Source organism: uncultured Pontibacter sp. (assembly GCF_947495565.1).
Lineage (GTDB): Bacteria > Bacteroidota > Bacteroidia > Cytophagales > Hymenobacteraceae > Pontibacter.
The window spans coordinates 1-57671 of the sequence record NZ_CANLZM010000011.1; the positions used below are offsets into that span (position 1 = coordinate 1).

Genomic DNA, 57671 nt, shown 5'->3' on the forward strand with positions numbered 1-57671 from the left:
TAGTAGTGGTGATAGAAGTGATTTGAAATATGTTGAATACTCTACTCCTAAACGGTTCTAAAACCGGGGAGCCGACACTACTACCAACCCTCCGTTAGAACCTCCGGTTGCAGCAAGCTTGTCAGGAGAAGTATAGCCGCTCTTTATCAGAAACTCTGCTGCTGAAATATAATCATCAAAAGAAGTCTGTTTGTTAGCGCCGCGGCCCTGAGCGGCCCATTGCCCACCTTTCTCTCCGCCGCCACGCACAGATGCATAGGCAAACACGCCGCCGTTTCTGATAAAATGAATAATGCCCGGCTCAAAACCTGGCGTTGAGATAGTACCAAAGCCACCGTAAGCTTTCAGTAGAGTTGGGTTTTTACCGTTTAGCTTCAGCCCTTTTTCATAAACCAGCGTTATCGGAATCAATGTGCCGTCTTTGCCCGGATATTCCACCGCTTTATACTCAAACTTGTCGAGGTCGTAAGTTACCGTGGTTCGGTCGGTGAGGGTGCGCTCAAAAGTCTTTACGTTAAACTTGTAAACTACCGAAGGGAAAGTATAGGAAGCGTAGCGGTAGAGTACTTCGTCATCATCAGGAGAGCCTGTAAAGTTACCTATGGTTGTGGCTACGGGCAGCTCAAGCTTGTAAAGCATTTTGCCGCTGTAGTCGAATACCGTCAGTAGCGGATGCCCATCGGTTAAATAGGTCGCGATAAACCTGTCCTTCATCAGAAAAGTGTTCAGCAGCAGTTCTTTGGAGAACTCAGGCACAATAACACGCCAGTTGAAGGGTGCGCCTGGGTCTAGCTCAACTATGCGGCCGTTGTTAGCCTTATAGCTGGTTTCAGCGATAAACTTACCATTGTTAACCCCAAGTATATCCAAGCCAAAACTGATATTGGTTAAAAGCGGCTTTAGTGCAGGCTGCGCTTGCTGGTAATCTATGTAATAGTAGTTCTTCAATCCGGTCTGCTCGTTAACCTCTGTCAGAACAAAGAAGCGCTCATCGGCTGAGGTAAAAAAGCGGAATGTAACAGCAGCATTGCCGCGCTCAAATATCAGCTTATCATCGCTTTGCGCTGTTCCGATTCGGTGGTAAAAAACTTTCTGGTCGTTTCCGTCTGGGTAAGCCGCGTAGAAAAAGCCGTTGTCCTTCCAGGCAATGTTGGAAAACTTTACCTTGTGCAGATGATCTGATTGATGAACGCCTTTTTTAAGATCCACTACTTTCATCTCGGCCCAATCGCTGCCATTGCGGCTAAACTGATAGGCCAGCAGGTTGGAGCTTTTAGAAACATCGAACCCCTCCAGCATAATTCTGTCTTTGCCAGAAATATGCGCAGGGTCTACAAGTGCCTTCAGGTCATCGAGCCTTGGGTCCTTGCTCATTTCTTTTTTATAGTATAGAGCCGGTGTGCCGTTCTTGTTATAATAATAGTAACGGAAGTAGTAGTTGCCGACTTTAGTGAAGTTCTGTGTTGTATTTACATAAGAGTACTTATCTATGGCCAGAAAAGCATTAGTCTGGTTTGATGCCTTTGTAAGGTACTTCCCGGAAACTTTGTTCTGAGCTTCCACCCAGGCGTTTACCTCTGGGCTGTTTGGCTCCTCTAACCATCTGTACGTATCTGGTACAACATACTGGCTGTGAAACGTATCGGCTGTGGCGGTTTGGCGGGTGACTGGGTAATCGAGCTGCTGCGCAGATAACTGGCTCGCTGATAAACAGATCAGCAAGGAGAGTAAAGTTTGTTTCATGAACGGGTAAAAGATAAAGCGTAAATGGTATTGAACATCTACCGGCTTAAAGCATATGCTTAGCGGTAGCCAATTTGCGGTGAAATTACTATTTTCTACTATAACCTACCACCGATGCTTTATCTTACTCTAAAGTATAACTGTACGAGGCCAAACCGTAAGGCAGAATAATTCATACTTGCACGCACTTTAATTCAGGTAATAGCGAAGCAGCCAGCCTGCAGCGTCAAAGGTTTGCGCCTGCTGGTCGTTGTCAAGTTGTACATGCGTTTCGTCTGGCATTTTAACGGTGTTACGGTACAGGCTGTCGTAAATGCACACGCGCTTGGCAAGCGCTGCGCTATTGGATTCATACCAGTCTTCGCCGGCGCCTCCCCATACTTTTATCTTTAGCTTTGGTTTAGTAGAGCCCTTAAATACAAACTCATCTTCTCCGCTTAAGCCGTAAATTTCGAGCAGGTTTGTTTCGGATGGGTGGAAAGTGCGCTCGTAAAGCAGCTGCTGTATCTCTCCGCCTTTATGTATTTTATACATCCGCACCCGTACATCGCCGTTCGGCTGTATCGCCACTTCAAAGCGCTCGTGCTTATCAGTGCCCACTACCTGCACGTTTTTAGCCAGGGTTTCATAATAGTTGCGGGCTATCTGCGGCAGCTTATCCCGTCGTGATTTAAGTTTGGTGATAAGAGGATCGGCCGTGAGCGTGGCAATTGTATCTGGCAAGGCTGTAAAGGCTTGGTTGATCACCTCATCCGTCAGGGCTTGCTGTACGCTGTCTGCTATCTCCTGCCAGTCCTGCCACTCCAGCTTGGTAAGTATAAGCTCATCCAGGTTGCGGCCGCTTCGGTTCAGTTTTTCGAGCTTGCTGGCGCTGATGTCTTTTTTAAACGTCTGGAAATGAGGTTTTACGCCTAGCCGCTGCAAAAGCCAAAGTATGGGGCCATCGTCTATCTTGTAAAAGATGTTATCGCGGTCGCGGGGAATAGCCTCGTAAATATAAGCTTTGTCGGCGTGCTCGAACTCGGCCCAGCGCCAATTGTCTTCATGGCGGCTCCAGTCACCGATCAGCATATCGAAGAGGCGCGAACGCAGGAACAGCCGTGCATCAAAGTATGAATCATTATCGGTGAGGCGCTCTGTGATGGCGGAGCGGGTGCTTTTCACTTTTGGGGCATTGCCCATAGGGTTATAGTCTGTTTGGCTGTCAGTAGGCCGGCGTTCCATCAGAGCCAGAGTGCCACCAATTTTATCTGTAAACTTGCCCAGCCGCGGGTCGTGCGGTACATAAACCAGTTTTGGCTCCAGGTAATGTATATCAATGGCGCGTGCCATGGTAGGCAAAACCAGCGGGGCGTAAGGAATGGTGGCGGAGGTAGCATCGCGTATAAAACCAGCAATAAAGCTTTGTTGCCATTTTACAGGCAATGCGCTGGCAGGCTCTTTATCCAGGGAGCGGATAACGTACTCTGTGCCTGTGCTATCTTCCATGCGCAGGCTAATAGTCTGTCTGCTGCCGCCCATCTGCAGCGGGGTAAGGCCTCCGTGGGCGGTGCCAATATCCAACACCGGGGCTTCAACGGGGGCGGTCCAGGCGGGGCGATAATGTTTCCCGAAGAACAAAGTATGCAGGCGGCTACGGCCGTAATGCTCTCCGGCAGCCAAGGTTATGGTACTATCAGTATAATCCGGTGTAGCGGCAGGGGTGTTGGCAGGAGGAGGAACCTGTTGTACACTATGCGCAAAGCGCTCGCTGCAGGAGGCCGCTGTGCAGAGCACCAGTAGCCACAACGTATGGTATATAGTTTTGGTGAAATTCATTTAGGTGATATAGGAACACTGGAAGTATGGAAAAGTATGAAAGTGTACTGCCGGGGGGTGGCATCAAAAGCCTTCCCGGTCAAAGGCGTGTACGCGCACATCATGTGTGCGTTTGTCTTTGGTGTCAGGGCCAGCCTCTAGCTCGGTGCCGCGCTTTGTGTCGTAAACCCAGGTTTTCTTTCCCCAGCCTCCCACTTCAGATTCGTCTTTTATCTCATCCTCTCCGCGGCCTCCCACTATTTTTATTTTGATGCCTTTCTTCACTTTGCCGCTCACTCTAAAAACATCGTCCTCTGCCAAGCCATGCAGCGTAATCAGTTTTGTTTCGGAGCGTTTAAAGGTGCGGTGATAGGTTACTTTATTGTCAGACTCGCGACGTACGGTAACTTCTGTTTCTTCATCGTTGAGCCGGTTTACTTCAAAAATATCCTCTTTGTCTGTGCCTGCTACCAATACTTCTTCAGCCAGGATCTCATAAAATTCAGCGGCAGCCTGGCGCAGCTGGTTGCGGCGGCTGATGAGTTTCTGCCTGGTGCGCTCTCCCTCCAGTTCATACACAGATGGAGGATACTGCCGCACCGCCTCTTCTATCACTTCGTCGGTTATACTTTGCTGCAGCGCCACCGCCAGCGAGTCGAACTGCGCGCGGGTTACTTGCGCCAGCGCCCGCTTGTCTATAAACTGCGAGTTAACGGTGAGGGCGTATACATCGTTAAAGTCCTCGTCAAAAGACTCAAATTTGCGGATAGCCCAGTTGCGGCTGAAAATCCAGGGGATAAGGCCGTCCTGAAACCGGTAAAAGGCATTATCGCGGTCTTTGGGTATAGGGCGATAGTATTGGTTATCGTTGCGCTTATACTCAGCCCATTCCCACTGCCCCTCGTGGCGGTCCCAGTCGTTTATAAGTAAGTCGAAGAGGCGGGCACGGGCGAAGGCCACCTGATCTATAAAATGATCATCATCCCCGTAGCGTTGGTTCAGCATTTTCCCGCTCCCTATTATATCAGCGGCATTTCCGGGCATGTCTTCTACGGTACGCTCGTCGTTATACTTTTCTTCCAGCATGTATACTTTATTGCTGGCTGTTTCCTTGTACTCACCAAAATCAGCATCATTGGGGCGCACGTACACTAGCTGAGGCGAGGGGTGCGGAATACCGGCGGCTTGGGCCATAGGCGGCAGCACCAGGGCTGCATACGGGTTTATAGCTGATATCTGGTCGCGCAGAATATTAACGACAAAGGTTTTGCGCCATACTTTGGGCAGCACCTCGGAGGGTTCTTTATCAAGGGAGCGAAGGGCATAGGTAAAGTTATCCGGCCCAACCATGGTAAAACTTGTTGTCTGAAAGCCGCCTCCTTTCTTTTCTATAGCCAGCCCGCCCCAGGTGGTATCCATCTCAAAAACCGGAACCGTAACGGGGGCATTCCAGAGAGGGCGGTGGTGCTGGCCCCAGAATACGCGGTGCAGGAAACCGCGTTTGTAATGGGAGCCCGCTTTTATGGTAACGCTGTCTGTAGCGGTTAAATCATTTTTCAGGCTTTGGTATACTTCAGCGTCTACCACCGGTGTGTCGGAGTAGAAGTTCTTTTTGGCACAGCCACCTGAAGTAATAAGGAGAAGGGCAAGTATAACCTGCCAAAGGTATAGCTTCATATAGATGCGGATCCTATTAATTAACTTGTTAAACGTAAAACAGCTGTAATGTTTTCATGTGAACTATACAGAAAGATTAGGCAAGGCACAGCAGGCACAGGTAAACGTAATATAGAAGTTTAGCTATACTTATGCGGCTCCAGTTCATTCATACAAATATGATATGTTATGTGTTGCAACTCCGATTCAGGAGATTGTTTACTAAATCAGCGGTTTACAGCCACTGTTGTTGAAACAAATATGATGATCAATTAAAAAAATCAGCATACCTTTGCAGCCTTCAAAAAATATAGTTTTGCAAAGATATATTGTATTATCCCTGCTGCTGTTTGCCACGCTGATAAGCCAGGCGCAAACCCGAATTTCAGGACAGGTAACAGATGTTGCAACAGGCGAGACGCTTCCTTTTGTAGGCATCTATATTAAAAACACCTCTCTTGGCACCTCCACTGACGTAGATGGCAACTTTAACATACGGCTTGCCAGCACCCCGGATTCGCTTACGGCTGCCTTTGTAGGCTATCTGCCACTTACATTGCCTGTAAAAAAAGGAGTAGCCGTACAAACACTGAATTTTAAGCTGAACACCAATGCGCAGCAGCTGCAGGAGGTGGTGATACGCCCCGGCGAAAACCCGGCCTGGCCTATTATGAGGCGCGTAATGGAGAACAAAAACGCCAATGATAAACGCAAACTGACCGCTTATCAGTACGAAGCCTATACTAAAATGCAGTTTGACGTAGACAACGTGGGGCAGCAGAAAGGCAAAGGCGTGGTGGGCAAAGCCATCACCTCTCTGGTAGACTCACAAATGTACCAGGCCGGCGAGGATGGCAAGAAGGTGCTGCCGTTCTTTATTTCAGAGGCCTTATCCGATGTGTATTTTAACCATGACCCCAAGCGGAGCAAAGAAATCATAAAAGCCTCTAAAGTAACCGGTATTGGCTTGCAAGACGGAGCTCTGGTATCGCAGGTGATTGGCAGCAGCTTTCAGGATTATAATTTTTACCAGAACTGGGTAAGTGTGCTGCAGAAGAACTTTGTCAGCCCGATTGCCGATGGCTGGAAAGGCTACTATGCTTACGAACTGGAGGACAGCACCTACATTGGCAACGACTGGTGCTATGAACTCTCTTTTAAGCAGAAGCGCCCGCAGGACCTGGCTTTTAGCGGCCGTATGTGGATTACCGCAGAAGGCTACGCTTTGCGTAAAATTGAAGCCCGCGTCAACAAATCAGCAAACATAAACTTTGTGGAAAGGATCGGCCTGACGCAGGAACTGCAGCAGGTAGGGGAGAAGACTTGGGTGCCTTCCGAAACAGAGGTCAGGATTAAAATTGTGGGACTTACCCCAAAGCGCCCCGGTATTTTGGCGAAAGTTTATACTTCTTACAAAGATGTAACTGTAAACCAGCCGCAGGATAATGTGTTTTTTGATAAACCCGTGGAGCTACTTGCCGGAGCAGGCAAGCAGGCGGAAAGTTACTGGGAAGAGCGCCGCCACGATACTTTGAGCACTGCCGACCAGCAGGTTTATGCTACAATCAACGCTTTAAGGGAAACTCCCAAGATAAAGCGGTTTACCAACATCGCAACCATACTAGGCACAGGCTATAAAAGTTTTGGAAAAGTTAGCCTGGGGCCGTGGCCGTACACTTACGCTTACAACGATGTGGAGGGGCACCGGTTTCAGGTGGGAGGCAAGACAAACATCAACTTCAGCAACAAACTGGAACTACGGGCATATGCTGCCTACGGCACCGAGGACGATAAGTATAAGTATAGCCTGGGCGGGCGCTACATCCTGAGCCGAAAGCGCTGGAGCGAGATTGGAATTAACCATTCGCAGGACTTGGAGCAAGTGGGGCTGATGTCTGATAAACTGGAGGCTAGTCCTTTCTTCCTGGGCTTTTCGCGCTTCGGAGAATTGCGCAAACCTATACTTGTGCGCGAAACAAACCTGTACCTGCAGCGCGATGTGCTGCGGGGCATGACAGAGCGTATCAGTATGCGCACGCGCCACTTTGATCCGCAGTACGATTTTGCATATTACAAAAACGGGCCTGAAAACCCTGATGAGGTTGCCAGCAGCTTTACCGCTACAGAAGTCAGTTTCCTGACGCGCTACGCCAACAACGAAATTTTTGTAGAGAATGACAACGAGCGAATTAGCCTGGGCAGTGGCAGCCGTCCTGTGCTGAGCCTGAAATATACCCTCGGCCTGAACAACGCCTTGGGCTCTACAGTGGATTACCAGCGCGTGGACCTGGGGGTGGAGCAGGCGTTTGTAATGGGTAAGTTGGGTAATGCGCTTTATAAGCTGGAAGCAGGCAGAATTTTCTCGCCGGTGCCTTACCAGCTGCTGGAGGTGCACACCGGAAACGAGACTCCTTTTTATTACGATGCCACCTATAACCTGATGGACTACTTTGAATTTGCCAGCGATACATATGCTTCGCTGCACTTTGAGCAGTATTTTGAAGGATTATTGTTTAACCGCCTGCCACTGATAAAAAAGCTGAAATGGCGCGTACAGGGCTCGGCTAACATTCTTTACGGCAGCCTTAGCCAAAAAAACCTTAACCTGATGCCGGAGGTAACGCCTGCCGGCACAACACAGGAGTCGTTTAAGGCGCTGGGACATACGCCGTATGTAGAAGTCGGTTATGGTATCGAGAACATTTTCAGGTTCCTGCGTGTGGATGCTTTCCACAGGCTGACATACCGGGACGAAGGCGCCAGAAAATTCGGGCTTAAGTTTTCGGTGCAGTTTAAGCTGTAGCAAGTATAAAGTATAAAACGCCGGAGCCGCAAGTATAAACTTGCGGCTCCGGCGTTTTAAGTATGGAAACTAGGTTTAATACTTCATTTTACCTGCTTCAAGTTTTCAGCCTGGAGCTTTGTTTAAACTGGCATGAGTTGCTTTGCCTAGATCGTCAGTTGACAACTGGACTCATAAAAGCCACAAGACGCAATTTTGCGGCAGAAGAAACGACTCTATCGAAAGTAACTATTATTAAGAATTGCAATTCCTACCGCACCACCTTCACCAGCTTCCTTGGTTTTTGCTTTACAGACTCCTGCTGCGGCTGTTGGCGGTAGTGCCAGATGGCAAATCCGGATATGGAAAGTATACCCGGCATCAGCCCGAAAAAGGCATAAAGTAACTTTACAAACAAGCCGGCAAAATCTCCGAAGTGGATGGGGTGCAGTGATATCAGGAAGCGGTCGAGTAACGGTTGATCCTGTACAAAGTATGGCGCACTCAACTCTCCTGTTCTATAGTCTGCCTGTATTTTGCTGTAGAATTTGCCATAGTAGGAGGGGTCTGAGCGTAGGCGGCCGAGCAGTTGTATCTTACCTTCTTCATTTACAGGGAAGCGCAGGTAAGTAACTTCAAACATTGGGTGAGCAGTGTTTACGGCCGCTAAGGCTGTATCCACAGAAGCTCTTATCTCGGGCACCGCAACTTCGTTAGAGCCGCTTTTTAATGCCGCATTCACTACCGCAATAGCCAACGAAATACCTGTAACGCACATCAGCAGGTTAAAAGCCAGTGCCCATACTCCTATAATCCGGTGCAGGCTGGAAAACATACTTCTGCGGCTAGTGAAGCTGATCTTTTGCCGGAAGGTAAGCACCTTCACAACTGACTTGCGGTAAAGTATAAACCCGGTAACGGTGAGCAGCAGCAGCGCGAGGCCTACCAGCAACACGATAATTTTGCCAGGTGTGCCTGAAAGGAGGTTGTAATGAATGTTAAGAACAACGTAGGAAAAGCGGTTGTGCGCCTGACCGACGGTTGATAGTTTTTCGCCGGTTTCCGGGTGCACGAACAGCCATTTGCGCAGCTGCCCCTGCCGCAGCTCGTACAGCAGCGCCTCATTGCCTTTAGCCGGCAAGGCTGGCACTCGTATATCCCAGCTCGGGTTCTCAGCTCTCACCCAACCTATTGACTTATCAATATGTAAAGCCCCGGCAGGTTTCTCCAGCTGAGAGTGGCTAGCAAACATAGCCTCGTCAATGTCATCATCAAAGACAAGTATAACGCCGGAAAGGCTGATAACCAGGATGAATATCCCGGCTATCAGCCCACACCAATGGTGAATTGAGAAGGTTTTTTTAACGCGCTTCTTCAAAATATTACCACTTATAGGCTGCCCCAAACTGGAATCTGGCACCGTTGGCTCTTGTAAAAGTATCGTCGCGGCCATACCAGTAAGCCTGTGGCAGGTAATAGGCTTTATTCAGCAGGTTCTCGATCCCCAGATTCAGGCTCAGCTTTTCGGTGGCTTGGTAAGAAGCAGCCAGGTTAAACACATCAAATGCCTCTACTGGGCCCTGGCCGGAGCTATAGCTGCCATTGGCGTTACGCTCAAAACGGTCTCGCTCTCCTGAATAAATCCACTGCAGGTTAATGTTCAGTTTTTCTGTTGGCTTCAGGTTGAGGTAGGAGGTAAGTTTGAAGGGTGGGATGCGCAAGCTGTTCAGATATTTATCTTCACTGTCGTTGTAGTCATCGTTATTATTGAAATCGGCTTTTCCCTCGCTGTAAGAGGCGTTGGCACCAAGCGTTATTTTATCTGAAATAAACAGATCTACTAAGGCCTCGAAACCTTCTACACGCTCCGGTGCACGCTCAATCTCATACACGCCATCTGCGTTGGCAACCAGGTTAGCGCCAAGTTTAGAAGTGCTGATAAAATAAGCGCCGCTAAAAGAAGCGATGCCAACCTGGCTATGGAAACCAACCTCATAGTTGTTCACAATTACAGGTTCCAGGTCCATCTGTGAAATAAAATCCTCTTTGGCACTACGCACGTAACGGCCCACGTCGATCATAGAAAACCCTTGTGAGTAGCTAACAAACGGCTTAAAGTAAGCTAGTGCAGAGTAGCGCAGGCCAGCATTGAAAGTATGCGCGTTGAATTTCAGTTTTCCGCCCTGCACATAATTGCCGCCGGCGCCGCTTGCCAGTACCAGTTGCTGAAAATCATCTACCTGTATCGACACGTTGTCAAAACGATAGCCGGCTTTAAAATTAAGGTCTTGCAGGATGTTGAGTTGCAACTGTGCGTAAGGAGCCAGGTTTTTCAGGTCCATTTCCGGTACCCAGGTGCTGCCGTCTACCAGCGGCTGCGATGTTACGTCGTTCAGGTAGTCGGCGCCATAAATCAAATTGCCCTCCACGTTGCTGCTGATGCTGAATGGCGTGTTCAGGTTAAGGCGCACACCGTTTTTTGCTGACTTGATGGTAGACTGACCGCCATCTTTAAAGTATGGCGTATAGCCGTAAACCGTGTAAAAGTTCTGCAAGTAAGCGCTTGCCTCCATGCTGGTGTTCAGGAAAAGATTCTTGCCGATGTATTTCACCTGCGCATTGTGGTTATACTTAGTACCCTCCGGTTCGCCCTGCACTTCACCTTTCACCCCGATAGCTGGCTGCTCGCCATACTTGCCTGGTTGCAATACATAATCTGAGTTCTGGCGGCTGCCAAAGTAATTATACATAGCCTCCACACGATGATCAGAACTGAAATTATACCCAGCCTTGGCAAAGCCGTTGTACATTTTTGTTTCGCCGAGGCCATATACCGGTGAAATTACCTCACCCTCTCCGTCGCGCATCACACCTGTTTTTTCGTAGGTTCCGCTGGCCACATAATCAAAATTTTTCAGCTTGCCGGAAAACACCTGAGAAGCACGCCCTCCAAAGGTATTATCTGAATGGAAAAGTGCACCGGTGCCGGTAAGCGAAGTATAGGCGCTAAACGGTTTGGCGGTATTTGGCTGGCGGGTAATATAATTGATGAGGCCGCCGTCTGCACCGTTGCCATAAACAGCTGTGGCGCCTTTTACCACCTCCACGCGCTCAATAGCGGCAGGGTCTATGGTACGTATATCTCGGCTGCCGTTGCGTAGCGGCGTGGACTGCGGTATGCCATCCACCATTATCAGTGCGTTACGGCCACGCAGGGTCTGCCCCACGTTGCTGGTTGTGTTGCTATTTAGAGCGAGGCCCGGTACAGTGTTCGCCAGAATATTAGAAAGGTCGGTGCTGATCTGCGACTGAATCTGTAGCGTACGCGAGTCAATTACATACACCGAGGCAGGAGTCTCATCCAAAGTCTCCACAGAGCGGCTGGCTGAAACTACTACTTCATCCAGCGAGCTTGTGCTTGGCAGCAGTGTGAAGCTCAGGTTTAGGTTATCGCTGGCATTCAGGGTTACTGGCTGGCGAACTGCTTTATAGCCTAATCCTCCCACACGCAAAGTATAGCTTCCGGGCTTGATGTTAGTGAGTTTAAACTCTCCGGCAGCGTTTGTGTTAGTGCCTAGCACAGTTCCTTCCAGCGCTACTGTTAAAAGCTCCAGCGCTTGGCCTTCCGAGGAAATGACTTTACCAGAAATGCTAGCGTTCTGACTTTGCGCCTGCCCAACAGATAGAGCAAAAAGCCATAAAACCAGGAGTAGATACTTTTGCATATAAGCTTGTGTTTATTTAGACTGATTATATTTAAGGCAAAAGTATCAGCTTCTTCTGTAGTAGGCAAGAGTTATTTAAATTAATTCTAAATAATACATATAGGAACTGCTTTCAATCTTGAAAAACAGATATAGAACGAGAAAAAGCCTGTAGCATTGGTAATGCTGCGCTTAACAGCGGGAATTAGAAAGGCAAATGCCCGTGTGCTGGGAAGATTATTTAAGTTGCTTCCAACATAGTATAACCTGAGCCTGTCCTTATGAGGTCAATGTAAAAAAAGTAGCCCCATGCAACCAGAAGTCGCATGGGGCTACTCTTAAAGTATTTTTGCTAGTGCTTAAGCATTTGCGTCGGCTCTAGACATACGGTTGCGCTCATTCTCTTCAAGATAGATTTTGCGCATACGGATGCTCTTAGGTGTTACCTCCAGCAATTCATCCTTCTGGATGTATTCCATGGCTTCTTCCAGAGAGAACTTCTTGGCAGGTGCGATTTTCACGTTGTTATCAGAACCGGAAGCACGCATGTTTGTCAGCTTCTTGCCTTTCTGAATGTTAACTGTGATATCGTTCTGGCGGCTGTGCTCACCAATTACCTGGCCCATGTATACATCCACGCCCGGATCAACGAAGAATACACCACGGTCCTGCAGCTTATCAATAGAGTAAGCTGTACCTGGGCCCTGCTCCATCGAGATGATAGAACCGTTGTTACGGCTAGGAATGTTGCCTTTATGCGGCTCGTAAGCCAGGAAGCGGTGGTTCATGATTGCCTCACCAGCAGTAGCCGTAAGCACGTTGTTACGCAGGCCAATCAGGCCACGCGCCGGAATGTTGAACTCCAGGTGCTGCAGGTCGCCTTTTGGCTCCATAATCGTCAGTTCACCTTTACGCTGCGTTACCAACTCAATTACCTTACCGGCAGTTTCTTCTGGCACGTCAACTACCATGTGCTCAATTGGCTCGTGGCGCTGTCCGTCAATTTCTTTATAGATTACCTGTGGCTGGCCAACCTGAAGCTCATAGCCTTCGCGGCGCATAGTTTCGATCAGTACAGACAAGTGCAGGATACCACGACCAAATACCAGGAAGGTATCCTCACGGTCGGTTTCCTGTACGCGCAGGGCAAGGTTTTTCTCAGTTTCCTTGTATAAACGGTCGCGCAGGTGGCGTGATGTCACGAACTTACCTTCTTTACCGAAGAAAGGAGAGTTGTTGATCGTGAACAGCATGTTCATCGTCGGCTCGTCGATAGAGATACGTGCCAACGGCTCCGGGTTCTCAGCATCAGCAATAGTATCGCCAATGTCAAAACCTTCGATACCAGTTACTGCGCAAATCTCGCCAGCCGATACTTCAGGAACGCTCTTACGGCCAAGACCTTCGAAAACCTGAAGCTCAGCGATTTTACCTTTCTTGATAGTGCCATCTGCTTTGCACAAGCTAATCGGCATACCTTCCTTCAGCGTACCACGGTGAACGCGGCCAATAGCAATACGTCCAACAAAAGAAGAGTAGTCCAGTGAAGTGATCTGCATTTGCGGCGTGCCTTCGCGGAACGGAGCGGCAGGAATCACATCAATGATAGCATCTAGCAAAGGTGTGATGTTATCAGTAGGCTGTGTCCAGTCTGTGCTCATCCAACCCTGCTTAGAAGAACCGTAAAGCGTTGTGAAGTCCAGCTGGTCTTCTGTCGCATCCAGGTTAAACATCAGGTCGAATACCTGCTCGTGCACCTCATCCGGGCGGCAGTTCTCTTTGTCAACTTTGTTTACCACCACAATTGGCTTCAGGCCAAGTTGGATAGCTTTGCTCAACACGAAACGTGTCTGAGGCATGGCTCCTTCAAAAGCATCTACCAGAAGAAGTACTCCATCTGCCATTTTCAGTACGCGCTCTACCTCACCACCGAAGTCGGCGTGACCAGGCGTGTCGATAATGTTGATCTTAACGTCTTTATAACGAACCGACACGTTCTTAGAAACGATCGTGATGCCACGCTCGCGCTCCAGGTCGTTGTTGTCCAGAATAAGGTCGTCAAACTGCTGGTGCTCTGCGAATAGCTTAGAAGCATGGATGATCTTGTCCACGAGCGTTGTCTTGCCGTGGTCTACGTGTGCGATGATCGCGATATTTCGAATATTTTGCATTGAATTGGTTTTTCGAGCCGCAAAAGTACTAAAAAGGCTTCATACTTTCACTAGTTCGCTCGAAATAAACAGGTTATGGTTGTATTAATTTATTTGCACAACTGTATTTGGTACAGTTATGGAGCAAACATTACAATGTTAAAGTTTGTTTCCTAAGGTGTTAGGTATTTTAAACCGGTAAAGCCAAGGGGGCTTTTGGATCGTAAGTATGAACATGAGAATGATACAGATAATTTGCATGATGGCCTTGCTGAGTTTTACAGCATGCGCGCAGGAAGACACCCAAGCCAATTACACAGCCACTACCGCCTCAGCAGGCGATGAGCCGCTGGAACAGGCAGTGGTAGAGGCGCTTAACAGTGAGTCGCTGCAAGATACCGTGGTTAAAACGGAAGCCGAGTGGAAAAAGCAGCTGACGCCGGAGCAGTACTATGTGCTGCGGCAGGAGGGAACCGAGCCTCCCTTCAGAAACAAGTATAACAGCAACAAAAAGAAAGGGCTTTACTCCTGCGCCGCCTGCGGTAACCCTATGTTCAGCTCCAAAACAAAATTTGAGTCCGGCACCGGATGGCCTAGTTTTTATGCTCCCATTGCTAAAGAGCGGGTAAAAGAGGTGGAAGACAGGAGTTTGGGCGAGCTAAGAACAGAAGTAGAGTGCGCCCGCTGCGGCTCTCATATCGGGCATGTGTTTCCGGATGGCCCTAAGCCAACAGGCCTGCGCTATTGCCTGAACTCTGCAGCGCTAAATTTTACTGAAAGTAAGGTAAATTAAACCCAGTTTGATTTACTCTGTTATACTTTTGCCTTTGCCAGATTTTATGGTGAAGGCAATTTTTTTCGTGATGTGCCTGTTTCAGCCATCAGTAACAGGCTGCGGTAGCAGGAATTATACTTTAAATGAAATATGAATAACAGAATTGAAGCACTGCAGCAGGCGCTGCAGGAGCATAGGCAGCAACTGCTGCAGCACAACGTTTACCAGAGCCTGACCACGCTCGAAGATTTGCGCCTGTTTATGGAGCACCACGTGTTTGCCGTCTGGGATTTCATGAGTCTGCTAAAGGCCTTGCAGCGCGACCTTACCTGCACCACACTGCCCTGGGTACCAACCGGTAGCCCTAGCACCCGGCGCCTGATTAATGAGATTGTACTGGAGGAGGAGACAGACGTAGACCAGCAAGGTAACCCGATCAGCCATTTTGAGCTTTACCTGCTAGCCATGGCAGAAGCCGGGGCTGACAGTACCCGAATTAACGAGTTGCTGCAAAGCGTGAAGTCCGGCAAAACCGTGGACAACGCGCTGGATCAGCTTCCGTTAGACTCCTCTGTAAAAGCATTTGTCCGAAACACCTTCCGGATTATCAATTCAGGTAAGACACATGCCATTGCCGCAGCTTTCACTTTCGGCCGCGAAGACCTGATACCGGATATGTTCCGCCACTTAATAGCTGACCTGAACAAGCGCTTTCCGGGTAAGCTGGATACTTTTATCTATTACCTGGACCGACACGTGCAGCTGGATGAGGAAGTGCACACACCGCTTGCACTGCAGATGGTAAACGAACTGTGCGGAGAGGACGAAGAGAAGTTGCAGGAGGCGCTGGAAGTGTCTAAACAGTGTATTGCGCAGCGCATAGAACTCTGGAGCGGCATCCGGAGCATGCTGCCTTCCGAAGTATAAACGCCACAATTTTAGAGCTTGTAGCGTAGTATGCTATTGCTTTGATCACCACCGCAGCGATTGTGCGGGCATTTTACTGTAACTAACAATACCGAAGAAGCTGTCGTACTCTTATTCTAAACCAAAAAGAATAAAACTATGACAGAGCTACATTCAGAAGCTGATAATATAGAGAACACGGCGCAGTGCATTATAGATGCCTTTAAAAAGTTTGAAGTGCGTGAAGGAAGCGTATTGCATTACCAGCAGCTTTACCCATACTTGCAGGAGAAATACCCGCACTACAAAGACGTACAAAAGGAGGCCGAGCATCACCTGGCAAAAGAAGGTTACGTAAACCCGGCTCCGGACGGACTGATGCTGACGCAGGTAGGGCATAATCATGTTTGGGGCAAGTAGAATCACCGTTCTCACACTGCTTTACAAAAGTTATTAAAAAGCCGCTCCCAAAGTATAAGTTATACTTTGGGAGCGGCTTTTTATACTTTAACCAGGTATTGCGGCGCACTAATTTTTAGCAGTTCTGGGATGTATGCGTATACTATAGTAAGAGGCCTGTGGCAGCAGGCAAAGTATAACTATAGCAGTAAAAGACGATGCGCAAATATAAAATATACAGTATAGGTTTTATTTTGATGAGTTTGGCGGCTTGTACTTCACTTTCGGAAGGGCAGCAGACCTTGCCTCCGCCCATACCTGCCACCGAAAGGGTAACCCTGCAAGGCAACCCCACCACCACACTAAGGCAACGTATGGATAACCAGGCCAGCGAGATAAACCGGAAACGCAACATCGAACAGTTTGACAGCAACAAACCAGCCATGGAGCCCAATACTCTAAGGCCGCAACTGCTGCCGCACGCCCCAATCGACTCCTCCCGCCATTTTATTTATTGGCCGGTACAGACGGTGGTGCGGCCATTGCCACCCGTAAACGAGTAAAAACCGTAATCGGCTCCGGAGCTTAATTTACGGAGCCGATTACGGTTTAACAGGCTTAGTCTTTCTTTTGCTTTTTATCAACGTCTTCCGGTTTTTCCTCCTCGCTCAGGTGCAACTCATCAGGCTCCAGGTCAACGTATACTTCATTTTCAGGCGGTGTATTCTCTGACTCGCGGTCTGTTCCACGTGGTGCAGGTTTTTGGGTCACTTCTTCGGTGCTATCGCGCTCACCTAAGTTATCGCCGTCATTTTTAGAGGTCCTAAAATTATCTTTGTTCTTCATGGGTAAGGATGATTTGGTTTCAGCTTCTACTATATTGATTGTTGCAGGCAAGGCGGCTAACAGTTTCTAATGGCCGTAGCCTGTCTGTAGCTCAGCGCCTGTGTCGTTTTACGGAAATCTGCCGCATAAAGCTGTGTTTCCTTTTACGGGATTGGCGACACTTAGCGCTTCATTCCGCTTCGGATTTGTATATTTGCTTTTTAAAGACACGTCATGACGAATAATCCCAAACGATATACAGTTACGGCAGCCTTGCCGTACGCCAATGGGCCGGTGCACATTGGCCACCTGGCAGGGGTATACTTGCCAGCCGATATTTATGCACGCTACCTGCGCCTGCAAAACCGCGATGTGAAGTTTATCTGTGGCTCCGACGAGCACGGGGTGCCCATCACAATCCGGGCGAAGAAGGAAGGTATAACGCCGCAGCAAGCCGTAGATAAATACCACGAGCTTATCCGCGACTCTTTCCGGGATTTTAACATCTCGTTTGATATCTACGACCGGACATCCTCTAAAATACATGCCGAAACCGCCGGCGATTTCTTTAAAAAGCTGCACGCAGAAGGTAAGTTTATAGAGCAAACCACGCAGCAGTACTACGACGAGAAGGCGCAGCAGTTCCTGGCTGACCGCTACATAGTAGGCACCTGCCCGAAATGCGGCAACGAGAACGCTTACGGCGACCAGTGTGAAGCCTGCGGCACTTCGCTCAACGCCACCGACCTCATCAACCCGAAAAGCACGCTAAGCGGCGCTGTGCCGGTTATGCGCGAGACCAAGCACTGGTACCTGCCCCTGAACGAGTACGAGCCCTGGCTGCGCGAATGGATTGTGGAAGGACACAAAAGTGACTGGAAATCTAACGTGTACGGGCAGTGCAAATCCTGGATAGATCAAGGGCTGCAGCCGCGCGCCGTAACCCGCGACCTGAATTGGGGCGTGCCTGTGCCCGTAGAAGGTGCTGAAGGAAAGGTGCTGTACGTATGGTTTGATGCCCCGATCGGTTACATCTCGGCCACCAAAGCCCTGACAGACGACTGGGAAAAGTACTGGAAGGACGAGGAAACTAAACTGGTGCACTTCATCGGCAAGGATAACATCGTATTCCACTGCATCATTTTCCCGAGCATGCTGAAGGCGCACGGCGATTATATTTTGCCAGACAACGTGCCTGCCAACGAGTTCCTGAACCTGGAAGGCGAGAAGATATCAACCTCGCGCAACTGGGCGGTATGGCTGCACGAGTACCTGCAGGATTTTGAGGGCAAGGCCGATGTGCTGCGCTATGTGCTCTGCGCCAACGCCCCCGAAACAAAAGACAACGACTTTACCTGGAAAGACTACCAGGCCCGCAACAACAGCGAACTGCTTTCCATACTTGGCAACTTCATTAACCGCGCCGTGGTGCTCACCCAAAAGTACTACGAGGGTGCCGTTCCTGCCCGTGGCGAGCTCACGGATTATGATAAAACAGTACTGGCCGACCTGGAGGGCATGCCGCTGGTAATCTCAACCTATATTGAGCGCTACCGTTTCCGCGATGCCCTTTCTGAGCTGATGAACCTGGCACGCCTGGGCAATAAATACCTGGCCGACACAGAGCCCTGGAAACTGATCAAGACGGATGCCGAGCGTGTGAAAACCATCATGAACATTGCCCTGCAGATCTCCGGAAGCCTGAGCATTCTGATGGAGCCGTTCCTGCCAGCCTCCGCCACTAAGCTGCGTGCCATGCTAAACATGCAACAAGGCCAGTGGGCCGATGCCGGTGCAGCCGATTTGATGCAGCCAGGCCATACTATTGGCAAGCCGGAGTTACTGTTTGAAAAAGTAGAAGATGCCGCCGTAGAGGCGCAGGTGCAGAAGCTGCTGGACACCAAAAAAGCCAACGAAATGGCAAATGCTGTAGTGGAGCCTGCCAAAGAAGACATCACGTTCGAGGACTTCACCAAACTGGACATACGCGTAGGTACGATCCTGGAAGCTGAGAAAGTGGCCAAAACCAAAAAGCTGCTGAAACTGAAAGTAGATACCGGCATAGACCAACGCACCGTGGTAAGCGGCATAGCGGAGTTCTTTAAACCGGAAGATATTGTAGGGCAACAGGTAAGTATACTTGTAAACCTGGCCCCGCGCGAGATCAAAGGCATTACCAGCCAGGGCATGATCCTGATGGCAGAAAACGCCGATGGTTCCTTAGCTTTTGTGCAGCCAAGCAAGGAAATCCGTAACGGTGGCACAGTAAGCTAAAAGTATAGCCTCGGCTACAAAGTATAAACCTCACTTGCTTTCTGGCAGGTGAGGTTTTCTTGATTATACGCAGGATGCTTTTTTCGAAGAGAGGCGATAAGAAGATGCTTGCAGCGTGGTGGACTGGAAAACGAAGTACACAACATGCCGCAAGTTTTCAACTTGTGGCTTACCATGAGACCAGTTTTCAACTGGCGAAAGCATAGATGCTAATGCAAAGGCAGTTGAAACTGACCTTATCACTAACCACGCTTGCCACTACCTTTAGTATGGCTTTTCAAGCCAGTCGGGTTGCAAACCCAACCTTGTAACAAGAGACAAGCCTAAAGACTTGCGCCAGTAGAAAGGTACCAGATCAAGCTTAGAAAAGCAGCTTCATTATCCAGCTATCAAAAATATCCCCTTTACCCAATCGCTATTCCTTTCGCCTCAGATGCCGCCACCGATAGTTTATTGGTGCGCTGCCCCTCCATGTGCTGCACCACAAAGTATAAACCTATTGCCGTAACGATGGATAGCCCGCCCACAAACCACCAGAGCGCGGCAAAGCCGAAAGTGGCTGCCAGCGTGGTGCCCAGGTATGGCGCCACCACATGCGCTGCGGCGTAGGAGATAGTATATAGCCCCATATAGGCCCCACGGTTGGCAGAGCCGGAGCGCTCTACGGTGATGGTAGCCATAAATGGCATTGCCAGAATCTCAGCAATACTTAGCAGCAGCATGGCTGCGTAGAGGATGCTGCTATGTTGGGTGAGGTTAAGCAGCACAAAGGAAAAGCCCAGCACCAGCACACCGCCTGCAATCAGCCACGATTTTCGGTATCGCTCGCCAATTAAGTAAACTACAATCATCTCCAGCAAAAAAACGATCAGCCCGTTTAAACCCAACAAGGTGCCGATCCTAGTCTCCGGTAAGTTATAAACTTGGCGGTAGTACAGAGGCAGCGTAACAAACAGCTGAAAAAAGATGATAGCAAAGCAGCAGCAAAGTATGGCGAAAAGTATAAAGTAGCCGTCGCGGTAAGGGGAGCGGAGTTTGGCTGTAAGTTTCCCTCTCGTGTTCTGGGTTTGCTGCGGTTGCTGGCCCTGGCGGTTCCGGAAGTAGAAATAGAAAAACAGGCCAGCCAGGATGCACGTAGTACCATCAGCAATAAAAAGCCATTTATAAGAGACTGCCGCCAGCAAGCCGCCAATGGCCGGACCAATGGAAAAGCCCAGGTTGATAGCCATGCGGTTGAGCGAGAAGGCGCGCGTTACGTTCTCGGGGCGGGCATAGGATGCTATAGAAGAGGCATTGGCTGGCCGCAGCGTATCGTTTACGAGGCTAAGTATAAACACGCCAAAGGCCAGCGAAGCAAACTCCTGTAAGCTCAGCAGCATAAAGTATAAACTCCCGCCAAGCGTAAGGCTGAGCAACTGCACCTTAAAATGCCCGACTTTATCGGTTAGCCAGCCGCCCAAAAAAGAGCCGCACACTGAGCCTAGCCCATACATACTCAGAATCAAACCAACCTCCTTTAAAGTATAGCCAAGCACCTCGGTCAGGTACACGCTCAGGAAAGGTGTAACCATGGCGCCGCTGCGGTTTATCAGCATCACCACCGACATCATCCAGGCTGGGCGGGAGAGACCCCCAAAGGCGTTACGGTAAAGGAGAACGATTTTTTTCATAGGTGAGGCTACACAGTGGTGTATCAGCAAAAGTATACTTTCGGACTGAAACTTTTAGCGGCATCAATTAAAGAGCCTCACCCAATTATACTTGAGTGAGGCTTGATTTTAAGCGAGAACCACTAAACTAAGAAAATGAGCAACAGTAAATTGAAGAGCAGGTTAAATACTACTAACAAAGCTGTAACACCTGAAAAACATCCTCCTTTGCCGCGTCCGGCTTGTAGGCTCCAAAAGAAAAACAACGCGAGTACAGCTGAAAGAGATAGCAATAAAAAGCTAGAGGGTGAATAGTAACTTCCTGCATACCACGCTTCAGCGAAGGCAACCCCAAAATTCATAAAGTTGCATATTGCCAAAGTAAGTCCTGACCAGAAGTAAAAGCTTAAACTACGGTTAAGGAAGAATTCTTTCATCTAATATACCTTCTACTTGGTATTAAACTGGTTCATGGTGCGCTCCAGTCCAATCGTGCCGAAGGAGATAACAGCATCTGCGGCTTTCTCGATAAGCGTTTGGAGCTCGGGTTGCTCGTCTTCGCTGAACTTGCTGAGCACGAAATCCACTTGCTTGCCTTTGTTAAAGCTATCGCCAACCCCGAAGCGCAGGCGTGGGTAATTGTTATGCCCCAGCGTTTGCTCGATGTGTTTCAAGCCGTTGTGCCCGCCGGCGCTGCCTTTTGCCCGAATGCGCAGCTTGCCGAAAGGTATGGCAATATCATCAGTAATCACCAGCATCTGGTCCGCGGTAAGTTTCAGGCTGTTCAGCCAGTGCCCCACGGCTTTGCCGCTCAGGTTCATGTAAGTGGTAGGCTTTACCAGCACAAAGGTGCGGCCCTTCGATTTTATCTCCGTTACAAAGGAGTGGCGCCCGGTGTCAAAATTGCCATCATACTTTTTGGCCAGGTAATCCAGTACCATAAAGCCAATGTTGTGGCGCGTGTCAGCATATTCAGGGCCGATGTTACCTAGGCCCACTATCAGGTATTTCATACTTGTATCTTGGGTAGCGGCAGCCCCGGCAGGAGCGAGGCCTAGCCACTTTTTTATCGTGTTGATTGTTGAGTTGCTCAAGGGTTTAATTGCTGTTTGTTTATTGCTAATTGTTGAGGAGTACAAAGAATAAGCGCTGCATAGAAAGTAACTGCTTTAAGATCAATTACATGTTTTTTACAACAATCAATAATCAGCAACTAACAATTAAACTGCTAAAAGAAAAAGTCCTGCCCCGCTCGGAAGCAGGACAGGACTTTAGAGAATATTCTGAGCTGTGGCTCAAAAAATTACTTTTTACCACCACGAGCTTCTTCAGCCTGTGCGCTCTTAAGGGCACGCGGAATAGTTACTGTAGCGATTGGAGCGCTTGGGTTTGTCAGGATTTCGTAGTTCTCCGGCTGGATTTTAGAAACCTTGATAGACTTACCAAGTTCCAGTTCAGAGATGTTTACCTCTACAAAGTCTGGCAGGTTAGCAGGAAGCGCTTTGATCTTGATAGCACGCAGCTTCGTTACCAGCTTACCACCGGCCAACACACCCGGAGAAACACCAACAAACTTAACTGGAACATCAATCTTAACTTGCTTGTCGTCCTGCAGCTCCAGGAAGTCAACGTGCAGCAGCATTTCGTTTACCGGGTGGAACTGAGAAGCCTGAAGGACAGCTCTGTAGTGCGTGCCTTCAATGTTCAGGTCTACCTCGTGTACTTCTGGCGTGTAAATCAGGTCACGGAAAAGGATAGCTGGAGCATAGAAATGAACCTGCTCGCTACCGCCGTAAAGTACGCCTGGTACAAAAGACTCATTACGCAGTTCTTTCGACTGCTGCTTGCCGAGATTTGCTCTTTTAAACCCTATAATCTCTAACGTTTTCATAAAGATGTTTTGTTAAAATATATTGCTACAAAAGTATAGCCTTAGTTAAATTGTTAATTGCTAACTAGATAATTGCCGCTCGTTTAGTGTAAAAACAATTGACAATCATTAACCAACAATTAAATAAATAGCGAGCTGATCGACTCGTGCGTTACCACGTTATTGATCGCTCTCGCAAAAAGGTCTGCAAACGACAGTACCTTAATTTTAGAGCTTTGCTGCTTCAGCGGAATCGTATCGGACACCACCAGCTCCTCCAGCACCGATTTCTCGATGCGCTCATAGGCAGGGCCTGAAAGCACAGGGTGCGTGGCAATGGCTCTAACAGATTTCGCTCCTTTATCTTTAAGCAACTCAGCCGCTTTGGTGATAGTGCCTGCTGTATCCACCATGTCGTCTACCAGCACCACGTCCATTCCTTCCACATCGCCGATCACCTGCATCGAGGCAATCTCGTTAGCGCGTTTGCGGTGTTTGTCGCAAACAACCATTTCAGCGCCAAAGTTCTTAGCAAAGGATCTTGTTCTTACCACACCCCCTACGTCAGGCGATGCGAAGATAAGGTCTTCGCCTAAGTTTAGGCTGCGCAGGTAAGGCACAAATATGGCAGAACCATCTAAATGATCCACTGGGATATCGAAGAAGCCCTGAATCTGGCCTGCATGCAGGTCGCAGGTCATCAGGCGGTCTGCACCTACCGACTGTATGGCATTGGCTAGCACTTTGGAGCCTATCGCCACACGCGGCTTGTCTTTTCGGTCCTGGCGGGCATAGCCATAGTATGGCATCACCACAATCACTTTATGGGCCGAGGCACGTTTGGCGGCATCTACCAGCAGCATCAGTTCCATCAGGTTATCAGCGGGCGGAAAAGTAGATGATACGATAAACACCTCTGCCCCACGAACTGACTCATTGTAATGTACACCGATCTCTCCATCGCTGAAACGGGAGATGGTAAGATCGCCGAGAGTAGTGCCGTAGGCGGCAGCTATTTTCTCAGCCAGGTAACGGGATTCTGAACCAGAGAAGATTTTAACTTGTGGCATAACGGGGCTAAAACTAAATAACGGTTGTTTGGGTTTAGGTAATTATGCTCGCAAAGCTACCAAAAATACTGATGGTAGGCATTAAATATTTCTGATTTTTAACTAGTTACCTTTTTAGTATAAACAAAAAAAGAACAACACTTAGCTAAGTGTTGTTCTTTTAAGTTGTCCGACCAGGGCTCGAACCTGGACTCTTCTGAACCAAAATCAGACGTGTTGCCAGTTACACCATCGGACAATCTCCCTACTTGACTCTTAGAACTTTCGTCCTGTTGTCGTTTGGTGATGCAAAGATAGAGAGACGATTTTAAACTGCAAACATTTGCTTCAAAATTTTTCTAAAATTTTAGTCTAAAATCTGCTCTAGCGCCGTGTCATAGTGTTTTTTCGCTACCGTAATACCACCAAAAAGATCTCCGTCTATGTGGCAGTCGTGGGCAGTTACTTTTCCTAATTTAGTGAAATTCACGCTTTTATTTTGCAGTGCCTGCTCAAATGCCGCCTCTTGCTCCGCCGAAACCGACACAACTACGCGGCTCTGGCTCTCCCCAAATAAAAATGCGTCTTTTCTGAAATTTTTATCTGTTTCGATGTCAAAGCCCAGTTCTTTCGGCATGGCAGACTCCAGCAGCGTAATGTATAAACCACCGTCAGCCACGTCGTGCGCCGAGTTGATAAGCTTCTGCTCGATTACCTCTTTCACGGCAGCATGCAGCTTCAGTTCCTCGTCCATGTTAAAGTATGGCGCAGGCGTCAGCTTAATTTTGTGGAAAGAGTAAACATACTCTGAAGAAGCGATGTCGTTCTGCGCATCACCCATCATGTATATCGTATCACCGGCGTTCTGGAAAGCCAGTGTCATTTTATTGTCTTTGTTCTCCAGGATGCCCAGCATACCGATGGTTGGGGTCGGGAATACAGGGCCCTCGTCTGAAGACTGGTTGTAGAAGCTCACGTTACCGCCTGTTACCGGCGTTCCGAAGGCCTCGCAGGCTTTACCCATACCTTTAATAGCGCCTACAAAGTGCCAGTATACTTCCGGTACATACGGGTTACCGAAGTTAAGGCAGTTTGTGACAGCCACTGGCTCAGCGCCGGAACATACTATATTACGTGCAGCCTCGGCCACGGCTATTGCCGTTCCTACTTCCGGGTCGGAGTATACGTAGCGGCTGTTGCAGTCCACGGTTACGGCAATAGACTTGTCGGTGCCTTTTACTTTAACTAAAGCCGCATCAGATGGTGCATTCGTGGTCATAGTAGCGGTGCCTACCATAGAGTCGTACTGGCGGTATACCCAACGCTTAGAGGCGATGTTAGGGTGCGTGGCCAGGAACTCGGCTACAGCCTGGTAATCCTGCGGCTCTTCTACCTGATCGATGCTGAATTTCTTAGACTCTGCAAAGTAAGCAGGCTCTTTATACTCTCTGTGGTACACCGGGGCGCCGCCACCGAGTACAAGGTCGTCGGCTGGTACTTCTGCCACCAGTTCATCGTTCTGGTAGTAGCGTAGCATGCCTCCTTCTGTTACCACGCCAATCTGCTCGCAGTAAAGGTCCCACTTGTCGCAAATATCCTTAATTGTTTGCTCGTAGCCTTTCTTCATCACGATCAGCATGCGCTCCTGGCTCTCTGACAGCAGAATCTCGAACGGCACCATGTTTCTCTGGCGGGTAGGTACTTTATCCAGCCAAATATCCATGCCGTGCTCGCCTTTGGCACTCATTTCAGAGGTAGAACATGTGATGCCCGCAGCGCCCATGTCCTGCATACCAATTACGTGGCCCGACTGAATGATCTCCAGCGTTGCTTCCAGCAGAAGTTTCTCCTGAAACGGATCGCCTACCTGCACCGACGGAAGGTCTTTAGCAGAGTCTTCGGTAATATCCTTAGATGCAAAGGCAGCACCGTGAATACCATCCTTGCCTGTGGCAGAGCCAACTATAAACACCGGATTGCCTACACCATAAGATGTGGCAGAAGCAGTTTCGCCTACTTTTACAATACCAGCCGAGAAGGCGTTAACCAGCGGGTTGATGTTGTAGCACTCGTCAAAAAACAGCTCGCCACCGACGGTAGGTATGCCAAAAGCATTGCCGTAATCGCCGATGCCTTTTACCACACCACGCAGCAGGCGCTGTGTTTTCTCAGATTTAGGGTTGCCAAAACGGAGCGAGTTAAGCTGCGCGATAGGGCGGGCACCCATCGTGAAAATATCTCTGTTGATACCACCCACGCCGGTAGCTGCGCCTTGATAAGGCTCAATGGCAGAAGGGTGGTTATGGGATTCTATTTTAAAGCTGCAGGCATAGCCGTCGCCAATGTCTACCAAACCGGCGTTCTCTTCGCCAGCTTTGGCCAGCATGCGCGGCGAGTCTTTTGGCAGCGTTTTAAGCCAGACGATGGAGTTCTTATAAGAGCAGTGCTCAGACCACATCACAGAGAAGATGCTCAGTTCTGTGAAGTTTGGCGTGCGCCCCAAGATCTGTTTGATGCGTTCAAATTCCTCTTCCAGAAGACCAAGCTTCTGGGCGGTTTCTACGGTAGTGAGTTGTTGTTCCACTGGTTGTATGGCTTATGTAACGGATAAACAAAAGTAGGAACTTAAAGTTAAAGAGTACAAGTATATGCAAAGGCTTTTTACCTGCCCCGGAAATCCGAGGCTATCAGAGCCATCTAGTTTTGGTATTAAAAAGCCTACTGGTTGCACCCTACTATGGTAATTAAAATATATACATTTTTCTGCAGATAAACTGTCACCCCTGCCGGATTTATGCGTAAAGAACTCCGCAACAGCTTATACTACATATTACTACTATGCCCCAGCTTATGACCACCATTAACCCAGACATGATCATCACGACCTGCGGACGAGAGTTAGACTTGAGTAACACAGAGTTAGTGATCGAGCGTGCTAACAGCCTGTTCAGCTATAACATTCATAAGCTGAAGACGGGAGAGTACATCATTGCCGAAAAGTTTTACGCCAACCCCTTTAACAATCGTTACATTTTGCTTAACGATGAGCAAATAGAGCTGCTGAAGAACCTTTAGCGGCTATACTTCAAAAGTGTAGCTACACCTGGTTACTAGTTGCTATTACTTAAATTAACAAGTTAAAACACCATGAGAGCAGCGCACCCACACGCTGCTTTTTCTATGTGCGGCTACCTGTGGCGGTGGCTTATTAAAGATACAGAAGTATTAATGTGCTGATAGTAAAGAAGAAATACGCTATCTTTGCCTTACCAGAACAACAGCAAGCAAAGGTGGTTTACCTGCAGTGAGCGCTTGCTGCCAGTTGTGCAAACTATATTTAGCTGTACTCTTGTATCTACACGAATCAGCAGGGCAAAACTTTTTAAACCCTTGCATGGATATAAGAGATTTATACATTAGTTTTGCACCCTGAAATAACTCCGTTATACTAGTTAATCAATATAAAAAGTCAAATGGCGAATATTGGCAGAATTACCCAGGTTATCGGTCCGGTGGTGGACGTTAGCTTTGCGGGTGAAAACTCTAAGCTACCAAATATTTTGGATGCCCTTCAGGTGACGAAAGACAACGGCCAGGTAGTAGTACTGGAAGTGCAGAATCACCTTGGCGAGGACCGCGTACGTACCATTGCGATGGACTCGACCGAAGGACTAACTCGTGGCGCTGAAGTAGTTGACCTGGGTGGCCCAATCAAAATGCCGACAGGCGAAGGCATTAAAGGTCGTCTTTTCAACGTGATCGGCGAAGCCATTGACGGTATTCCACAGCCTGTGAGCACAGGTGGTTTGCCTATTCACAGAGCTGCCCCGCGTTTCGAAGACCTTGCTACTTCTTCTGAAGTTCTTTATACAGGTATCAAAGTAATCGACCTGATCGAGCCTTACGCAAAGGGTGGTAAAATTGGTCTTTTCGGTGGTGCCGGTGTAGGTAAAACCGTACTTATCCAGGAGCTGATCAACAACATCGCGAAAGCGCACGGTGGTCTTTCTGTATTTGCCGGTGTAGGTGAGCGTACCCGTGAGGGTAACGACCTTCTTCGTGAAATGATCGAGGCTGGTATCGTTCGTTACGGCGATGCCTTCCTGGAGTCGCTGGAGCACGGCGGCTGGGATCTTTCTAAAGTAGATCAGGAAGAACTGAAGGAGTCTAAGGCTACCTTCGTGTTCGGACAGATGAACGAGCCTCCTGGGGCGCGTGCACGTGTGGCGCTTTCTGGCCTTACTATGGCGGAGTACTACCGCGACGGTGAGCCTGGCTCAAGCGACGCTGGCCGTGACATCCTGTTCTTCGTGGATAACATTTTCCGCTTTACGCAGGCGGGTTCAGAAGTGTCAGCACTTCTTGGCCGTATGCCATCTGCGGTAGGTTACCAGCCAACGCTGGCCACTGAAATGGGTGCCATGCAAGAGCGTATCACATCAACCAAGCGTGGTTCCATTACATCGGTACAGGCCGTTTACGTACCTGCGGATGACTTGACTGACCCGGCTCCGGCAACAACATTTGCCCACCTGGACGCAACTACTGTACTTTCCCGTAAAATCTCTGAGCTTGGTATCTACCCTGCGGTAGACCCTCTGGATTCTACATCACGTATCCTGACGCCGGACGTAGTAGGCGATGAGCACTACAACACAGCACAGCGCGTGAAAGAGATTCTGCAGCGTTACAAAGAACTTCAGGATATCATCGCCATCCTTGGTATGGACGAGCTTTCTGACGAAGATAAGCAGGTGGTACACAGAGCGCGCCGTGTGCAGCGTTTCCTGTCTCAGCCATTCCACGTAGCCGAGCAGTTTACAGGCCTGAAAGGTGTACTTGTTGATATCAAGGACACGATCAAAGGCTTCAACGAGATTATGGAAGGCAAGTATGACCACCTTCCGGAATCAGCCTTCAACCTGGTAGGAACCATTGAAGACGCTGTTGCCAAAGGTGAGAAAATGATGGCCGAAGCAAAATAGGTTAAACAAGTTCTGAGTTCTGAGCCCTGAATCTCGAGTTTTTCGGGGTAATTCAAGACTCAGAACTCGAGACTCAGAACTCATAGAAATGTATTTAGAGATAATCACACCTGACAAGAAGGTTTATGCCGGTGAGGTAGAGGCCGCTCAGTTCCCGGGAGCTAATGGCTCTTTTGAGGTACTGGACTCACATGCTCCGCTCATCAGCACCCTTGATAAAGGAAGCATCCGTATCACTACCAGTAAAGGGCAAGAGTTCTTTACCGTGGACGGTGGTGTGGTAGAAGTGCTCAACAATAAGATTATTGTATTGGCTGAGTCTGTAACAGCGTAACAGCCCGTAACAAAGTATAAATAAAGCAAGGCCTCCTGTTCTTCGTGAGCAGGAGGCCTTGCTTTATTTAGAAGCATACCCGTTTGTGTTTCTGCAGCAGTGCGCTTCCAAAGCCGCGCCCTGTACCACGAAACCTAACGTAAAACGAAGATAAAAAACTTATTTCTTACACCTCACCATTGCAGAAACATGTTGTCAGCAACCTGTAGTCGGTCAAAACATTGTCGTCATGGTGTCGCGGAATAGAGTTGATTGTCGCGCCACCGTTATAACCTGCCAATGGATGCTTTACCTTCTTTACTCTACTTTTAAAACTTTTACAGGTTCAATATGCGCCGCTCGAATGGTTTGGGATAGGACAGTCAGAAGCCCGACTATGGCAACCAAACCAAAGCCTATGCTTACATTTATAAAACTCAATTCAACAAGACTGCTGCCTAAATCTTGTCTAATTAATTCACCGCTAAACAAGCCAGCCGGAACACCAATAAGTCCGGCAATCAGGATAAGAATGCCAAAATTTCTGGTAACTGCCCACACCAATTCTTTGTTGCTTGCTCCCAATACTTTTCTTATACCCAATTCTTTAGTGCGTGTTTCTACGGAGTAACTGGCTATGCCTAAAATGCCCAAGCCAGCGATTATCATGACGATAAGGGCTAAGCCTCCAATAGAACCTAATCTATCTCCAATTTTTAAATAACCATCTTTTAAATTCTGAAGATTTGCTGTTTTTTCAGGAAAATGGTTTTCCCATATGGATTGAATAGCTTTGGTTGCTTCCAATTCTGTATTTGGATTTATTTTTATGGTCAAGGTGGCAATTTCATTTGGCAAATACCTATAGAGTAAAGGAGCTGTTTCGCCAATAATTTCATTGGGCATGATGCCAATGACTTGTACATAGGCAGAATCCAGCAGTAGCGTTTGCCCCACTAAAGTCTCCGATTTAGATTCCAATAATTTTGCGGCAGCTTCATTCACCAACACATATTGCTCCGTGCGCTGAGGCAAATTCGTAGGAAAATTTTGTCCAGATTTTAAGCTGATTCCTTCTGTTTCAATTGTTTTTGGATCAATACTTACGTAAAACATTTCCAAAATTTTATCATTTAATGTTACAGAAGATTTGCCCTTTATCATTGGTTTAAAGTACCAGTTAGTTGCCAAAGTTGTCTCTACCTGGCTTAACTGGCTTATTTCATTTTGCAGGTTTTCATATTTTTCACCACTTAAATCAAGTGTCAAAACATTAGGCGACACGGTTGAGTTAATGATTGCATGATTTTTTATTTCATAATCGGCTAATATGACAACCACTATCATCAGCATAATAGTCACTGAAAACTGTACGACAATTAAAACTTTGTAAACAGCAATACTCCGGAACAGCTTAATATTCTTCATTTTACGCAAAACCTGTATAGGCTGAAACGCTGACAATAGCCATGATGGAAGTGCTCCAGCGACTAAGCCTGTGATACCTGCGTAAGTCAACAAGCCTAAAATTAAGGTTGTGTCATAGGAAAATGCCATATCCATTTCGGGTATATAGTTCGTTAAAATTTCAACACATGGCATTGTAAACAACAAAGCAAACAGGGAAACAAGGGTCGATTCCATCAAAAATTGACTAATAATTTGCCTTCTTGTGGCGCCTATTGTCTTGCGAATGCCTACTTCTTTCGCTCGGGAGAAGGCACGCGCCAATGTCAAGCTGACATAGTTGAAAGCAGATAAAAGTGTTAAGGCTAGAATTAAAGACAGCTGTATTTTTATGCCCGTCCAATCGGTGCCCGCATTGCTGTCATTTTTAATGTCATTGTTTCGAGGAGTAATAGCCTCTATGGGTTGTGCCAAAAATTGGAGACTGCTCTTCTCCAGTTTCCGATTATATTTTTGGAGCGTTGAATTGAGCTGCGATAAATCACCTTCAGATTTTAAACGCGCGTAAATTGCTGCACTCTTGAAGTCTCCCCAGTTTTGTGCACTAGTACTCAGTGCTCCTTTTTTTTCAAGCACTTCGGCAGCATTCATAGAAAGCATGGCCTCAATGGGTAGATGTGTTTCTAAGGGTGGGTCCTGGATAATTCCCCCAACGGTATAAGCACCTAACTTTTCAAATTGAATTGTTTTCCCTAAAGCATTGGTGTTGCCAAATATCTTCTCTGCTGTTTTTTCAGTTAAAAAAAGGGTGGTGGGATTGAGGGTAAGGCTTTGTGCATTACCTGATACCAGTTTAAAGCCAAAAACATCAAAAAAAGAAGGCTCTGAAAATTTTATGTCAATAGGTACATCACCTCCGTCGGTTTGCAAGTTATGTTTTCCTGCCAGGCGTACTTTTACCGTTTTTTCAACAAAGGAGATACTCTCTATTTGAGTCTCCAATGGCAACGGAGCTGTTGCCCATTTGGTTTGTTCCACCTCATTTGTTTCCTGCGTGAGTATCCGTACTGTTTGGTTTAATTCTGGATGGAAATGGTCTGTATCGTAAGTGGCTTTTAGGCCTGTAAAAAGAACAACACCAACCGCCATACTCAGTGACAAGCTCAGTATATTGACTAATGAAAAAAGTTTGTTTTTCCAGAGTATCCGTAAAGCGATTTTTAGATTATTCTTTATCATGACTTAAAGTGTCGATTTTAAGGGAAAAGAAGCCAATACTGTGCAGGGGATTTTTCTCAATTTTATTGGCAAAGTTGGGGCCAAAATACAATTAGTTAATTGTCAGAATTTTAGACAATTGTTAATCAAACACTGTTCGATTTCAGACACTTGATTGTTCGATTTGATACACTCAAGTACAAAATATTTTACATCCAAATGAGACTGCGGCACTTACTTTTATCTCAGTGGGTGTTTGCCGTGGAGAAGCTTATAAGTAGGATTGTCAAACGTTTCCTTGTTGTCTGTGAACATTTGTCGGGTTACACGAAAGGGCATTGTTGCCAACTACCTCAAAAGCGTTAACATAGGCTTATCTGCACTATGCACGAAGTGGGTTGAGGCAATGAAATGAGAAAACCACCTTCCGCTATACCTTTACTATATAAGAATTCTCCTTAACTTAGAGTGCAGATTTATACTTCCTTAACATGCCAAACATCCACCCAAAAACTACCCCGCTTTACCAGACTTCTGTATTTACTTTCGACGACCTGAACGAGCTGGAGTTATACTTTGAGCAGCCAGGGCAAAGCTACATGTACACGCGCTACGGCAACCCCAATACCGATGAGCTGGCGCAGGAGGTGAATAAGCTGGAAAGCGGTGGAGGAGCGGTGGTAACGTCTTCGGGTATGTCGGCGATACTGGCGGCTGTGCTGGCTGTTTGCAAAGCCGGTGATCATGTGCTGTGTGCCGAGGATATCTATGGCGGCTCATCCACGTTGCTGGCGCAGGAACTGACGCGAGTGGGCATAGAGGTGACTTTTGTTCCGACGGCTCATATTTATACTTTAGAGAACTATGTGCAGCCAAACACGCGCTTGCTGCTGGCTGAAACCATGAGCAACCCGCTGCTGCAGGTGCTGGATATTACGCGGCTAGCCCAGGAAACGCAGCAACAAAGTATAAAACTGGTTATCGACAACACCTTTGCCACGCCTGTAATTACCAAACCACTTGCCTTGGGTGCAGACATGGTGATACATAGCGTAACCAAGTACCTTTCCGGCCACAGCGATGTAACGGCGGGTGTGGTAGTTTGTAAAGGTCAGGAAGACCTGCAGCGGGTACAGCGGGTGATGATGGTGTACGGCTTAAACCTTAGCCCTTTTGAAGCTTGGTTGGCAGCGCGTGGCCTGAAAACACTGCGCCTGCGCATGAAGCAGCACAGCAACAACGCGCTGGATATAGCCAGATACCTGCAGCAGCACCCGAAGGTGGAAAAAGTATGGTACCCAGGCCTGGAGGAGCACCCGCAGCACGAACTTGCAAAGCAGCAGGGGCAGGGGCTGTTTGGCGGTATGCTCAGCTTCAGGATTAAAGATGATACGGAGGCTGTAAACCGGTTTATGCAGGCGCTGCCAAGTATACCTTTCGCACCGTCGTTGGCCGGAGTAAACACTTCTATTTCATACCCGCTGGGTACCTCGCACCGTGCCCTTTCGCCCGATCAGCAACAGAACATGGGAATAACGGTGGGCGTAATCCGTTTCTCGGTAGGTATAGAAGAGCCGGAGGAGCTAATTGCAGAGCTGGAAACAGCTTTGGCCGCGGTGTAGGTTGCAGCTATTAGGGTATGTGCTGTCGCGAGATTTTGACGTGTAATAAGGCACGTTTTCAGCTTGCATAAGTATATAACTTAGGTTACTACCGGTTAAAGCAAACTGAAAGCTTAGAGCAAGTAAACCATGAGTTGAAAACTTGCGGTAGGATATCGGCAATATGGCAGTTTTATACTTAGGAGCTGATTAGAACTGTTGGGGAATATGTAAAAAGAGCCGCTTGCTATACTACTTCCAGCAATCGCTTTAGGTGCTTCACTACTTTTTCCTGTTCCTCGTCTGTCATACTGCTGCTGCTGGGCAGGCAGAGGCCGCGCTCAAAAAGCTTTCCGCTAAGGTTATTGCCTACGTATGGGTGGTGCTGAAACAAGGGTTGCAGGTGCATCGGCTTCCAGAGGGCACGAACTTCGATGTTTTCTTCTTCCAATGCCAGCCGAATGCTTTCCGGAGTGTGCGGGGCGGGAAGCAGAACTGTGGTGAGCCAGCGGTTAGAAAAGCAGGCTTTCGGCTCTGCCATAAACTCCAGCCCTTCTATATGCTCCAGCTGCTGTTTATAGTATGTAAAAATCTCCCGTCGCTGTTTCACCCGCTTCTCCAGCACCTCCATCTGGCCCCGGCCAATGCCTGCGCTCACATTACTCATGCGGTAGTTATAGCCCATCTGAGAATGCTCGTAATAAGGTGCCGGGTCTTTCGCTTGCGTAGACAGAAAACGCGCCTGCTCCACCACCTGCTCATCTTCTGATATAAGCGCACCGCCCCCTGAGGTGGTAATGATTTTATTCCCGTTGAATGAAAAAGCTCCCACTTGCCCAAATGTACCTACCTGATGGCCGCCGTAACGGGAGCCAAGCGCCTCGGCAGCGTCTTCTATCACCGGAATACCGAACTCCTGCGCAATGTGCATGATCTCCTTCATTTTAGCGGGCATACCATACAGGTGCACCAGCATAATGGCAGCGGGGCGTTTGCCGAGGCGCAGCCGGTCAGCAATGGCTTCGTGCAGGGCCTCCGGGCTCATGTTCCACGTATCAGGCTCGCTCTCCACAAAAACGGGTTGTGCGCCTAAGTATAAAATGGGGTTAGCCGTAGCCACAAAGGTAAAGGTGGAGCAAAGCACTTCATCGCCGGGCTTTACGCCTACCACCTGAAGCGCCAGGTGCAGAGCAGCTGTGCCAGAGCTTAGAGCAACGGCGTGGCGGGCGTTTGTATGCTGGCAAATGTCGTGCTCAAAACCTGCCAAATTAGGGCCGGCAGTAGTTACCCAATTATCCTCTATTGCTTTTGAAACATAGTTTTTTTCATGCCCGCCCATGTGCGGCACCGAGAGGAAGATACGTCCTGGCCTGTAAATCATATTCATGTGAGTGAGGTGTGGCTTCTGTGGCCGCAGAGCCACTAAGTCAGATGCTATCATACGGCACTTCCGCCAGTTAGGCTGGCTCCTGCAGGCATGGGTGCTGTACTACTGTCCTTTAATATACTGTTTTTCTGTTGAGTATAATAGTGTGGCTGCCTACATTTTTAAGAAAGCTGTGTGCCTCAGCCGCATTTTCAGCGTAAATTTATAGCTTGCAACCTTTAAACAGCACTTTCAGACGATGCTCGATTACCCAAACGCAAAGATAAACCTGGGCCTGTACATTACGGAGAAGCGCCCGGACGGATTTCATAACCTGCAGTCCTGCTTTTACCCGGTGCGCTGGTGCGATGCGTTGGAGATTCTGCCTGCTCAGGAAGAGCAATTTACCATAACAGGCCTGCCAGTGCCGGGCAATCCGGACACGAACCTGTGCCTGAAAGCATACAAACTGCTGCAGCAGGATCATGATTTGCCACCTGTGCACCTGCACCTGCACAAGGTAATACCGATGGGTGCTGGCCTTGGCGGTGGCTCCTCAAATGCGGCTTTCACGCTGCGTATACTTAACCAGTTGTTCGAGCTGAGCCTGAGCCCTGAGGCGCTGGAGAATTATGCCCGGCAGTTAGGTTCCGATTGCGCTTTTTTTGTGCAGAACAAGCCTGTAATTGCCACAGAGCGAGGCGATGTGTTTACGCCTGTAGATTTAAACCTGGCCGGTTACACGTGCGTGGTGGTCTATCCGGGCATTCATATCACCACAGCCGAGGCCTACGGAAGTATAAAACCTGAAAAACCCGCCTGCGACATGCAGATGCTCCTGAAGCAGGATCTGAAAATATGGCGTGACGTGCTGAAGAACGACTTTGAGGCAGCGCTGTTTCCGAAGTACCCAGAGCTGCCGCAGGTAAAGGAAAAACTATACGAGGCCGGAGCCGCCTATGCCTCTATGACGGGCTCTGGCTCTGCCGTATATGGCCTTTTTAAAGGCGATGCCCCTGAAAATTTAGTCTTTCCCGGCCACTATGCTATCTGGAAAGGGCTGCTGTAGCCTTTTCTTACGGCGCTTATCGAACATCTCCAGAACAGGGTAAATAAACACGCTGAGCAAAATAACCATGGCGCCAATATAAAACCCCTGCGACATCTGCTCTCCCTCATTAAAGATAAACCAAGCCAGGATAATACCATACACTGGCTCCAGGTTTACAGTTAAGTTTACAGTATAGGCAGATATGCGCTGCATCAGGCGCACAGAAGCAGTATAGGCGTACACGGTGCAAGCCAGCGCCAGGATGAGCAGGTATACCCAATCCATTGTGGTAAGCCCGAAGTTAAGGCTGCCGCTTTCTACAAAGTATGCGGTGTAAAGCGGGAAGAACAGCACAGTGCCCAGGCAGGCTCCAGCCATTTCATACATGGTGATGGTGGTAGAGGATACCTTCTTTACCAGGTTCGCGTTGATGATCGTGAAGATGGAGCCGAGCAACGCCGCACCAATGGCCATACTGATGCCTAACACACTGTCGAAGCTGGTTTCGTGCTGGAAAATGATGTAAAGCCCCATAATAACTAGCAGGGCCAGGAAAATCTCGTGAGGCTTAATTTTACCTTTGTTGAAGAGCGGCTCCAGAAAGGCAGTCCAAAGGCTGCAGGTGGCTAGCCCCACCAAACTTATGGAAACGGACGCCACACGAGCCGCCGCGAAAAAAAGAATCCAGTGACCCGCGATGATAACGCCAACAGCCATAAGCTGAAGTGCCAGTTTGCGCCCCATCCAAAGTGGCATGCCGCGTCGGAAAATAATGGCACCCAAAGCCAGCGCAGTAATAAGCGTACGCAGCGCTACCAGCTCCACGGCAGGTATGGTGATCAGCTTGCCAAGTATGGCCGTAAAGCCCCACAAGAAAATCACGAAGTGAAGCTCAATAAAATCTTTAAAACGTGGCATTTAGCGCGGAATATAGCGGTACAACAAAAAGCCTATACCTGTAAATACGAACGTCGGAATCCAGGCGGCAATCTGCGGTGCAATATCGCCAACCTGCGCCAGACTTCGGCTCGTGATCACGAAAATAATAAAGATGAAAGCCAGCAGGAACCCGAGCGCGATCTGAAAACCTACACCGCCCCGTGCCTTGCGCGCACTCACAATCACACCGATCACGGTAAGTATAATAATGGCAAAAGGATAACTGAAACGCTCATACTTCTCTATCAGGTAAATTTCTATGTCGTCTGCGCCGCGCGATATTTTCTCGTTGATGTAGTCGTTGAGCTGGGTTAACGTAAGTGTCTGCTCCAGCTTGTAAGTGCTCTCAAAGTCTTTAGGCAAAAGGTTGAGCGTAGTATCCAGGTTAGCGCCTTTGTATATGGTCTCCTTCTCGCCATCGAACGTGCGCAGGGTATACTGGTTTATGTGCCACTTCTTCTTCTCGGCGTTCCAGGAGATGCTGCTGGCGCTGAGTTTGCTGTTAAGGTTGGTATCGCTGATAGTCTCCATGGCGAAGTTGTAGCCGATGTGAGCGGAGTTGTTGTAGCTCTCCATGTACACATAAGTTTCCGGGCCGATTTTGATATGGATGTTCCGGCTATCGTAGGTAAAAGGGCTTTTGATATACTTTACCTGAAAGGCCACGCTCTCCTTGTTTGCGTTCGGGATCACCCAGCCAATCAGCACAAAAATAGTTGCCCCGATAATGCTGGCCCCGATCAGGTAAGGTACCAGAAAGCGCCGGAAGCTGATGCCGCTGCTCAGTATGGCCACAATTTCGGTATGCGAGGCCAGCTTGGCCGTAACAAATACCGTAGCGATAAACACCGTAATTGGGCTGAGCATGTTCGCATAAAACGGAATCAGGTTGAGGTAGTAGTCAAACAGGATCTCGCTTATGCTGGGGTTGGTTTTAATAAAGTCGTCATTCTTCTCCGTGAAATCGATCACCAGAATAACAGCCACCATAATCAGCACCGTGAACACATAAGTGGTCAGGAACTTCTTGAGTATGTACTTATCGAGGAGCTTCAACTTGAGTTATAAAGTTAGAAGGTTAAAAAGTTAGAAAGTTAGAGCGTTAGAAAGAACAACTTTCTAACGCTCTAACTTTCTAACTCTACAAACGTGTCATTAATTTCTTTACCATCACATCTTTCCAGTCGCGGAAAGTTCCGTTCAGGATATGCTGGCGGGCCTGCTTTACCAGCCACAGGAAAAATGTAAGGTTGTGTACGCTGGCTATCTGCCCTGCCAGGTATTCGCCGCTGTGGATGAGGTGGCGCAGGTAAGCTTTCGTATAAAACGTGCTTGCGTAGCCACCCAACTCCGCGTCTATCGGGCTAAAGTCATCTGACCATTTTTTGTTTCTGATGTTGATGATGCCTTGTGTGGTAAACAGCATGCCGTTACGGGCATTGCGGGTTGGTAGCACACAATCAAACATATCTACGCCTAAGGCAATGTTTTCCAGGATATTAGCCGGTGTGCCGACACCCATGAGGTACCGCGGTTTGTCTTTTGGTAGTATGTCGCAAACAACCTCTGTCATTTCATACATCATCTCGGCCGGCTCGCCCACAGATAAGCCACCGATGGCATTGCCTTCGCGGCCAAAGCTTGCAATGGTCTCCGCCGACTGTATGCGCAGGTCTTTGTAAGTGCTGCCTTGCACAATCGGGAAGAGCGTCTGGTTGTAGCCATACTTTGGCTCTGTGCTGTCGAAGCGGTTAACGCAGCGCTGCAGCCAGCGGTGCGTGCGCTCCATCGAATGCTTGGCGTAGGTATGGTCGCAAGGGTAGGGAGTACATTCATCAAAAGCCATGATGATATCGGCCCCGATGGTGCGCTGCGTATCCATGACGTTTTCCGGAGTAAAATCAAGCGTGGAGCCGTCTATATGCGATTTAAACTTAACGCCCTCTTCCTTGATCTTGCGCGTGCCGGCCAGCGAAAAAACCTGGTAGCCGCCGCTGTCGGTAAGTATGGGGCGGTCCCAGCCGTTAAATTTATGCAAGCCACCTGCCTGCTCCAGTACATCCAGGCCGGGGCGCAGGTACAAATGGTAGGTGTTGCCAAGTATGATTTGGGCTTTTATGTCTTCTTTAAGTTCGCGCTGGTGCACGGCCTTTACGGTGCCGGCGGTGCCCACGGGCATAAAAATAGGTGTTTCGATGACTCCGTGGTCGGTTTGCACCACACCGGCGCGTGCTTTGGATTGAGCGTCTGTAGCTACTAAGTTAAACTGCATGGTTGTATGGTTGCCGGCGCATTGTCTTACAAAAACAACACCAAAACCCGGCCCGCCCGCAAAGGCTTCTATTTCTTTTAGTTCTAAAAATTTAATTAACCGGCAAAGATACGAAGTACGCCTGCACAAACCATAGTTAACTGCAGGGGTAAAGTTAAAATTCATACTTTGCAGTGCAATTTGTCTTAGATGCTACTCATGATAGCTTCTTTAATTCATGATAGCTTCTTTATAAGAAGCGATGAACATTATCATACTTTAATAACTGCACATGCTTCGTAAATGGCTACACTTTGCCTAATTTTGAGAGGGGAGCCGGGGTTAGCCCGCGCAGGCTTCCGGCATCTTAGCTCATGAGTTGTACAATCCGATAATCAACAGTTAAATTTGGTACCACTTATACTTCTTGGTGCGCTGGCTATATGTGTGCTGGTGCAGTTATACTTTGCCCTGTTTAGATTTTTGCCCTTTACCAAGCACCATGACCCGGAGCCGGACACGCTGCGGCCGGTGTCGGTTATTATTGCTGCGCATAACGAGCAGGATAACCTTTTTGAGCTGCTGCCTCAGTTGCTGGACCAGGACTACCCGGAGTTTGAAGTGCTGCTGGTAAACGACCGATCCGACGATGACACCGAGTTTTATACTTTTGAGCTGGAGCGCCAGTACCCGAACTTTAGGGTGGTAACCGTAAAAAAAACGCCGGACTACCTAAACCCGAAAAAATATGCGCTGGCTTTAGGCATACGTGCCGCCCGCTACGAGCACCTGCTTTTTACCGATGCAGACTGCCGCCCCTGCAGCCAGCACTGGATAAAAAAGATGCAGGCAGGCTACAAAAATGGCGCAGACGTGGTACTGGGCTATTCTCCGTATGTACATTTAAAAGGTTTTTTAAATCAGCTTATCCGCTTTGAAACCTTACTGACCGGAATTCAGTATTTGTCTCAAGCAAACGCAGGTCGCGCGTATATGGGCGTGGGCCGAAACTTATCTTATACTAAGTCTTGTTTCTTTAGAAACAAAGGGTTTGCATCTCATATCAAAACAACAGGCGGCGACGATGATCTTTTTGTACGCGATGCCGCCAACAATAGTAAGGTTAGTATTGTTATCGACAAGGAGGCGCAGACAGTCAGCATTCCCAAAAAGACGTTTCGGGAGTGGGTCGTTCAGAAACGAAGGCATTTGTCGGTAGGAGGGCGGTATAAAGCAGCGGATAGAAGAAGGATAGGGGCTTTTGTAGGATCAAATTTACTTTTTTACATACTTCTCGTAATTCTTCTTGTTCTAAATAGCCATTTCGCTATATTGGGGGCGCTTGTTGGCGTCCGTTACCTTGCGGTATTCCCAGTATACCTGGCGGCCGCCCGTAGACTAGACGATAAGATATCCTTGTTGATGATGCCCGTGCTGGACTTGGTTTACTATGTAAACTACCTGTTCCTTGGGATATCTGTGGTACTGTATAAACAATTCAGATGGAAGTAAACAAACAATTCTCTGCAAAAGCAAAGCACGATTTTAAGTTAATCCAGGCAGCAGTAGAAGAGAACGATGAGAAGGCATACGCCGAACTCATGAGCATATACAAAAAGCCTGTGTACCATGTAGTGCTGAAGATGGTGCGCAACGCTGACGATGCAGAGGACCTGACGATAGAGGCTTTTGCCAAGGCGTTTAAAAACCTGCACAAATTCAACCCGGAGTACGCTTTCAGTACCTGGCTTTTCCGTATCGCCACAAACAACTGCATCGATTTTATCCGTAAGAACAGGATCAAAACCATGAGCATCGACTCGGCCATTAAGATAGATAACGGCGACGAGATCACGATCGACTTTAAAGATAAGAACCTGAACCCGCAGGAGGAGGCGATCAAGAACCAGAAGATCGAGATTATGCAGTATGTGGTGGCCAAGCTGCCTGATAAATACCAGCGCCTGGTAACGCTGCGTTACTTTAACGAGTTGAGCTACGAGGAGATAGCAACTGAGCTGAACGCCCCGCTTGGCACCGTTAAAGCCCAACTGCACCGCGCCCGCGAGCTGCTCTATGACATGGTGAAAAACAAGAAGCACCTCATTTAATTGTTGGATAGTTGATTGTTAAATTGTCAAGATGGTAAACCACTGCTTCGTGAGTTTGCAGCCCAACAATCAACAACTAACAATAAACGATTTGTTAGATTAAGGTTAATTATATTGATTACGTTAGAAGCCCCTGTTGCCTTTGTGCGGCAGGGGTTTTGTACTTTTAGTGCCGATACCGTACTTATTTTATACTTTTGCAGTCGATACTTTACACATCAGCTAAAAGTGATTTCAGGAGACCGAGTATTGGAAAAGGTAGGGAAACTATACTTGCACTGGAGTTTGCGCAAACCAGAAAAGGTGCAGCGCGAGCTACAGGTAAAGTATGAGGGGCGCTACCGCAACGCCGGACTGATGCTGCTTTTCGACCTGCTGATGGCTTTGGCCGTAGCTGTTTTTGTAGCTATCGCCGCCGCTGCTCTATACTTTGTAGTGGCCTAGAAGTATAAACTCTAACTTTTTAACTTTCTAACGAAACATATGCCTCACTCTACCGCCATCCGTACTTTGCTTTCCGGTTACTTTCCTGAGCTAACCGAAGACCAGCTGCAGAAGTATGAGCAGATGGGAGAGCTGTACCAGGAGTGGAACCAGAAAATTAACGTGATCTCTCGCAAAGATACGGACCAGATAGGCGTGCACCACATTTTGCACTCGCTGGGCATTGGCAAGGTGGTGCAGTTTCCGGAGAATACTTCGGTGATGGACGTGGGAACTGGCGGAGGCTTGCCGGGCTTGCCGCTGGCGGTTATGTTTCCGGAGGTAAAGTTTCACCTGGTAGACTCTATCGGTAAGAAAATACACGTGGTAAACGAGATTGCCCGTGAGCTGCATTTACATAACGTAACAGCCTCTCATACCCGCGCTGAGCAGGTGCGCGATAAGTATGACTTTGTGGTTAGCCGCGCCGTTACCCGTCTTGCTAACTTCTGGCCGTGGGTGATGAACAGTTTCAAGAAAACCGGCTTAGAAACCGAAGGCTTATACTACCTGAAAGGCGGCGACCTGCAGGAAGAACTGGCGGAGTCCGGGCTTATAACCCAAACGCATGATCTGAAAGACTACTTTAACGAAGAATTTTTTGAGACTAAAAAAGTGGTCTACGTACCCCTGAAAAAGTAACAGAGCTTATTGAATGATTTTTTCGCCCCTTGCCTTGGTTAGGGGCGTTTTAATTTTCTCTCACATAGTACATAAGCCGGTAAAGTCCATTTTAAGCCCCTCCCAATATAAACCGCAGTGCCCGCTCCTCGGAGTAATAACGGTCTTTCCTGAAATCCTCTGTGAAACCAACATGGCCGCCATCATCTGGCATTTCCAAATATAAGCAGGAGTTTCGCTTAGCCTCCTCTATCGGAAAGCACTCTTCTGACAAGAAAGGGTCATTTTTGGCATTTACGAGAAGTGTCGGTATTTTAACGTTGTTCAGAAACTGTTTTGAGCTGACACGGGCATAGTACTCTTCTGCATCTTTAAAGCCGTGAATCGGGGCGGTGTAGCGGTCGTCAAACTCAGGGAAAGACCAGAACAGGCTATAGTCGGTTAGGTCTAAATCGTTCGGGTACATCTGCCGCTTTTGCTCCAACTTCTCGCCCAGCGTTTTGAGAAAGCGCTGCGTGTATATCCTGGAAATTTTCTGGGCAGAGCCTTTCAAATCTACTGGCGTAGAAAAAACCGAGGCCCGCTTTACCTGCTCCGGCGCAAGGCCCTCGCCAAGGTACTTTAACGTAATGTTGCCGCCTGCGCTAAAACCAATCAGGTACACGTTTTTGTATTTGCCTGTAGCCAGTGCATGCTGTATAACAAAATCCAGGTCGTCGGAGGCGCCCAGGTGGTAGGAGCGGAGCAGTTTGTTTGGCTCCCCGCTGCAACTGCGGTAATTCCAAGCCAGCGCATCCACCCCTTGCGCGTTAAAAGCCTTTACCATGCCTGTAATGTATGGCCTGCCGGAGTCGCCCTCCAGCCCGTGAGACAGCACCAGCAGTGAGTCTGAGCCAACAGTAGACCAGTCTATATCAATAAAATCATCATCAGGGGTAAGCAAACGCTCGCGTTCATATTCCACGCCCTCCACTTGCCTGAATAAGCCGGGAATGATGGTTTGCAGGTGTCCGTTGAAAAGATAAAAGGGTGCCCTATGTTTTGAAGGTAATAGTGGCATGGTAGTAAGAACTTATACTTGTGTATTCTTAAATACGATAAAACCGTGAAAAATGTCTATACCTACGGTGTTATATATCAATATCATATTTTCGTACGTATAAACAGCTAAACTATTAATAAGATTAGAACTATGGAAATTACATCAAAGTTTAAAACTATAGGATTGGCTTTAGCATTAGGTTCTTTTATGTTTGCCTGTAGTCAGGAAACGCAGAATGAGACCAATGAAGAAGTAAATGAGGTGCAAACCGAAATGAGTGATGCCAACATGGAGGCAAGGTCTTCTTACGATGAGTTCGATGCCTGGGTAACCACAAATACTGAACGTGCAGAGGCGGTAACTGAAGATGAGTACCGTGAGATGCGCACCGAATACAGACGCCGCGAAGCCGAGTTAGAAGCCGAATCTGCCAACTGGGATGAGGAAACCCGCCGTGAGTGGGAAGAAACCAAAGCCGAATGGAATGATTTTGAAAACAAAGTACAGGAGCGTCTGGGTGAGATAGATGACGTAGACGTGGATGTAGACGTAAACCGTGAAAATAACTAGCACCTTGTGCTGTAATCTTTAAAAATAAAAAGCCGGGGCGCTGTAGTTTAACTGCAGCGCCCCGGCTTTTTATGGTTTTACCTGATGGTGAACGATGGGAAAGTATATTTTGGGTCTGCCTTCCATTAATAAGGGTTGGATAAGGCCTTGTTTTGCACAAAATCCTCGTCTGTTAGGGTGTTCAGAAACAGGATAATCTTCTTTTTCTCTTCTTGTGTGATGGGGATGCCCAGATTGCCGTTCTGCTGCAGCTCCGGTGCCAGCGAGACTGACCAGGTTACGCCTGTGCGGTAATGATCCAAAACTTCTTCCAGCGTAGCAAAGCGACCGTCGTGCATGTAGGGTGCCGTTAGCTGGATGTTGCGCAACGTGGGAGTTTTATACTTGCCGATATCCTGCTGTTGCCGCGAAATGCGCCCTCGCCCAAAAGCCAGCGCTTCAAAATCTTCTGAATAAGTGCTGTCTAAACCGTTGTTATGGTAGCTATTGTCGGTGAAAAAATCTGTGGCGTGGCAGGAGGCGCAGTGCTGCTTGAATAAGGCCATACCTTGTAGCTCCTGCTCCGCCAGATGGCCCCCGCTCTCGCCGCGCACATACTTGTCGTATCGGGAGTTGGCGGAGATCAGGGTGCGCTGAAACTGCGCCAGCGCCTGCGCTACACGTGCCGACGTAATGGTGTCGGTGCCAAATGCCAGCCGGAACTGCTTTCGGTATTTCTCCTGGCTTTGCAGCTCCAAAACCAGCTCCTTTAAGTTCTGCCCCATTTCGTCAGGGTGGGTTAGCGGCCCAAACGCCAACGATTCAATATCTTTTGCCCCGCCATCCCAAAACAAACCTTTCATCCATGCCAAGTTAATCAGAGCTGGCGCATGCCTCTTCAACTGCTTGCCGGATACACCTATACTTGTCAGGGCTTCTCCATCTGAGAAAGCTTTGTCTTGTTGATGGCAGCTGGCGCAGGAAAGCTCGTTGTTAGCTGACAGTACAGGATCGTAGAAGAGCATGCGGCCCAAAGTTACACCCTCCTCCGTAAACGGGTTGTGCTCCGGGTAAGGTACGGCTGTTGCTAAGTTGCCCGGCACTACAGGGCTAAAGCGCTTGGCTTGTGGCGCAGGTGCTTCGGCATCAGGCTCATTGCAGGCAGGCAATAGCAGCATGCTTATACTTGCAATTGTTATGTAGCGCAGCAGGTGCATCATCTTATTTCATAACCTAGATGAGTGTAACAAGAGCAAATAGTTTACTTTATGTGCGGAAGATGCAGGAGGCAACTATATATACTTTATAACGTGAAATGAACGCTAAGTCAGGAGGAGCATAGGCGACAAAAGTATTTTTCCGAAACTTACTGCTTTACTTCCGTAATTTTCAGGAAGCCGTTGCTGTAGTTCTCTGCCATCATACTTGGGCCGGCACCATGGCCTCCGGAGTTCATCACATCGAAATCAATCAGGTTTGGCCCCTGAAACATTTCATTAACATCTGCCTGCAGCATTAGCTCCGGGTTAGTTTGTTTACGGAGGTCGATGGGCTGGGGAAGGTCCAAGGTTATAGTTTTGAAGTTGGCATCTCCACCTATATGAAACACCAGAAAACCGCTTTTGGTATCTCCTGTATAACTGCCCATCAGCGAAACAAACTTATAGCCCGTGTCCCAATCCCAAACCATTTCATTGCTCGGGTCCAGGTCTCCTTCCTGGTCGGTGGAGTGGTTGTGCGCCTCGTCCACGCCAATGGATAGCTCTATTTGGTTGTAAGTGTTTGCAGGAACATCTAGCAGCTCGAAAGCTAATTTGCCGTCCTGGCTAATCAGGTGGTAGCTTTCAGGCTCTATATAAACAGTTTGGCCGTTGCTGCCGATAAGCTTTACGTTGCTGATGTAGTACTTAAGGTCACTGACAGTGTAGGTGTCGCCTGCTGGGCTGGTATAGGTAGCATCGTTCAACTGTAGAGGTTCTGACCCTACTATGTGCTGAATGTTAACCTGTACTGTGCCCGCTTCTGGTACCTCATCATCGTCGTCGGAGCAGGCGGCTAGAAAAGGAAATGCCAACAGCAGCAATATAAATTTAAAAATTGTCGTCTTCTTCATGAAAGGTTTTATTTGAAAGGGTCTGAGAATTTTGGGTTAGCGATAAAGGTGGAATCGGTGAGGGTATGCAGAAAAGCTATGATTTTGCGCTTCTCTTCTTGGGTGATCAATAATGTTTTGCCGCCTACCTCGTTAGTGGCCTCAATAATCAACGGTGATAGATGAGGACTGTTATACTTGATGTGCTCATTATAATGGTCCAGCACTTCTTCTAGTGTGTTAAAGCGGCCGTCGTGCATGTAAGGTGCGGTGAGGGCGATGTTTCGGAGGGAAGGCACCTTGAACTTGCCGTTATCCACTTCTCTTCCTGTTACAGCTCCGTAACCCAAATCTGTCAATGTCTCGTCCAAGCCGTTGTTCTGCATCGTACGCATAGACAGCAGCGTGCCGCCGTGGCAGTCGCCGCAGTTGCCTCCGCGCAGGGCAATGCCAGGCTCCGGATGTGTCATAAACAGTTTCATGCCTTCCTGCTCATCCGGGGTAAGGGCCTGCTCTCCTGCCAGGTAGCGGTCGTAGCGGGAGTCGGCGGAGATGAGCGTGCGCTGAAACTGCGCCAGCGCCTTCAGTATATTAGCCTCCGTTATAGTATCGGAGCCGAAAGCCTTCCGGAACATAGGCGGGTAAAGCGCTGTGTTCTGCAGTTTTTTTACGCCTTCAGCCAGTGGCTGGTGCAATTCCACCTCACTCTCGATCGGAATCCGGGCCTGCTCTTCAAGTGTTAAAGCGCTGCCATCCCAGTTATAGTTAAAAAACCAAAGCAGGTTGGCCAACGACATGGCGTTGCGCCGGTGCTGATTGCCGTCTATGCCAACTGCCAGCGCCTTCCCGTCCGTAAAAGCCTTCTCCTGCTGGTGGCAGCTGCCGCACGACATCGTGTTGTTGCCAGACAGCCTCTTCTCATAAAACAGGTGCCTTCCGAGTTCCACGCCATCTTTCGTCATGGGGTTGTCTTCAAAACGAGGATAGTTGTTGGTAAAAGTCTTTGGCAACTGCAGGGTGTATGGGGTAGGGTTAAATGGGTCAACAGGTTTCGGATCCTCTTCAGCAGCATTTTGGGAGCATGCAAAAAAGAGCAGGGTAAGAGGCAGCAGTAAAATTCTTCGGGAAGTATAGAAAGTATGCATGACTTCTTCTATCGGGTTTCTTTTGCTAAAAGTTTCAGGTAAACAGCATCTATTGATCTTTATTTGCTGCAGGTGGCGGCACAGTATAGTAGTACGCTTGCAAAACAGTAAGGCAATAGTAGGTTAAAGTCACTGAATTTGTTAACTTTGGAAATAAGTTACAAACCGAAATATTTTTGACAGAGGTGTTTTGGAAATTAATGCTAAAGGGTTTACCTTTGCAAACTCATTCAGAAAAAGCATCAGAAGATTTAATATTATAGAATAACATGGCTAACCATAAGTCGGCACTAAAGAGAATCAGAGCGAACAACGCTAAACGTCTTCGTAACAGATACCAGGCGAAAACTACTCGTACTTTCATCAAAAAGCTGAGAAATACAACTGACAAGGCCGAGGCGCAGGAGCTGTACAAGACAGTTTCTTCTATGCTTGACCGTCTGGCTAAGAAAAACATCATCCACAAAAACAAAGCGGCTAACAACAAGTCTAAATTGGCTAAGTTGGTTAACAGTATCGCTGCCTAGTTTTAAGGGAATCATACTTGGCAAAAGCCCTGCACACACAGTGCAGGGCTTTTGTGTTTGTGCCTACCTCTGAGTTAAAATACAATAGATAGTTGAGTGATTACTTTGCTTTATACTTGTTGCAATCAAAAGTAGCCTTTGCCTGCAAGTATAAACTGCCGCGCCAGAAAAATCTTGTAGCTTAAAACTTATACTTTGCTGCCAGCTAATCAGTAGCTTCAGATACAAAAAAAAGCGCCTGAAACCGAGGTTCCAGGCGCTTCGTCATTCTAGTAAGTATATTTAAGCGATACTCAACTTGATCATATTCGTGCGTTTCTGCTCATTTATAGGCATGCTAGCCGTGTTGATGAACACATCGCCTTTCTGTAGATAGCCTTCGTCAAGCAGCGTCTGCTTAATGTCTGCAATCGTATTGTCAGTAGACTCAAACTTGTTGTAGTAGAAGCCGCGTACGCCCCAAACCAGGTTCAGGGTATTTAATAGGCGGTGGTTTTCGGTAAAAACGAAAATGTGCGCCTGTGGGCGATACTTGGCCAGTTGGAAAGCTGTGTACCCGGACTTCGTCATGCCGATGATAGCCTTGGCGTTTGTGTCGCGGGCCAGGTTGCAGGCGTTCGCAACCAGAATGTCACTGAAGAACGTGTCGGCAGACGGGTTAGGCTGATATACTTTGTTAAATACCTCTGGGTGCTCCTCTACTGTACGGATGGTAAGCGTCATGCTGTTGATCGTCTCTACAGGGTAGGCTCCCACAGCGGTCTCTGCGCTAAGCATCAGGCAGTGCGCGCCGTCTATCACGGCGTTGGCCACGTCATTGGTCTCAGCACGGGTAGGGCGTGGGTTCACGATCATACTTTCCATCATTTGCGTAGCAACGATAACCGGCTTGGCAGCTATGTTACATTTGTCGATCAGCATTTTCTGGATCATCGGTACTTTTTCCATGCCAACCTCAACGCCCAAATCGCCACGAGCCACCATAATAGCGTCTGTCGCTTCAATTATCTCATCGATATTTTCGATAGCCTCCGGTTTTTCGATTTTGGCTATCACACGTGTGTCTTTGCCTCGCTCGCTAATAATGCGTTTGATCTCATGGATATCCTCCACCTTACGCACAAAAGACAGCGCCACCCATTCCACATCGTTGTCAAGGCCGAAATGCAGGTCCTTCACATCTTTCTCCGTCAGAGATGGGGCAGATACTCTGGTGTTAGGCAGGTTGATGCCTTTTCGGGGCTTTACAATGCCGCCGTATTTTACCTGCGCCTCTACCTCGTTCTTCTTATCGGTTTTGGTTACGATCACCTCCAGCTTGCCGTCATCTAACAGGATAGAATCGCCTGGGTTTACATCTTTTGCCAATTCAGTGTAGCTGGTAGCCAACTGGTCTGGCGTACTTAAAGAGCCATCGCAAACAATTTTAATAAACTGCCCTTCCCTGATCTCTACACCTCCGTTCTCTACTTCGCCAACTCTGATCTTTGGGCCCTGCAAATCCTGAACCAGGCAGATGTTGGTGTTATGCTTGCTGTTGATCTCGCGCACACGGTCAATTACTTTTTTGTGCTCTTCGTAAGCGCCATGCGAGAAATTGAGACGAAATGCATTCACGCCTTCCTTAACAAGGGCCAACAGGCGCTCAGGGGAGTCAGAGGCTGGCCCTACTGTAGCCAGAACTTTAGTTTTATTAAATGTAACTTCCATACTTAGAAAATCAGGTTCTCCTTAAATTTTAAAGTGAGCGGGTCAAATTGTTTTACATATTGCACCAACGGAACACGCAGAAGTTTCTGGATAATTTCCTGTGGGTGCAGCTGCTGCATTGCCCCGGTTATTTGTAATAAAAAATCATACTCTTTAATGTCTGGCAGCAAAAAAGGTTTTTTCAGGGTGGGGCTGCCAAGCGCTCTGTTGCGGAATAACCGCACCTCGCAATGCTCTGTAACCTGCTGGAAATTAGAGATAAGCAGGCGACCTTTGCCTGCCAGATCATAACATAAATCCCGCTGTTTGGCCAGGTCCAGGCCCAGTAACCTGTTCAGCGCCCACGCTAACTTATAGTCTTTTGCCGACGTAACCAAACCGTAAAGTTCAAAGCTATAGTCATACTCTATGTGAAGGCGGTGCGTTTTCATAAAAAAGATTGAAACGCTAAATTAACAAGCGCTGTCTGTAAATGGGAGCGTAAGGTATAAAACTTTTGTTACGTTGCGAATAGAGTAATTTTTTTTGACATTGTCTGTTAAAAGCTATTTCTTTGCACAGTGTTTTAATTAACTATAAGAAAAATGTCAGAAATCGCAGAAAAAGTAAAAGCTATCATCATCGATAAGCTTGGTGTTGAAGAGTCAGAGGTTACTCCGGAGGCAAGCTTCACAAACGACCTTGGCGCTGATTCACTGGATACAGTTGAGCTTATCATGGAATTCGAAAAAGAATTCAACGTATCTATTCCAGATGATCAGGCTGAAAACATTGCTACTGTAGGTCAGGCTGTAAGCTACCTGGAAGAGCACGCGAAGTAATATAACCTTCCTTTAGTTTATCTAGAATTTCTACTATCTATCCCTCTACTAACAGCTTATGGAGCTTAAGAGAGTCGTAGTTACTGGGCTAGGCGCACTCACGCCACTTGGAAATACTGTTTCAGAGTACTGGAACGGCTTAGTCAATGGTGTGAGTGGCGCTGCACCTATCACACGCTTTGATGCGAGTAAGTTTAAGACCCAGTTTGCCTGTGAGGTAAAAGGATATGATCCGGGGAATTATTTTGACCGGAAAGAGGCTCGCAAAATGGACCTTTTTTCGCAGTTTGCGATGGTGGTGGCCGATGAGGCCGTTGCCGATGCAAATCTGATCGAAGGGAGCTATGACCCAGACCGTATAGGCGTCATCTGGGGGTCTGGCATTGGAGGGCTCCGCACCTTCCAGGAAGAGTGTGTGAACTTCGCCAACGGCGACGGCACCCCACGCTTCAATCCTTTCTTCATTCCTAAGATGATCGCCGACATCAGTGCCGGCCACATCTCTATCAAGCATGGCTTCCGCGGGCCTAACTTCGTAACTGTTTCCGCTTGTGCCTCTGCTACAAACGCCATCATCGACTCGTTTAACTATATCCGCTTGGGTATGGCTGACGCGATTGTGACAGGCGGTTCCGAGGCTGCCGTAACAGAAGCCGGTATAGGTGGTTTTAATGCCCTGAAAGCCCTTTCTGAGCGTAACGACTCCCCTGAAACCGCCTCCCGCCCGTTTGATGCTGACCGTGATGGTTTTGTATTAGGCGAAGGTGCAGGTGCGCTGATTCTGGAAGAGTATGAGCACGCCAAAGCACGAGGCGCTAAGATTTATGCTGAGATTATCGGTGGCGGTATGTCTGCCGATGCTTATCATATCACGGCTCCTCACCCTGGAGGCTTAGGCGCTTTAAACGTTATGAAAAACGTGTTGCGCGATGCCAATATCAAACCGGAAGAAGTTGATTATATCAACGTACACGGTACATCTACTCCACTTGGTGATATCAGCGAGGTAAAAGCGATAGAATCTGTTTTTGGTGAGCACGCATACAACCTGAATATCAGCTCAACTAAATCTATGACTGGCCATTTGCTAGGTGCCGCAGGTGCCATAGAGGCTATTGCTTCTATCATGGCTGTTCGTAACAACATGGTTCCACCAACCATCAACCATTTCACGGACGATGCAAGCATCGACAACCGCTTGAACTTTACCTTTAACAAGGCGCAGGAGCGTGAGGTGAAAGTTGCCCTGAGCAACACGTTTGGCTTCGGTGGACATAATACCTCTGTTATATTCCGTCAATACAACGATTAGTGTTTGGGCCTTTAAAACCAGTTCGGCGCGCTTACCACAGGCTATTTAATAAAGATAAAGCATTAGTACGGTCGCTTGCTGGTATTATTGGCAGTACACCCGATAACCTGCGTCTGTACAAGCTCGCCCTCACGCATACTTCTTTTGCCAGGCAAACCTCTGCCGGCAAGCATGAAACAAACGAGCGCCTGGAATTTTTGGGCGATGCCGTGCTTGGTGCTGTAGTGGCTGAACTCCTGTTTAAGAAGTTTCCATATGAAGACGAGGGTTTTCTGACGGAGATACGCTCGCGCATCGTAAATCGGGAGTCGCTGAACCATATTGCCCTTAAAATTGGCTTAAATTTGCTCGTAAAGGTGGACAGCTCCGGCCATAGTATGCGCCATAAATCAGTGAACGGCAACGCGCTGGAAGCACTGGTAGGGGCAATCTATCTGGATAAAGGCTATAACACCACCCGCCAGTTTATACTTGGCAAGCTCGTAAAACCGCATGTAGACCTGCACCAACTGGTAAACACTACGGCTAACTTCAAGAGCAAGCTGATTGAGTGGGCACAGGGGCAGAACCTGGAAATACGTTTCGATATCATCAAACGTAAGCAGCAGGGAAATACCACTGAGTTTACCTCCGAAGTATACATCGATGAAAAACCTATCGCCATTGGCGTAGGCCTCTCTAAGAAAAAAGCCGACCAGGCAGCCGCCGAAAAAGGGCTGGACTTCCTGAACATCACCTAATTGGTGCTTATTGATTGCTGATTTTTGGCTGTAAAGTATACTTTGCAGCCTTTATTACTTTGTACCTATTATATTTAAACAGAGGCAAAAAGGTTTTACGTGCTTTATAGTTTGCAGAATGGCGAAGTAGGCATAGCTGCGTAACAGCAAGCAGCGATTTAACAATTCAGCAATTAGGCTTAACTTGCCTTGGTATACATGCGTTATAACCTCCTATGGAAGAAACTAGACTAATGTTGGCCGCCGCCGCCCTAAACCAGACACCTATGGACTGGGCCGGAAACCTGCAAAACATACAAACGGCCATATCAGAGGCAAAACAAAACAATACAAACATCCTGCTACTGCCCGAGCTTTGCATTACCGGCTATGGCTGCGAAGACATGTTCCTGAGCCCCTGGCTATCGGAGATGGCTTTTGACCAGCTGCTGAAGGTAAAAGAGTGGTGCGAAGGCATTACTGTGGCCATAGGCTTACCTATTTTCCTGAATCAAAGCATTTATAACACGGCCTGCGTCATCAAGAACAAAGAGATTATTGGCTTTACGGCGAAACAGTTTCTGGCCAACGACGGTGTGCATTACGAGCCGCGCTGGTTCACTCCCTGGCCAGCCCACGAGGTGCAGGAGTTTGAAAGGCTGGGGCAGAAGTATAAAATCGGTGATATTATATATGAGGAACAGGGCGTAAATTACGCTTTCGAGATTTGTGAGGATGCCTGGCGACCAAACAGACCGGCGGAGCGCCACATGCCAAAGGGTGTGCAGCTGATCCTGAACCCGAGCGCCAGCCACTTTGCCCTGAGCAAAACCGATGTGCGCTACAGGCTGGTAGTGGATGCATCTAAAAAGTACCAGTGCGCTTACATGTACGCCAACTTGCTGGGCAACGAAGCCGGCAAAATGATTTATGACGGAGAGGTACTGATTGCTCAAAACGGAAAGCTGATCCGCAGAAATGAGCTCCTGTGCTTTAAGGATGTGGATATGGAGTGCGCGGAAGTGTGCTTCTCGGCACAACCTGAGATAGCCGAAGTAATTGAGTACCTGCCGCCGATTGATGAAAACAAGGAGCTGATTGCGGCGCTCAGCCTGGCCCTGTTCGATTATATGCGCAAGAGCCGCAGCCGAGGCTTTGTGCTTTCACTGAGCGGAGGAGCCGATTCTTCTTTGTGTGCCGTGGCAGTGGCTGAGATGGTACGCAGAGGTGTTGAGAGCCTGGGTTTGGAGGCGTTTGTAGAGAAGGCCCTGTTCTTTTCGGGTGAGGACAAAGCCGGTTTAGCACAGCTGCCGCAGGAAGATGCACGGAAAGCAATTGTGAACCGCATGCTGACCTGTGCCTACCAGGGAACGGTAAACTCTTCGGATAACACCTACATTTCTGCCAAAGAGCTGGCCGATTCTATCGGTGCTACTTTCTATAACTGGACGATTGATGCAGAGGTGCAGGGTTATACTTCAAAAATTGAGCACGCCCTGGCCCGTGAGCTAACCTGGGCTCAAGACGACATCACACTGCAAAACATACAGGCAAGGGTGCGCGCACCCGCCATTTGGATGCTGGCCAATATAAAATATGCGCTGCTAATGGCTACCTCTAACCGCAGCGAAGCCTCGGTTGGCTATGCCACCATGGATGGCGACACGGCAGGCAGCATTTCTCCGATTGCAGGTATAGACAAGGCTTTTATCCGGCAGTTTCTGGTGTGGGCGCAACAGGAGTTGGGTTACACAGGACTGCAATACGTGAACAACCTGCAACCAAGCGCTGAGTTGCGGCCATCGGAAGAGGAGCAGACCGACGAGAAAGACCTAATGCCGTACGAAGTGCTGAACATGATCGAGCGACTGGCTTTTCATGACCGTTACTCACCGGAGGAAGTATACGATATCCTGCTGGAGCAGAAAGTTGCCACCCCGGATCTGCTGAAGTTGTGGATCACGAAATTCTACAGCCTCTGGAGCCGTAACCAATGGAAACGCGAGCGCTATGCCCCGGCTTTCCACCTGGATGATTATAATGTAGACCCACGCAGTTGGCTGCGCTTCCCGATACTTAGCGGAGGCTTTAAAGAAGAACTGCAGCGGATGCAGAATAAATAGTGTAAAGGCGCTGCCACATCAGGCAGCGCCTTTTTTGCATCACCACTTTCCATACTTCCGCTTCAGGTGCTCGTTGGTAATTACAATACTAACCATAAAGAGCGGAAGCATCAGGCCCACCAGCACAAGTATACTTACCGGAAAAATCAGGAACAGAAAGAGGAGCCAACCTGCAAGCGCAGAAACGAAACCAATCCCGATCAGCACCTTCGCATAATAGCGGTTCGCCTCGTGCCAGTTTTCCAGGTTGCGCATAGAGTAGTGCGTCCGGAAACCATAAAACCAGTTAATTTGCTTCGGCGGCCGTGTTTTTATCAAAAGCCCGATGAGCAGCACCAGCAAGCCGGGCAAAAGGTGTAAGAACAGCATCATCTAAAGTATAAACTAGGTGGCATGTTGGTAGTGCGGCATCTTCCGTTTTTTCGGTGGCCTATTTATCTTAACTTTGTATGATAGCATCACTTGTATGAACTTATTGAACTACATTACCTGGAACGTTGATCCAGAAATCTTCAGCATCGGCCCGCTCAGTATCCGTTGGTATGGACTGCTGTTTGCATTGGGCTTTATCATTGGGCAGCGCATCCTCACTAAAATATACGTAGCCGAAGGCCGCACAGAGGGCGATGTGGACGTAATCACGATTTACATGATTATCGGTACGGTGGTGGGCGCACGCCTTGGCCATACTTTATTCTATTCTCCGGAGTATTACCTGAGCAACCCGGTAGAGATTTTAAAGATATGGGAAGGCGGCTTGGCCAGCCACGGAGCTACTATAGGTATACTTTTCGCGCTGTGGCTTTTCAGCCGTAAGCAGAAGTTTGATTATATGTGGGTGCTGGACCGCATCGTTATTGTGGTGGCGCTCGGCGGTGCCTTAATCCGTTTAGGCAACCTGATGAACTCTGAGATTATCGGGCACCAGACAACCGTACCTTGGGCATTTATGTTTGAGCGCTTAGGCGAGAACCCGACTGTGCCGCGCCATCCAACGCAGCTATACGAATCGCTGAGTGTGTTTATGCTGTTTGTGCTGCTTTACTGGCTCTGGAACAAGTATAGAAGTGCCCTGCCGAAAGGCCTGTTGTTCGGTATATTCGTAACGGCGCTGTTTACCTTCCGCTTCTTTGTGGAGTTCCTGAAAGAGGACCAGGTGGCGAAAGAGGCAACAATGGCCTTGAATATCGGGCAGATTCTGAGCATTCCGCTTATACTTATAGGCTTGTTTATTCTGTTTAAAGTATGGCAGAACCCGCATCCGGCTTTGCCGGGCGGCAAGCCCAAGGAAAGAAGCAAAGTATAAGTAAAATAAAAGCTCAAAAAAAGCATCCCCTTTTGCCGCACAGCAGGAGGGGATGCTTTTTTTTAAGTCTATTATGTCTATAAAGTATAACGGTATAAATTGCCGCCCTCGCTGGTGATGATCACAACTCCATCATCCTCAAAAGCCACTGCTTCAGTCTGTCCTGTGCCTTTGAGAGCGCGCTTTTCATACTTGCCTTTGTAAAAAGTTTCAACGCTACTGAAGCCCTGGAACAGATGCAGGGCCTCTTCACTTAACAAGGCCACGGTTTTGCCGTTCGGGCTGATGGCGGCGCTAGTTATCTGCGCTTTTAGCTGGTGGCTGCCTATGAGTTTAGCTTTATACGTGCCGGCTCTATCAGGTACCTGGTATACTTTAGCGGTCTGGCCAAGGCCTCGGTCTTTAGAAATAATGTACAAGTTGCCACCGCTCCAGAAAAGGGCTTCGGAGTCAAAGTTTCGTTCTTTTTTCTTGGGAGGATATTTTTTCTGGTCTTCGTAGGTAAAGCGGATAGCCTGCACCTGCTCCGGCTCCTGAAGGTTAACTTTGTACACGGCAAGCTCACGACGTTTGTTATCGTTATTGCCTGTGTCGGCTATATAAATATTGCCTTCCGTATCACGTGTCAGGTCTTCCCAATCTACGTTAGGCACTTTCAGTTTGATGGTTTCCTGTAGCTTGCCCTTATTATCCAGCTTGTACAGGTTGGCGTTGTTGCCGGCGTCGTTGTGCGTCAGGTACTCTCCTGTAGCCAGTACGGCCACACCAGAGCTTTCGCTTACCTCATTCGGAAGCGAGGCCAAATGCTCCATTTTAGCAGGGCCTGACGGAGCATCTCCAAAAAGGGCATCCCGGAAAAAGAAAGTAGCAAACCCAATGAGCGCTACAAAAAGTACAGTAATTCGTATCATTAGCTTCATGCAGTGTAGTAGTACAGTGCTTGTATAAACGAGAAGTGCCCGCACACGTTAAGACAAAAAAGTATAAAAAGTCCTGTTATTTAATATAGGTCAAATCTACGTGACAGTCTACAACAGCTAAAGAGGATGGATATTAAAAAAATAAAGGAAACTTGCCTGTATGTACAGAACCTGGATGCCAGCAAAGATTTTTACCACAACAAGCTGGGGTTTAAGGTAATTGGCGAAGTGGCGGGGCGTCACGTATTCTTCAGGGCGGGCGCTTCGGTGCTGCTTTGCTTTAACCCCGAAGCATCAAAAGAGAGCAAAAACCTGCCGCCGCACTTTGGCTCCGGGCAACTGCATCTGGCCTTTGAGGTGGAGCAGCAGCAGTACGAACCCTGGAAGCAGAAGGTGCAAGACCTTGGCATTGCCATAGAGCAGGAGTTTGACTGGGGCGGCGGCTTCCTATCGTTCTACTTCCGCGATCCGGACGAGCACCTGCTGGAGGTAGTAATGGAGGGAATGTGGGAAAGGGGAGGGTAAGACAATAAAATGTTACACCATAGCCTATTAGGGAGTGTATTTTGTTTCTGTTAATGTATAATTACTTTCTAAAATAGGTGATTTTTCTTGTCACAGCAGACTGCTTACGTTGCTTATTTTTACTTTCTACCTGTACGTGTCTTTCTGTCCAATTTTTACTGCTATCATATTTATATGTATGTATATAGAATGCCTTATTATCTTGAGAAGATGTTGGCCAAACATGTTTAGTTAGATCACCATTTGAATTCGAAAGATTCAGAGAAGTATCAATGTTGCTAAATTTAATTTCTTGGAAAACTAAATCACCCGTTGAGTTGAATATTTTGTGAATGTATTTGTAGTTGTCTTGATAATCAGCAGTCTCATAAGAATCTAATTCTCCGTTAGAGTTGTAAAGCTGAAGCTGAGTTGGCCGCCCAAGTGCATCATATTCATACTTTGCAAATCTCAAGAGGTTATTATTAGCATCAAAATGCCTTTCTGTATCTCTATTGTTACCAACATACTCGAAAGTATAAGTTTCTTTTTGCCATCCGATTAAAGGAACTTTTGATTCAATTACATTTTTAGTTCGTCTATTTAAGCTATCAAATTCATATATGAACCGAGCCTTTAGCTCCTTGTCCTTATAATATTCCCCTTGAATGTTGTAAGGGTCTATGAAGTTATAAACCCATTTTTCCTTATATGACTGACCATTAGAGTAGTAACCCTTCTTATCAGCAACAATTCTTTTAATTTCCCCATTTCTAGACTCATGAAAATTCTCCAATTTATAAATATTCATCCAAAACGAAGGAATTGACTGCCCACAAACATTCAAAGTAAGACTTCCAAAAAGAATTAGAATAAGAAGAGATCCCTTTACGTTTATGCTTTCCATTTGATTTATTTTCAATTTTTGAGCTGAAATTACAGTTGATAGTTACTAAACATAAATCAACAAAAGCAG

50 protein-coding genes and 1 tRNA gene are annotated in these 57671 nt (G+C 48.0%); 23 read left to right on the forward strand and 28 right to left on the reverse strand.

The genetic code is table 11. The features are described 5' to 3' along the window. Nucleotides 1-57: 57 nt before the first annotated feature. The 3 genes from Q1B04_RS13955 to Q1B04_RS13965 form a co-directional block, all read right to left on the reverse strand. Complete coding sequence (locus Q1B04_RS13955) at nt 58-1743, reverse strand: prolyl oligopeptidase family serine peptidase (RefSeq protein ID WP_299759778.1); 1686 nt, start codon at nt 1741-1743, stop codon at nt 58-60. Between the two features lie 189 nt (nt 1744-1932). Further along, entirely contained in the window at nt 1933-3561 is a 1629-nt protein-coding gene (locus tag Q1B04_RS13960; protein ID WP_299759780.1) for a hypothetical protein, read from the reverse strand. Nucleotides 3562-3624: 63 nt separating this feature from the next. Next, entirely contained in the window at nt 3625-5217 is a 1593-nt protein-coding gene (locus Q1B04_RS13965; protein WP_299759782.1) for a hypothetical protein, read from the reverse strand. A 295-nt stretch (nt 5218-5512) separates the two neighbouring features. On the opposite strand from Q1B04_RS13965, the gene Q1B04_RS13970 reads away from it, so the two are divergent. After that, the gene (locus tag Q1B04_RS13970; protein ID WP_299759784.1) at nt 5513-7999 is read left to right on the forward strand and encodes a DUF5686 and carboxypeptidase-like regulatory domain-containing protein; all 2487 of its coding nucleotides are present in this window, start codon (nt 5513-5515) and stop codon (nt 7997-7999) included. A 250-nt stretch (nt 8000-8249) separates the two neighbouring features. Here the strand turns inward: Q1B04_RS13970 and Q1B04_RS13975 are convergent, their stop codons facing one another. The 3 genes from Q1B04_RS13975 to typA all read right to left on the reverse strand — a co-directional run bounded on the left by Q1B04_RS13975 (nt 8250) and on the right by typA (nt 13853). Beyond that, nucleotides 8250-9356 (reverse strand): PepSY-associated TM helix domain-containing protein, encoded by a 1107-nt coding sequence (locus Q1B04_RS13975; RefSeq protein WP_299759786.1) that lies wholly within the window; start codon nt 9354-9356, stop codon nt 8250-8252. A 4-nt stretch (nt 9357-9360) separates the two neighbouring features. Further along, nucleotides 9361-11703, reverse strand: coding sequence for a TonB-dependent receptor (locus tag Q1B04_RS13980; protein WP_299759788.1), 2343 nt, complete (start codon nt 11701-11703; stop codon nt 9361-9363). A 338-nt stretch (nt 11704-12041) separates the two neighbouring features. After that, on the reverse strand, nt 12042-13853 hold the full coding sequence (gene typA / locus Q1B04_RS13985) for a translational GTPase TypA (protein ID WP_299759790.1): 1812 nt from the start codon (nt 13851-13853) through the stop codon (nt 12042-12044). A gap of 214 nt (nt 13854-14067) precedes the next feature. Between typA and msrB the strand changes: the two genes are divergently transcribed. From msrB to Q1B04_RS14005, 4 genes are all read left to right on the forward strand, one after another. Further along, a complete protein-coding gene (gene msrB / locus Q1B04_RS13990; RefSeq protein WP_299760093.1) occupies nt 14068-14625 on the forward strand; it encodes a peptide-methionine (R)-S-oxide reductase MsrB in 558 nt (185 codons plus the stop codon). A gap of 132 nt (nt 14626-14757) precedes the next feature. Further along, entirely contained in the window at nt 14758-15534 is a 777-nt protein-coding gene (locus Q1B04_RS13995; RefSeq protein ID WP_299759792.1) for a DUF3050 domain-containing protein, read from the forward strand. Nucleotides 15535-15672: 138 nt separating this feature from the next. Continuing rightward, entirely contained in the window at nt 15673-15933 is a 261-nt protein-coding gene (locus Q1B04_RS14000) for a hypothetical protein (RefSeq protein ID WP_299759794.1), read from the forward strand. 197 nt (nt 15934-16130) lie between these two features. After that, the gene (locus tag Q1B04_RS14005) at nt 16131-16475 is read left to right on the forward strand and encodes a hypothetical protein (protein ID WP_299759796.1); all 345 of its coding nucleotides are present in this window, start codon (nt 16131-16133) and stop codon (nt 16473-16475) included. 55 nt (nt 16476-16530) lie between these two features. On the opposite strand, the gene Q1B04_RS14010 is transcribed toward Q1B04_RS14005, so the two are convergent. Next, the gene (locus Q1B04_RS14010) at nt 16531-16758 is read right to left on the reverse strand and encodes a hypothetical protein (RefSeq protein WP_299759798.1); all 228 of its coding nucleotides are present in this window, start codon (nt 16756-16758) and stop codon (nt 16531-16533) included. 213 nt (nt 16759-16971) lie between these two features. On the opposite strand from Q1B04_RS14010, the gene metG reads away from it, so the two are divergent. Further along, nucleotides 16972-19011, forward strand: a complete 2040-nt coding sequence (gene metG, locus Q1B04_RS14015; protein ID WP_299759800.1) for a methionine--tRNA ligase — start codon at nt 16972-16974, stop codon at nt 19009-19011. 404 nt (nt 19012-19415) lie between these two features. Here metG and Q1B04_RS14020 read toward each other — a convergent pair whose 3' ends face one another. The 7 genes from Q1B04_RS14020 to purL form a co-directional block, all read right to left on the reverse strand. Beyond that, entirely contained in the window at nt 19416-20681 is a 1266-nt protein-coding gene (locus Q1B04_RS14020; protein ID WP_299759802.1) for an MFS transporter, read from the reverse strand. Between the two features lie 122 nt (nt 20682-20803). Beyond that, nucleotides 20804-21097, reverse strand: a complete 294-nt coding sequence (locus tag Q1B04_RS14025; protein ID WP_299759804.1) for a hypothetical protein — start codon at nt 21095-21097, stop codon at nt 20804-20806. Between the two features lie 12 nt (nt 21098-21109). Then, nucleotides 21110-21673, reverse strand: coding sequence for an aminoacyl-tRNA hydrolase (pth, locus tag Q1B04_RS14030; protein WP_299760095.1), 564 nt, complete (start codon nt 21671-21673; stop codon nt 21110-21112). Nucleotides 21674-21963: 290 nt separating this feature from the next. Beyond that, complete coding sequence (locus Q1B04_RS14035) at nt 21964-22551, reverse strand: 50S ribosomal protein L25/general stress protein Ctc (protein ID WP_299759806.1); 588 nt, start codon at nt 22549-22551, stop codon at nt 21964-21966. A 119-nt stretch (nt 22552-22670) separates the two neighbouring features. Further along, on the reverse strand, nt 22671-23600 hold the full coding sequence (locus tag Q1B04_RS14040; RefSeq protein ID WP_299759808.1) for a ribose-phosphate pyrophosphokinase: 930 nt from the start codon (nt 23598-23600) through the stop codon (nt 22671-22673). 165 nt (nt 23601-23765) lie between these two features. Beyond that, nucleotides 23766-23838 (reverse strand) — tRNA-Gln (locus tag Q1B04_RS14045). Nucleotides 23839-23946: 108 nt separating this feature from the next. Next, the gene (gene purL, locus Q1B04_RS14050) at nt 23947-26163 is read right to left on the reverse strand and encodes a phosphoribosylformylglycinamidine synthase subunit PurL (protein WP_299759810.1); all 2217 of its coding nucleotides are present in this window, start codon (nt 26161-26163) and stop codon (nt 23947-23949) included. A 266-nt stretch (nt 26164-26429) separates the two neighbouring features. Between purL and Q1B04_RS14055 the strand changes: the two genes are divergently transcribed. The 3 genes from Q1B04_RS14055 to atpC all read left to right on the forward strand — a co-directional run bounded on the left by Q1B04_RS14055 (nt 26430) and on the right by atpC (nt 28898). Beyond that, nucleotides 26430-26654 (forward strand): hypothetical protein, encoded by a 225-nt coding sequence (locus tag Q1B04_RS14055; protein WP_299759812.1) that lies wholly within the window; start codon nt 26430-26432, stop codon nt 26652-26654. A 398-nt stretch (nt 26655-27052) separates the two neighbouring features. Further along, a complete protein-coding gene (gene atpD / locus Q1B04_RS14060) occupies nt 27053-28564 on the forward strand; it encodes a F0F1 ATP synthase subunit beta (protein WP_299759814.1) in 1512 nt (503 codons plus the stop codon). A gap of 88 nt (nt 28565-28652) precedes the next feature. Further along, nucleotides 28653-28898, forward strand: coding sequence for an ATP synthase F1 subunit epsilon (gene atpC, locus Q1B04_RS14065; protein WP_299759816.1), 246 nt, complete (start codon nt 28653-28655; stop codon nt 28896-28898). 297 nt (nt 28899-29195) lie between these two features. Here the strand turns inward: atpC and Q1B04_RS14070 are convergent, their stop codons facing one another. Further along, nucleotides 29196-31523: an ABC transporter permease gene (locus tag Q1B04_RS14070; RefSeq protein WP_299759818.1), complete on the reverse strand. Its 2328-nt coding sequence runs from the start codon at nt 31521-31523 to the stop codon at nt 29196-29198. A gap of 470 nt (nt 31524-31993) precedes the next feature. Between Q1B04_RS14070 and Q1B04_RS14075 the strand changes: the two genes are divergently transcribed. Then, complete coding sequence (locus Q1B04_RS14075; RefSeq protein WP_299759820.1) at nt 31994-33124, forward strand: aminotransferase class I/II-fold pyridoxal phosphate-dependent enzyme; 1131 nt, start codon at nt 31994-31996, stop codon at nt 33122-33124. A 226-nt stretch (nt 33125-33350) separates the two neighbouring features. On the opposite strand, the gene Q1B04_RS14080 is transcribed toward Q1B04_RS14075, so the two are convergent. Then, complete coding sequence (locus Q1B04_RS14080; RefSeq protein WP_366524701.1) at nt 33351-34544, reverse strand: aminotransferase class V-fold PLP-dependent enzyme; 1194 nt, start codon at nt 34542-34544, stop codon at nt 33351-33353. 184 nt (nt 34545-34728) lie between these two features. On the opposite strand from Q1B04_RS14080, the gene ispE reads away from it, so the two are divergent. After that, nucleotides 34729-35538, forward strand: coding sequence for a 4-(cytidine 5'-diphospho)-2-C-methyl-D-erythritol kinase (gene ispE / locus Q1B04_RS14085; protein WP_299759822.1), 810 nt, complete (start codon nt 34729-34731; stop codon nt 35536-35538). Here ispE and Q1B04_RS14090 read toward each other — a convergent pair. The 3 genes from Q1B04_RS14090 to tgt form a co-directional block, all read right to left on the reverse strand. Then, nucleotides 35494-36438 carry a DMT family transporter gene (locus Q1B04_RS14090; RefSeq protein ID WP_299759824.1) on the reverse strand — a complete coding sequence of 315 codons (945 nt, stop codon included), beginning with the start codon at nt 36436-36438 and terminating at the stop codon, nt 35494-35496. The two genes, ispE and Q1B04_RS14090, sit on opposite strands and share 45 nt — an antisense overlap. Next, nucleotides 36439-37515: an LptF/LptG family permease gene (locus Q1B04_RS14095; RefSeq protein WP_299759826.1), complete on the reverse strand. Its 1077-nt coding sequence runs from the start codon at nt 37513-37515 to the stop codon at nt 36439-36441. A gap of 85 nt (nt 37516-37600) precedes the next feature. Next, nucleotides 37601-38731 carry a tRNA guanosine(34) transglycosylase Tgt gene (gene tgt / locus Q1B04_RS14100; protein WP_299759828.1) on the reverse strand — a complete coding sequence of 377 codons (1131 nt, stop codon included), beginning with the start codon at nt 38729-38731 and terminating at the stop codon, nt 37601-37603. A 387-nt stretch (nt 38732-39118) separates the two neighbouring features. Between tgt and Q1B04_RS14105 the strand changes: the two genes are divergently transcribed. The 4 genes from Q1B04_RS14105 (at nt 39119) to rsmG (ending at nt 41946) form a co-directional block, all read left to right on the forward strand. After that, nucleotides 39119-40222: a glycosyltransferase gene (locus Q1B04_RS14105; RefSeq protein ID WP_299759830.1), complete on the forward strand. Its 1104-nt coding sequence runs from the start codon at nt 39119-39121 to the stop codon at nt 40220-40222. Further along, a complete protein-coding gene (locus Q1B04_RS14110) occupies nt 40213-40821 on the forward strand; it encodes a sigma-70 family RNA polymerase sigma factor (protein WP_299759832.1) in 609 nt (202 codons plus the stop codon). The genes Q1B04_RS14105 and Q1B04_RS14110 overlap by 10 nt, the downstream gene beginning before the upstream one ends. Nucleotides 40822-40935: 114 nt before the next feature. After that, nucleotides 40936-41265: a hypothetical protein gene (locus tag Q1B04_RS14115; protein WP_299759834.1), complete on the forward strand. Its 330-nt coding sequence runs from the start codon at nt 40936-40938 to the stop codon at nt 41263-41265. A 39-nt stretch (nt 41266-41304) separates the two neighbouring features. Continuing rightward, on the forward strand, nt 41305-41946 hold the full coding sequence (gene rsmG / locus Q1B04_RS14120) for a 16S rRNA (guanine(527)-N(7))-methyltransferase RsmG (RefSeq protein ID WP_299759836.1): 642 nt from the start codon (nt 41305-41307) through the stop codon (nt 41944-41946). 91 nt (nt 41947-42037) lie between these two features. On the opposite strand, the gene Q1B04_RS14125 is transcribed toward rsmG, so the two are convergent. Continuing rightward, a complete protein-coding gene (locus Q1B04_RS14125; protein WP_299759838.1) occupies nt 42038-42985 on the reverse strand; it encodes an alpha/beta fold hydrolase in 948 nt (315 codons plus the stop codon). A gap of 132 nt (nt 42986-43117) precedes the next feature. Here Q1B04_RS14125 and Q1B04_RS14130 point away from each other — a divergent pair, with 132 nt between their 5' ends. After that, nucleotides 43118-43537: a hypothetical protein gene (locus Q1B04_RS14130; protein ID WP_299759840.1), complete on the forward strand. Its 420-nt coding sequence runs from the start codon at nt 43118-43120 to the stop codon at nt 43535-43537. A 125-nt stretch (nt 43538-43662) separates the two neighbouring features. Here Q1B04_RS14130 and Q1B04_RS14135 read toward each other — a convergent pair whose 3' ends face one another. The 3 genes from Q1B04_RS14135 to Q1B04_RS14145 form a co-directional block, all read right to left on the reverse strand. Then, nucleotides 43663-44736, reverse strand: a complete 1074-nt coding sequence (locus Q1B04_RS14135) for a cytochrome c peroxidase (RefSeq protein ID WP_299759842.1) — start codon at nt 44734-44736, stop codon at nt 43663-43665. Nucleotides 44737-44882: 146 nt separating this feature from the next. Beyond that, on the reverse strand, nt 44883-45629 hold the full coding sequence (locus Q1B04_RS14140; RefSeq protein ID WP_299759844.1) for an MbnP family protein: 747 nt from the start codon (nt 45627-45629) through the stop codon (nt 44883-44885). 8 nt (nt 45630-45637) lie between these two features. Further along, entirely contained in the window at nt 45638-46753 is a 1116-nt protein-coding gene (locus Q1B04_RS14145; RefSeq protein ID WP_299759846.1) for a cytochrome c peroxidase, read from the reverse strand. Nucleotides 46754-47022: 269 nt separating this feature from the next. Here Q1B04_RS14145 and rpsT point away from each other — a divergent pair, with 269 nt between their 5' ends. Then, entirely contained in the window at nt 47023-47280 is a 258-nt protein-coding gene (rpsT, locus tag Q1B04_RS14150; RefSeq protein WP_299759848.1) for a 30S ribosomal protein S20, read from the forward strand. Nucleotides 47281-47562: 282 nt separating this feature from the next. On the opposite strand, the gene pyk is transcribed toward rpsT, so the two are convergent. Together pyk and Q1B04_RS14160 are read right to left on the reverse strand one after the other, a co-directional pair. Beyond that, nucleotides 47563-48990, reverse strand: a complete 1428-nt coding sequence (gene pyk, locus Q1B04_RS14155; RefSeq protein ID WP_299759850.1) for a pyruvate kinase — start codon at nt 48988-48990, stop codon at nt 47563-47565. A 2-nt stretch (nt 48991-48992) separates the two neighbouring features. Further along, nucleotides 48993-49421, reverse strand: coding sequence for an IPExxxVDY family protein (locus Q1B04_RS14160; RefSeq protein ID WP_299759852.1), 429 nt, complete (start codon nt 49419-49421; stop codon nt 48993-48995). Between the two features lie 153 nt (nt 49422-49574). Here Q1B04_RS14160 and Q1B04_RS14165 point away from each other — a divergent pair, with 153 nt between their 5' ends. The 4 genes from Q1B04_RS14165 to nadE all read left to right on the forward strand — a co-directional run bounded on the left by Q1B04_RS14165 (nt 49575) and on the right by nadE (nt 53965). Then, nucleotides 49575-49811: an acyl carrier protein gene (locus tag Q1B04_RS14165; protein ID WP_018477241.1), complete on the forward strand. Its 237-nt coding sequence runs from the start codon at nt 49575-49577 to the stop codon at nt 49809-49811. A 58-nt stretch (nt 49812-49869) separates the two neighbouring features. Continuing rightward, on the forward strand, nt 49870-51123 hold the full coding sequence (gene fabF, locus Q1B04_RS14170) for a beta-ketoacyl-ACP synthase II (RefSeq protein ID WP_299759859.1): 1254 nt from the start codon (nt 49870-49872) through the stop codon (nt 51121-51123). After that, complete coding sequence (rnc, locus tag Q1B04_RS14175; protein WP_299759862.1) at nt 51123-51863, forward strand: ribonuclease III; 741 nt, start codon at nt 51123-51125, stop codon at nt 51861-51863. The genes fabF and rnc overlap by 1 nt, the downstream gene beginning before the upstream one ends. A gap of 215 nt (nt 51864-52078) precedes the next feature. Then, nucleotides 52079-53965 carry an NAD(+) synthase gene (gene nadE / locus Q1B04_RS14180; RefSeq protein WP_299759864.1) on the forward strand — a complete coding sequence of 629 codons (1887 nt, stop codon included), beginning with the start codon at nt 52079-52081 and terminating at the stop codon, nt 53963-53965. 39 nt (nt 53966-54004) lie between these two features. Here the strand turns inward: nadE and Q1B04_RS14185 are convergent, their stop codons facing one another. Further along, nucleotides 54005-54337 (reverse strand): SdpI family protein, encoded by a 333-nt coding sequence (locus tag Q1B04_RS14185; protein WP_299759866.1) that lies wholly within the window; start codon nt 54335-54337, stop codon nt 54005-54007. A 94-nt stretch (nt 54338-54431) separates the two neighbouring features. Between Q1B04_RS14185 and lgt the strand changes: the two genes are divergently transcribed. Continuing rightward, on the forward strand, nt 54432-55271 hold the full coding sequence (gene lgt, locus Q1B04_RS14190; protein ID WP_299759868.1) for a prolipoprotein diacylglyceryl transferase: 840 nt from the start codon (nt 54432-54434) through the stop codon (nt 55269-55271). Between the two features lie 77 nt (nt 55272-55348). Here lgt and Q1B04_RS14195 read toward each other — a convergent pair whose 3' ends face one another. After that, a complete protein-coding gene (locus Q1B04_RS14195; RefSeq protein ID WP_299759870.1) occupies nt 55349-56182 on the reverse strand; it encodes a hypothetical protein in 834 nt (277 codons plus the stop codon). Nucleotides 56183-56317: 135 nt separating this feature from the next. Here Q1B04_RS14195 and Q1B04_RS14200 point away from each other — a divergent pair, with 135 nt between their 5' ends. Then, complete coding sequence (locus tag Q1B04_RS14200) at nt 56318-56716, forward strand: VOC family protein (protein WP_299759872.1); 399 nt, start codon at nt 56318-56320, stop codon at nt 56714-56716. A 61-nt stretch (nt 56717-56777) separates the two neighbouring features. On the opposite strand, the gene Q1B04_RS14205 is transcribed toward Q1B04_RS14200, so the two are convergent. Continuing rightward, nucleotides 56778-57602, reverse strand: coding sequence for a hypothetical protein (locus Q1B04_RS14205; protein ID WP_299759874.1), 825 nt, complete (start codon nt 57600-57602; stop codon nt 56778-56780). Between the last annotated feature and the right edge of the window lie 69 nt (nt 57603-57671).

What these genes read in the sequence shown, in the direction of transcription:
- Q1B04_RS13955 (WP_299759778.1), bottom strand. Translation starts at nt 1,743, where the DNA reads ATGAAACAAACTTTACTCTCCTTGCTGATCTGTTTATCAGCGAGCCAG.
- Q1B04_RS13960 (WP_299759780.1), bottom strand. Translation starts at nt 3,561, where the DNA reads ATGAATTTCACCAAAACTATATACCATACGTTGTGGCTACTGGTGCTC.
- Q1B04_RS13965 (WP_299759782.1), bottom strand. Translation starts at nt 5,217, where the DNA reads ATGAAGCTATACCTTTGGCAGGTTATACTTGCCCTTCTCCTTATTACT.
- Q1B04_RS13980 (WP_299759788.1), bottom strand. Translation starts at nt 11,703, where the DNA reads ATGCAAAAGTATCTACTCCTGGTTTTATGGCTTTTTGCTCTATCTGTT.
- typA (WP_299759790.1), bottom strand. Translation starts at nt 13,853, where the DNA reads ATGCAAAATATTCGAAATATCGCGATCATCGCACACGTAGACCACGGC.
- msrB (WP_299760093.1), top strand. Translation starts at nt 14,068, where the DNA reads ATGAGAATGATACAGATAATTTGCATGATGGCCTTGCTGAGTTTTACA.
- Q1B04_RS13995 (WP_299759792.1), top strand. Translation starts at nt 14,758, where the DNA reads ATGAATAACAGAATTGAAGCACTGCAGCAGGCGCTGCAGGAGCATAGG.
- Q1B04_RS14000 (WP_299759794.1), top strand. Translation starts at nt 15,673, where the DNA reads ATGACAGAGCTACATTCAGAAGCTGATAATATAGAGAACACGGCGCAG.
- Q1B04_RS14005 (WP_299759796.1), top strand. Translation starts at nt 16,131, where the DNA reads ATGCGCAAATATAAAATATACAGTATAGGTTTTATTTTGATGAGTTTG.
- Q1B04_RS14010 (WP_299759798.1), bottom strand. Translation starts at nt 16,758, where the DNA reads ATGAAGAACAAAGATAATTTTAGGACCTCTAAAAATGACGGCGATAAC.
- metG (WP_299759800.1), top strand. Translation starts at nt 16,972, where the DNA reads ATGACGAATAATCCCAAACGATATACAGTTACGGCAGCCTTGCCGTAC.
- Q1B04_RS14020 (WP_299759802.1), bottom strand. Translation starts at nt 20,681, where the DNA reads ATGAAAAAAATCGTTCTCCTTTACCGTAACGCCTTTGGGGGTCTCTCC.
- Q1B04_RS14025 (WP_299759804.1), bottom strand. Translation starts at nt 21,097, where the DNA reads ATGAAAGAATTCTTCCTTAACCGTAGTTTAAGCTTTTACTTCTGGTCA.
- pth (WP_299760095.1), bottom strand. Translation starts at nt 21,673, where the DNA reads ATGAAATACCTGATAGTGGGCCTAGGTAACATCGGCCCTGAATATGCT.
- Q1B04_RS14035 (WP_299759806.1), bottom strand. Translation starts at nt 22,551, where the DNA reads ATGAAAACGTTAGAGATTATAGGGTTTAAAAGAGCAAATCTCGGCAAG.
- Q1B04_RS14040 (WP_299759808.1), bottom strand. Translation starts at nt 23,600, where the DNA reads ATGCCACAAGTTAAAATCTTCTCTGGTTCAGAATCCCGTTACCTGGCT.
- Q1B04_RS14055 (WP_299759812.1), top strand. Translation starts at nt 26,430, where the DNA reads ATGACCACCATTAACCCAGACATGATCATCACGACCTGCGGACGAGAG.
- atpD (WP_299759814.1), top strand. Translation starts at nt 27,053, where the DNA reads ATGGCGAATATTGGCAGAATTACCCAGGTTATCGGTCCGGTGGTGGAC.
- atpC (WP_299759816.1), top strand. Translation starts at nt 28,653, where the DNA reads ATGTATTTAGAGATAATCACACCTGACAAGAAGGTTTATGCCGGTGAG.
- Q1B04_RS14070 (WP_299759818.1), bottom strand. Translation starts at nt 31,523, where the DNA reads ATGATAAAGAATAATCTAAAAATCGCTTTACGGATACTCTGGAAAAAC.
- Q1B04_RS14075 (WP_299759820.1), top strand. Translation starts at nt 31,994, where the DNA reads ATGCCAAACATCCACCCAAAAACTACCCCGCTTTACCAGACTTCTGTA.
- Q1B04_RS14080 (WP_366524701.1), bottom strand. Translation starts at nt 34,544, where the DNA reads ATGATAGCATCTGACTTAGTGGCTCTGCGGCCACAGAAGCCACACCTC.
- ispE (WP_299759822.1), top strand. Translation starts at nt 34,729, where the DNA reads ATGCTCGATTACCCAAACGCAAAGATAAACCTGGGCCTGTACATTACG.
- Q1B04_RS14090 (WP_299759824.1), bottom strand. Translation starts at nt 36,438, where the DNA reads ATGCCACGTTTTAAAGATTTTATTGAGCTTCACTTCGTGATTTTCTTG.
- tgt (WP_299759828.1), bottom strand. Translation starts at nt 38,731, where the DNA reads ATGCAGTTTAACTTAGTAGCTACAGACGCTCAATCCAAAGCACGCGCC.
- Q1B04_RS14110 (WP_299759832.1), top strand. Translation starts at nt 40,213, where the DNA reads ATGGAAGTAAACAAACAATTCTCTGCAAAAGCAAAGCACGATTTTAAG.
- rsmG (WP_299759836.1), top strand. Translation starts at nt 41,305, where the DNA reads ATGCCTCACTCTACCGCCATCCGTACTTTGCTTTCCGGTTACTTTCCT.
- Q1B04_RS14125 (WP_299759838.1), bottom strand. Translation starts at nt 42,985, where the DNA reads ATGCCACTATTACCTTCAAAACATAGGGCACCCTTTTATCTTTTCAAC.
- Q1B04_RS14130 (WP_299759840.1), top strand. Translation starts at nt 43,118, where the DNA reads ATGGAAATTACATCAAAGTTTAAAACTATAGGATTGGCTTTAGCATTA.
- Q1B04_RS14135 (WP_299759842.1), bottom strand. Translation starts at nt 44,736, where the DNA reads ATGATGCACCTGCTGCGCTACATAACAATTGCAAGTATAAGCATGCTG.
- Q1B04_RS14140 (WP_299759844.1), bottom strand. Translation starts at nt 45,629, where the DNA reads ATGAAGAAGACGACAATTTTTAAATTTATATTGCTGCTGTTGGCATTT.
- Q1B04_RS14145 (WP_299759846.1), bottom strand. Translation starts at nt 46,753, where the DNA reads ATGCATACTTTCTATACTTCCCGAAGAATTTTACTGCTGCCTCTTACC.
- rpsT (WP_299759848.1), top strand. Translation starts at nt 47,023, where the DNA reads ATGGCTAACCATAAGTCGGCACTAAAGAGAATCAGAGCGAACAACGCT.
- pyk (WP_299759850.1), bottom strand. Translation starts at nt 48,990, where the DNA reads ATGGAAGTTACATTTAATAAAACTAAAGTTCTGGCTACAGTAGGGCCA.
- Q1B04_RS14160 (WP_299759852.1), bottom strand. Translation starts at nt 49,421, where the DNA reads ATGAAAACGCACCGCCTTCACATAGAGTATGACTATAGCTTTGAACTT.
- Q1B04_RS14165 (WP_018477241.1), top strand. Translation starts at nt 49,575, where the DNA reads ATGTCAGAAATCGCAGAAAAAGTAAAAGCTATCATCATCGATAAGCTT.
- fabF (WP_299759859.1), top strand. Translation starts at nt 49,870, where the DNA reads ATGGAGCTTAAGAGAGTCGTAGTTACTGGGCTAGGCGCACTCACGCCA.
- nadE (WP_299759864.1), top strand. Translation starts at nt 52,079, where the DNA reads ATGGAAGAAACTAGACTAATGTTGGCCGCCGCCGCCCTAAACCAGACA.
- Q1B04_RS14185 (WP_299759866.1), bottom strand. Translation starts at nt 54,337, where the DNA reads ATGATGCTGTTCTTACACCTTTTGCCCGGCTTGCTGGTGCTGCTCATC.
- lgt (WP_299759868.1), top strand. Translation starts at nt 54,432, where the DNA reads ATGAACTTATTGAACTACATTACCTGGAACGTTGATCCAGAAATCTTC.
- Q1B04_RS14195 (WP_299759870.1), bottom strand. Translation starts at nt 56,182, where the DNA reads ATGATACGAATTACTGTACTTTTTGTAGCGCTCATTGGGTTTGCTACT.
- Q1B04_RS14200 (WP_299759872.1), top strand. Translation starts at nt 56,318, where the DNA reads ATGGATATTAAAAAAATAAAGGAAACTTGCCTGTATGTACAGAACCTG.
- Q1B04_RS14205 (WP_299759874.1), bottom strand. Translation starts at nt 57,602, where the DNA reads ATGGAAAGCATAAACGTAAAGGGATCTCTTCTTATTCTAATTCTTTTT.